56 protein-coding genes and 1 riboswitch (1 of these 57 running past the window's edge) are annotated in these 57,671 nt (G+C 35.0%); of the genes, 23 read left to right on the top strand and 33 right to left on the bottom strand.

The annotated features are described in order from the left end of the window. A protein-coding gene (locus tag HMPREF2660_RS06645) for a TonB-dependent receptor plug domain-containing protein (protein ID WP_013598947.1) crosses the window boundary here: on the bottom strand, positions 1-435 show its 5' end (the start). 1,428 nt of this gene lie to the left of the window's left edge; only the first 435 of its 1,863 coding nucleotides appear in the window; its start codon is at positions 433-435; its stop codon lies beyond the left edge, outside the window. Positions 436-505: 70 nt separating this feature from the next. Between HMPREF2660_RS06645 and HMPREF2660_RS06640 the strand changes: the two genes are divergently transcribed. From HMPREF2660_RS06640 to HMPREF2660_RS06630, 3 genes are read left to right on the top strand one after another with little or no spacing between them, the layout of a single operon-like run. Then, on the top strand, positions 506-1,996 hold the full coding sequence (locus HMPREF2660_RS06640; RefSeq protein ID WP_070486247.1) for an aminotransferase-like domain-containing protein: 1,491 nt from the start codon (positions 506-508) through the stop codon (positions 1,994-1,996). 23 nt (positions 1,997-2,019) lie between these two features. Continuing rightward, the gene (locus HMPREF2660_RS06635) at positions 2,020-2,847 is read left to right on the top strand and encodes a WG repeat-containing protein (protein ID WP_052295774.1); all 828 of its coding nucleotides are present in this window, start codon (positions 2,020-2,022) and stop codon (positions 2,845-2,847) included. A gap of 18 nt (positions 2,848-2,865) precedes the next feature. Then, positions 2,866-3,690, top strand: coding sequence for a 1,4-dihydroxy-2-naphthoyl-CoA synthase (locus HMPREF2660_RS06630; RefSeq protein ID WP_197718586.1), 825 nt, complete (start codon positions 2,866-2,868; stop codon positions 3,688-3,690). Between the two features lie 118 nt (positions 3,691-3,808). Here the strand turns inward: HMPREF2660_RS06630 and HMPREF2660_RS06625 are convergent, their stop codons facing one another. Next, positions 3,809-5,518 carry an FG-GAP-like repeat-containing protein gene (locus tag HMPREF2660_RS06625; protein WP_070486289.1) on the bottom strand — a complete coding sequence of 570 codons (1,710 nt, stop codon included), beginning with the start codon at positions 5,516-5,518 and terminating at the stop codon, positions 3,809-3,811. Between the two features lie 274 nt (positions 5,519-5,792). Here HMPREF2660_RS06625 and HMPREF2660_RS06620 point away from each other — a divergent pair, with 274 nt between their 5' ends. The 6 genes from HMPREF2660_RS06620 to HMPREF2660_RS06595 all read left to right on the top strand — a co-directional run bounded on the left by HMPREF2660_RS06620 (position 5,793) and on the right by HMPREF2660_RS06595 (position 11,786). Further along, on the top strand, positions 5,793-6,029 hold the full coding sequence (locus tag HMPREF2660_RS06620) for a hypothetical protein (RefSeq protein ID WP_013598952.1): 237 nt from the start codon (positions 5,793-5,795) through the stop codon (positions 6,027-6,029). A 148-nt stretch (positions 6,030-6,177) separates the two neighbouring features. Beyond that, the gene (locus HMPREF2660_RS06615) at positions 6,178-6,885 is read left to right on the top strand and encodes a DsbA family oxidoreductase (RefSeq protein ID WP_070486245.1); all 708 of its coding nucleotides are present in this window, start codon (positions 6,178-6,180) and stop codon (positions 6,883-6,885) included. 146 nt (positions 6,886-7,031) lie between these two features. Continuing rightward, entirely contained in the window at positions 7,032-8,840 is a 1,809-nt protein-coding gene (locus HMPREF2660_RS11165; RefSeq protein WP_013598954.1) for a 3-hydroxyacyl-CoA dehydrogenase, read from the top strand. 550 nt (positions 8,841-9,390) lie between these two features. Then, on the top strand, positions 9,391-10,122 hold the full coding sequence (locus HMPREF2660_RS06605; RefSeq protein ID WP_013598955.1) for a slipin family protein: 732 nt from the start codon (positions 9,391-9,393) through the stop codon (positions 10,120-10,122). 215 nt (positions 10,123-10,337) lie between these two features. Continuing rightward, positions 10,338-10,994 carry an alpha/beta fold hydrolase gene (locus tag HMPREF2660_RS06600; protein WP_221403262.1) on the top strand — a complete coding sequence of 219 codons (657 nt, stop codon included), beginning with the start codon at positions 10,338-10,340 and terminating at the stop codon, positions 10,992-10,994. Positions 10,995-11,174: 180 nt separating this feature from the next. Beyond that, positions 11,175-11,786, top strand: a complete 612-nt coding sequence (locus HMPREF2660_RS06595; RefSeq protein WP_070486243.1) for a trimeric intracellular cation channel family protein — start codon at positions 11,175-11,177, stop codon at positions 11,784-11,786. A gap of 82 nt (positions 11,787-11,868) precedes the next feature. On the opposite strand, the gene dnaJ is transcribed toward HMPREF2660_RS06595, so the two are convergent. From dnaJ to HMPREF2660_RS06575, 4 genes are all read right to left on the bottom strand, one after another. Then, on the bottom strand, positions 11,869-12,966 hold the full coding sequence (dnaJ, locus tag HMPREF2660_RS06590) for a molecular chaperone DnaJ (RefSeq protein WP_070486241.1): 1,098 nt from the start codon (positions 12,964-12,966) through the stop codon (positions 11,869-11,871). A 10-nt stretch (positions 12,967-12,976) separates the two neighbouring features. Then, on the bottom strand, positions 12,977-13,522 hold the full coding sequence (locus HMPREF2660_RS06585) for a nucleotide exchange factor GrpE (protein ID WP_070486239.1): 546 nt from the start codon (positions 13,520-13,522) through the stop codon (positions 12,977-12,979). A 120-nt stretch (positions 13,523-13,642) separates the two neighbouring features. Next, a complete protein-coding gene (locus tag HMPREF2660_RS06580; protein ID WP_083299084.1) occupies positions 13,643-16,072 on the bottom strand; it encodes a TonB-dependent receptor plug domain-containing protein in 2,430 nt (809 codons plus the stop codon). Next, positions 16,020-17,720 (bottom strand): M23 family metallopeptidase, encoded by a 1,701-nt coding sequence (locus HMPREF2660_RS06575; RefSeq protein WP_013598960.1) that lies wholly within the window; start codon positions 17,718-17,720, stop codon positions 16,020-16,022. Before HMPREF2660_RS06575 ends, HMPREF2660_RS06580 begins: the two co-directional genes overlap by 53 nt. A gap of 257 nt (positions 17,721-17,977) precedes the next feature. On the opposite strand from HMPREF2660_RS06575, the gene HMPREF2660_RS06570 reads away from it, so the two are divergent. The 3 genes from HMPREF2660_RS06570 to rny all read left to right on the top strand — a co-directional run bounded on the left by HMPREF2660_RS06570 (position 17,978) and on the right by rny (position 20,387). Next, a complete protein-coding gene (locus tag HMPREF2660_RS06570) occupies positions 17,978-18,277 on the top strand; it encodes a hypothetical protein (protein WP_070486236.1) in 300 nt (99 codons plus the stop codon). Continuing rightward, a complete protein-coding gene (locus HMPREF2660_RS06565) occupies positions 18,274-18,567 on the top strand; it encodes a cell division protein ZapA (protein WP_013598962.1) in 294 nt (97 codons plus the stop codon). The genes HMPREF2660_RS06570 and HMPREF2660_RS06565 overlap by 4 nt, the downstream gene beginning before the upstream one ends. A 257-nt stretch (positions 18,568-18,824) precedes the next feature. After that, the gene (gene rny, locus HMPREF2660_RS06560; RefSeq protein WP_013598963.1) at positions 18,825-20,387 is read left to right on the top strand and encodes a ribonuclease Y; all 1,563 of its coding nucleotides are present in this window, start codon (positions 18,825-18,827) and stop codon (positions 20,385-20,387) included. 78 nt (positions 20,388-20,465) lie between these two features. On the opposite strand, the gene HMPREF2660_RS06555 is transcribed toward rny, so the two are convergent. Then, positions 20,466-22,241 carry an aminopeptidase P family protein gene (locus HMPREF2660_RS06555; RefSeq protein WP_070486234.1) on the bottom strand — a complete coding sequence of 592 codons (1,776 nt, stop codon included), beginning with the start codon at positions 22,239-22,241 and terminating at the stop codon, positions 20,466-20,468. A 217-nt stretch (positions 22,242-22,458) separates the two neighbouring features. Between HMPREF2660_RS06555 and HMPREF2660_RS06550 the strand changes: the two genes are divergently transcribed. The 6 genes from HMPREF2660_RS06550 (at position 22,459) to HMPREF2660_RS06525 (ending at position 28,815) form a co-directional block, all read left to right on the top strand. After that, positions 22,459-22,824, top strand: coding sequence for a cysteine-rich CWC family protein (locus HMPREF2660_RS06550; protein WP_013598965.1), 366 nt, complete (start codon positions 22,459-22,461; stop codon positions 22,822-22,824). A 56-nt stretch (positions 22,825-22,880) separates the two neighbouring features. Continuing rightward, positions 22,881-24,281: an exonuclease domain-containing protein gene (locus HMPREF2660_RS06545; protein ID WP_013598966.1), complete on the top strand. Its 1,401-nt coding sequence runs from the start codon at positions 22,881-22,883 to the stop codon at positions 24,279-24,281. Between the two features lie 136 nt (positions 24,282-24,417). Then, complete coding sequence (gene mnmE, locus HMPREF2660_RS06540) at positions 24,418-25,809, top strand: tRNA uridine-5-carboxymethylaminomethyl(34) synthesis GTPase MnmE (protein WP_070486232.1); 1,392 nt, start codon at positions 24,418-24,420, stop codon at positions 25,807-25,809. A 136-nt stretch (positions 25,810-25,945) separates the two neighbouring features. Further along, complete coding sequence (locus HMPREF2660_RS06535) at positions 25,946-26,245, top strand: cupin domain-containing protein (protein ID WP_013598968.1); 300 nt, start codon at positions 25,946-25,948, stop codon at positions 26,243-26,245. Positions 26,246-26,552: 307 nt separating this feature from the next. After that, positions 26,553-27,275: a hypothetical protein gene (locus HMPREF2660_RS06530; RefSeq protein ID WP_141743563.1), complete on the top strand. Its 723-nt coding sequence runs from the start codon at positions 26,553-26,555 to the stop codon at positions 27,273-27,275. 286 nt (positions 27,276-27,561) lie between these two features. Continuing rightward, a complete protein-coding gene (locus HMPREF2660_RS06525; protein WP_070486228.1) occupies positions 27,562-28,815 on the top strand; it encodes an MFS transporter in 1,254 nt (417 codons plus the stop codon). 6 nt (positions 28,816-28,821) lie between these two features. Here the strand turns inward: HMPREF2660_RS06525 and HMPREF2660_RS06520 are convergent, their stop codons facing one another. The 3 genes from HMPREF2660_RS06520 to HMPREF2660_RS06510 are packed head-to-tail and all read right to left on the bottom strand — an operon-like array spanning position 28,822 to position 30,991. Beyond that, positions 28,822-29,529 carry a nucleotidyltransferase family protein gene (locus HMPREF2660_RS06520; RefSeq protein ID WP_041942158.1) on the bottom strand — a complete coding sequence of 236 codons (708 nt, stop codon included), beginning with the start codon at positions 29,527-29,529 and terminating at the stop codon, positions 28,822-28,824. Positions 29,530-29,550: 21 nt separating this feature from the next. Continuing rightward, positions 29,551-29,976, bottom strand: coding sequence for a RapZ C-terminal domain-containing protein (locus tag HMPREF2660_RS06515; RefSeq protein ID WP_041942159.1), 426 nt, complete (start codon positions 29,974-29,976; stop codon positions 29,551-29,553). Next, positions 29,954-30,991, bottom strand: a complete 1,038-nt coding sequence (locus HMPREF2660_RS06510) for an aminoglycoside phosphotransferase family protein (protein ID WP_041942160.1) — start codon at positions 30,989-30,991, stop codon at positions 29,954-29,956. The genes HMPREF2660_RS06515 and HMPREF2660_RS06510 overlap by 23 nt, the downstream gene beginning before the upstream one ends. Before the next feature lie 420 nt (positions 30,992-31,411). On the opposite strand from HMPREF2660_RS06510, the gene HMPREF2660_RS06500 reads away from it, so the two are divergent. Together HMPREF2660_RS06500 and HMPREF2660_RS06495 are read left to right on the top strand one after the other, a co-directional pair. Beyond that, positions 31,412-31,732: a hypothetical protein gene (locus tag HMPREF2660_RS06500; protein WP_070486224.1), complete on the top strand. Its 321-nt coding sequence runs from the start codon at positions 31,412-31,414 to the stop codon at positions 31,730-31,732. 29 nt (positions 31,733-31,761) lie between these two features. Beyond that, a complete protein-coding gene (locus tag HMPREF2660_RS06495; protein ID WP_126414817.1) occupies positions 31,762-31,983 on the top strand; it encodes a hypothetical protein in 222 nt (73 codons plus the stop codon). Here HMPREF2660_RS06495 and ybaK read toward each other — a convergent pair. The 5 genes from ybaK to HMPREF2660_RS06470 all read right to left on the bottom strand — a co-directional run bounded on the left by ybaK (position 31,980) and on the right by HMPREF2660_RS06470 (position 36,582). Then, complete coding sequence (ybaK, locus tag HMPREF2660_RS06490; RefSeq protein ID WP_070486285.1) at positions 31,980-32,453, bottom strand: Cys-tRNA(Pro) deacylase; 474 nt, start codon at positions 32,451-32,453, stop codon at positions 31,980-31,982. The genes HMPREF2660_RS06495 and ybaK overlap by 4 nt on opposite strands. 1 nt (position 32,454) lies before the next feature. Then, a complete protein-coding gene (rmuC, locus tag HMPREF2660_RS06485) occupies positions 32,455-33,945 on the bottom strand; it encodes a DNA recombination protein RmuC (protein WP_013598975.1) in 1,491 nt (496 codons plus the stop codon). A gap of 15 nt (positions 33,946-33,960) precedes the next feature. Beyond that, positions 33,961-35,175 (bottom strand): glycosyltransferase, encoded by a 1,215-nt coding sequence (locus HMPREF2660_RS06480; RefSeq protein ID WP_070486222.1) that lies wholly within the window; start codon positions 35,173-35,175, stop codon positions 33,961-33,963. Between the two features lie 62 nt (positions 35,176-35,237). Beyond that, positions 35,238-35,786, bottom strand: coding sequence for a ferritin (locus HMPREF2660_RS06475; RefSeq protein ID WP_070486220.1), 549 nt, complete (start codon positions 35,784-35,786; stop codon positions 35,238-35,240). A gap of 121 nt (positions 35,787-35,907) precedes the next feature. Continuing rightward, positions 35,908-36,582 (bottom strand): TIGR02117 family protein, encoded by a 675-nt coding sequence (locus HMPREF2660_RS06470; protein WP_070486283.1) that lies wholly within the window; start codon positions 36,580-36,582, stop codon positions 35,908-35,910. 124 nt (positions 36,583-36,706) lie between these two features. Continuing rightward, a riboswitch (adenosylcobalamin (AdoCbl) riboswitch) is annotated at positions 36,707-36,786 on the top strand. A gap of 303 nt (positions 36,787-37,089) precedes the next feature. On the opposite strand from HMPREF2660_RS06470, the gene HMPREF2660_RS06465 reads away from it, so the two are divergent. Further along, the gene (locus HMPREF2660_RS06465) at positions 37,090-37,500 is read left to right on the top strand and encodes an acyl-CoA thioesterase (RefSeq protein WP_041942354.1); all 411 of its coding nucleotides are present in this window, start codon (positions 37,090-37,092) and stop codon (positions 37,498-37,500) included. Between the two features lie 69 nt (positions 37,501-37,569). On the opposite strand, the gene hemL is transcribed toward HMPREF2660_RS06465, so the two are convergent. The 12 genes from hemL to ruvX all read right to left on the bottom strand — a co-directional run bounded on the left by hemL (position 37,570) and on the right by ruvX (position 48,738). Continuing rightward, positions 37,570-38,850, bottom strand: coding sequence for a glutamate-1-semialdehyde 2,1-aminomutase (gene hemL, locus HMPREF2660_RS06460; RefSeq protein ID WP_070486281.1), 1,281 nt, complete (start codon positions 38,848-38,850; stop codon positions 37,570-37,572). 77 nt (positions 38,851-38,927) lie between these two features. Continuing rightward, positions 38,928-40,082, bottom strand: a complete 1,155-nt coding sequence (locus HMPREF2660_RS06455) for a glucosaminidase domain-containing protein (RefSeq protein WP_013598981.1) — start codon at positions 40,080-40,082, stop codon at positions 38,928-38,930. 11 nt (positions 40,083-40,093) lie between these two features. Beyond that, positions 40,094-40,993: a 1-aminocyclopropane-1-carboxylate deaminase/D-cysteine desulfhydrase gene (locus HMPREF2660_RS06450; protein WP_013598982.1), complete on the bottom strand. Its 900-nt coding sequence runs from the start codon at positions 40,991-40,993 to the stop codon at positions 40,094-40,096. Continuing rightward, positions 40,993-41,319 carry a hypothetical protein gene (locus HMPREF2660_RS06445; RefSeq protein ID WP_070486218.1) on the bottom strand — a complete coding sequence of 109 codons (327 nt, stop codon included), beginning with the start codon at positions 41,317-41,319 and terminating at the stop codon, positions 40,993-40,995. The genes HMPREF2660_RS06450 and HMPREF2660_RS06445 overlap by 1 nt, the downstream gene beginning before the upstream one ends. Before the next feature lie 41 nt (positions 41,320-41,360). Further along, positions 41,361-41,909, bottom strand: a complete 549-nt coding sequence (locus HMPREF2660_RS06440; protein WP_083299083.1) for a CvpA family protein — start codon at positions 41,907-41,909, stop codon at positions 41,361-41,363. A gap of 9 nt (positions 41,910-41,918) precedes the next feature. Further along, positions 41,919-43,079 (bottom strand): cysteine desulfurase family protein, encoded by a 1,161-nt coding sequence (locus HMPREF2660_RS06435; RefSeq protein WP_070486214.1) that lies wholly within the window; start codon positions 43,077-43,079, stop codon positions 41,919-41,921. Between the two features lie 57 nt (positions 43,080-43,136). Next, positions 43,137-43,961, bottom strand: coding sequence for a DUF4846 domain-containing protein (locus tag HMPREF2660_RS06430; RefSeq protein WP_070486212.1), 825 nt, complete (start codon positions 43,959-43,961; stop codon positions 43,137-43,139). Positions 43,962-44,008: 47 nt separating this feature from the next. Beyond that, positions 44,009-45,997, bottom strand: a complete 1,989-nt coding sequence (gene uvrB / locus HMPREF2660_RS06425) for an excinuclease ABC subunit UvrB (protein WP_013598987.1) — start codon at positions 45,995-45,997, stop codon at positions 44,009-44,011. A gap of 296 nt (positions 45,998-46,293) precedes the next feature. Then, positions 46,294-47,067: a nucleoside triphosphate pyrophosphohydrolase gene (mazG, locus tag HMPREF2660_RS06420; RefSeq protein WP_070486209.1), complete on the bottom strand. Its 774-nt coding sequence runs from the start codon at positions 47,065-47,067 to the stop codon at positions 46,294-46,296. Between the two features lie 6 nt (positions 47,068-47,073). After that, entirely contained in the window at positions 47,074-47,697 is a 624-nt protein-coding gene (locus tag HMPREF2660_RS06415; RefSeq protein WP_013598989.1) for a DUF5606 family protein, read from the bottom strand. A 21-nt stretch (positions 47,698-47,718) separates the two neighbouring features. Next, positions 47,719-48,291 (bottom strand): peptide deformylase, encoded by a 573-nt coding sequence (gene def, locus HMPREF2660_RS06410; RefSeq protein WP_013598990.1) that lies wholly within the window; start codon positions 48,289-48,291, stop codon positions 47,719-47,721. A gap of 36 nt (positions 48,292-48,327) precedes the next feature. Continuing rightward, entirely contained in the window at positions 48,328-48,738 is a 411-nt protein-coding gene (gene ruvX, locus HMPREF2660_RS06405; RefSeq protein WP_070486206.1) for a Holliday junction resolvase RuvX, read from the bottom strand. A gap of 97 nt (positions 48,739-48,835) precedes the next feature. Between ruvX and HMPREF2660_RS06400 the strand changes: the two genes are divergently transcribed. Further along, a complete protein-coding gene (locus HMPREF2660_RS06400) occupies positions 48,836-49,651 on the top strand; it encodes a 2,3,4,5-tetrahydropyridine-2,6-dicarboxylate N-succinyltransferase (protein ID WP_070486204.1) in 816 nt (271 codons plus the stop codon). Positions 49,652-49,956: 305 nt separating this feature from the next. Here HMPREF2660_RS06400 and HMPREF2660_RS06395 read toward each other — a convergent pair whose 3' ends face one another. Then, positions 49,957-50,289 (bottom strand): DMT family transporter, encoded by a 333-nt coding sequence (locus HMPREF2660_RS06395; protein WP_013598993.1) that lies wholly within the window; start codon positions 50,287-50,289, stop codon positions 49,957-49,959. Between the two features lie 102 nt (positions 50,290-50,391). Continuing rightward, positions 50,392-51,621, bottom strand: a complete 1,230-nt coding sequence (locus HMPREF2660_RS06390; protein WP_070486202.1) for a GTP-binding protein — start codon at positions 51,619-51,621, stop codon at positions 50,392-50,394. Between the two features lie 144 nt (positions 51,622-51,765). Between HMPREF2660_RS06390 and HMPREF2660_RS06385 the strand changes: the two genes are divergently transcribed. Further along, positions 51,766-52,998, top strand: a complete 1,233-nt coding sequence (locus HMPREF2660_RS06385) for a metallophosphoesterase (protein WP_013598995.1) — start codon at positions 51,766-51,768, stop codon at positions 52,996-52,998. A gap of 100 nt (positions 52,999-53,098) precedes the next feature. Here the strand turns inward: HMPREF2660_RS06385 and HMPREF2660_RS06380 are convergent, their stop codons facing one another. The 4 genes from HMPREF2660_RS06380 to queA are packed head-to-tail and all read right to left on the bottom strand — an operon-like array spanning position 53,099 to position 57,141. Continuing rightward, positions 53,099-54,031 (bottom strand): polyprenyl synthetase family protein, encoded by a 933-nt coding sequence (locus HMPREF2660_RS06380; RefSeq protein WP_052295797.1) that lies wholly within the window; start codon positions 54,029-54,031, stop codon positions 53,099-53,101. A gap of 51 nt (positions 54,032-54,082) precedes the next feature. Beyond that, entirely contained in the window at positions 54,083-55,024 is a 942-nt protein-coding gene (locus HMPREF2660_RS06375) for a hypothetical protein (RefSeq protein WP_070486200.1), read from the bottom strand. A 12-nt stretch (positions 55,025-55,036) separates the two neighbouring features. Continuing rightward, positions 55,037-56,083, bottom strand: coding sequence for a dual-specificity RNA methyltransferase RlmN (gene rlmN, locus HMPREF2660_RS06370; RefSeq protein ID WP_070486198.1), 1,047 nt, complete (start codon positions 56,081-56,083; stop codon positions 55,037-55,039). Between the two features lie 8 nt (positions 56,084-56,091). Then, the gene (queA, locus tag HMPREF2660_RS06365) at positions 56,092-57,141 is read right to left on the bottom strand and encodes a tRNA preQ1(34) S-adenosylmethionine ribosyltransferase-isomerase QueA (RefSeq protein ID WP_041942357.1); all 1,050 of its coding nucleotides are present in this window, start codon (positions 57,139-57,141) and stop codon (positions 56,092-56,094) included. Between the last annotated feature and the right edge of the window lie 530 nt (positions 57,142-57,671).

Here is a 57,671-nt window from a genome sequence, read left to right as displayed (position 1 = left end):
AAGACTATTGTTCCCATACACACGTGCAGCTGGACCTCGTACCACTTCTATTTGTTCAATTGCTTCTACAGGTATCGGTAAATTCAATACATTGTGAGCCGTCTGATGATCAGATATTTTTACTCCGTTTACCAAAACCAATGTTTGTTCGAAGCTTCCTCCGTCCATGCTAATATCGGCTTGTGAACCGAAAACTCCTCGCTGACGCAAATCTACACCATTGGCATATTGCAATACTTCTTGTAGAGTTTTTGCAGGTAATTTTTCAATCTCTGTACGTGTAATTACATTGACATTACGGTTTTCTTTAGATAAAGGGGTATGAAATCGGTTACTACTAATAATAACTTCCTTTACCTGTATGGTATCTTGCGGGATTTGAGCAAATCCCAATGTACTAATAAGAGTTGTAAGAGTACATATTACTTTTCTCATGTTCTATTTTTATTTTTCGCCACAAAAATACTATCTTGCCGTACTATAAGAAGGTGCCAGTTTATAGAATATGAGTAGTCCGGTAGAAATCCCGATACAATCGCTTGTACAATTAGATTCTACAAGTAAAACACCCATTTATTTACAAATAACGACACAATTAATCAATGCAATTCAACGCCAGTTTTTGCTACATGGGAACCGATTGCCTGGTACACGACAGATGAGTAGTTTACTCAAAGTACATCGAAATACAATCGTAAAAGCCTATGATGAATTAGAAGCACAAGGTTGGATAGAAATTACCCCCAACGTGGGATGTTTTGTTATGGCAAAACTAGAACATGAAAAAGTTCGTTTTCAGCCAAAAAATGCATCATTACAACTTTATCCATCGCAATGCGGTTTTCAGTTCGATAAGTCGACCGTATTAGATTTCCCTGCAGATAATGAAGATAATTTATTGAGTCTGAACGATGGTTTGCCTGATATTCGTTTAACGGAAGTGGCACTAAGTTCGCGTCTTTATTCTTCGAATTTGAATAGGAAAACTAATCGATTTTCTTTTGCTCAAACATCTATAAATGGTAATCTTTATTTCCGGAAAAATCTTAGCAATTATCTCAATTTATCACGAGGTTTACATATATCGTCCAACCAAATAACCATTACTCGAAGTCTAGAAATGTGCATTTACATTGCGACTGAGATTATTCTTCGACCAAAAGATATTGTCATTGTGGGTGCATTAAGTTATTATGTTCCGAATATGATATTCAATCAGAAAGGAGTAACAGTAAAGACGATTCCTGTCGATGAAGAAGGTTTGGATGTGGATGCTTTACGAGTTATTTGTGAGGAAAAAACAGTCAGAATGGTGTATTTAACGCCACATCATCATTATCCGACAACTGTAACCTTGAGTGCTGCAAGAAGAATTGCTTTACTAGAGTTGGCCGAAAAGTATGGATTTGTCATTTTAGAGGATGATTTTGATTATGATTTTCATTTCGATCGACATCCACTTTTACCCTTAGCAAGTGCCGATCAATATGGGCGTGTAGTATATATCGGTTCTTTCGGTAAATCATTGGCGCCAGGTTTTCGGACTGGTTTTATGGTAGCACCAGAAGATTTCATTCTCGAAACCAAGAAATATCTCAACATTCTCGATCGCCAAGGAGATGTACTGATGGAGCAGGTTTTGGGCGAATTGATCGAAGAAGGGAATATACATCGTTATCTGAAAAAAGCAAATAAAATTTATAAAGAAAGACGTGATTTTTTGGCCGAATTATTAGAAAGAGAATTAGCTTCTGAAGTCCGATTTACATTGCCTAGTGGTGGATTGGCAGTTTGGTTAGAATTCATCAATCCAATAAATCTAATGAAATTAAAAGAAAGTGCAAAAGAACTGAAATTGTTCATCCCGCAACATATTCTGTATCAGAATCAGCATGTTTCGGCTATGCGAATGGGCTTTGGTCATATAAATTTGGAGGAAATTCGAGAAATAGTATTTATTTTAAAGCTCGCTATTATTCAATCAAAATTAAAATAATTATATCTTTACCCTACAATAAAATGAAAGAAAAAACAATGAAGTTAGTACCAAGTGAAGTAGATCAGTTTAATCCTCAAATTCATAATGATCAAACGACGTGGCCTCAGATAACGGTTTTCAATCAGTTGCACCACGGTTTAGTGAGCAAAGATCAGAAATATGGACTTATTAATCCCGATGGAGAAGTAATTTTCGATTTGGTTTATGATAAAATAATTCCGGCAAATAATAGTCGTTATGGAGTTGTAAAAGACGGTAAATGGGGATTTGTCGATACAGAAGAAAATGTGATTATTCCGTTAGAATACGATTTGACTTCTGATTTTTTCGATGGTTTGTGTGCCGTTAAATTGAATGAGCGATGGGGATATATCAATGAGCAAAATGAAGTTGTAATACCAATCGAATATGACGGATGTAGCGATTTTAACAATGGTTTTGCAGGTGTCGCTAAAGACGGGAAATGGGGAGCAATCAACAAACAAAATGAAATAGTTATTCCGTTCGATTGGCATTATATGTTGTCGATCGGTAATGGATATTTCACGATGGGCGAGAAGACCAAAATCAAAGTAGAACGACCAGATATTTTAGCTCGTTATCCTTATTTTGGGACAGCTGATTATTATTTGATAAAGTTTGGGTTGCTTGATATGGAAGGAAAAGTAGTCAGCAAATGTGTTTCGGAAATTCCGATTACGCAATTCGAAAAGGGGCGTCCAGTTGTACGAATAAATTATGAATTTGGTACACTGGATAATTTCAAGCATTTTATCAAAAAACCAAAATACAAAGCAAATAGTTACGACCTGAAGATTTTGAGAAGACTTGGTGTAATCGAGAAATAAACATATTATATGAACACAATAAATTGGCAAACTGTAAAGGAATATGAAGATATCACGTTCAAGAAATGTGATGGTGTTATGCGAATTGCTTTTAATCGTCCGGAGGTTCGAAATGCTTTTCGACCAAAAACTGTTTTCGAATTGTTAGATGCTTTTCAATTGGCAGAAGAAGATCGAGAAGTTGGTGTAATTTTACTCACTGGCGAGGGACCATCGCCAAAAGATGGAGGATGGGCTTTTTGCTCTGGAGGTGATCAACGTGTTCGTGGTAAGAAAGGCTATGAAGGAAGCGATGGTATAGGACGTTTGAACATTCTAGAAGTTCAGCGCCTTATTCGGTTTTCGACCAAAGTAGTTGTTGCGGTGGTAAATGGTTGGGCTGTTGGTGGTGGACACTCGCTACATGTGGTTTGTGATATGACTTTGGCTTCTAAAGAGCACGGAATCTTTAAACAAACAGATGCCGATGTTGCGAGTTTTGATGCAGGTTATGGTTCGGCATATTTAGCCAGACAAGTTGGGCAAAAAAGAGCACGAGAAATATTTTTCCTTGGGATGGATTATTCTGCACAAGAAGCATACGATATGGGGATGGTAAACTTGGTAGTACCACACGATGAGCTAGAACAAGTTGCTTTTGACTGGGCTCAGGAAATATTAACCAAATCGCCAACAGCTATAAAAATGTTGAAATATGCATTCAACTTAATAGATGATGGTTTGGTCGGACAGCAAATATTCGCTGGAGAAACAACACGTTTTGCTTATGGAACTGAAGAAGCAGAAGAAGGAAGAAATGCATTTTTAGAAAAAAGAAAACGTGATTTTTCTAAATTCAGATAATTTCTCATCTCTACACTTGAGGATGAAAATAAAATAGCGACGTGCGAATGTCGCTATTTTATTTTCGGTTCGACTTTTTTTTTCTATCGATTGTAGAGTCTTTTTTCTGACAAAAAAATTATTTCTTTATAATCTTTTTTGTAAATGTTTTATCATCAATTTTTACTTTTAGGATATACATACCGTTTCCTAGGTCAGAAATATCTATAGATTTATCATTATTCATTTTTATCATTATTTTAGAACCTTGTAAATCATATAAGTTGACTGATGTAATGTTCTGTGCCTCAATGTATATTTTTTCTGATGATGGATTAGGATATACTTTTATCTGATGAGATTTTCCTATGTTCGATATTGAGAGATTTTCTTTAGAAGATGCAGAAAAGCTAAACGATGAATCTATAGATTTCACACTCCAATAAATATTTTCATGATTATCATCTAGCTCTAAAAACCATGACGGAGTCGTAACTATATATTTTGCTATATCATGTGATCCAGATGAAGAACCAACGTTTATTTCGTATCTTAATGCTTTGGTAGGTGTTTTATCATCGGTTGCACCCTCCCAAGAGAAATAGTATTTATTATTATTTTTTTCAAGGTATAAGTTTGTTGGTGGAGTAGGTGGTAGATTTTTTTCGGCAGAGGTGTTCTTAAATAATTTGTTCAAGGAAGGCATATCGGGATCAGACCAGTCAAAGCCAGACATCAACACATCCAAATGATTGTCATTGTTGAAATCAAATAAACGTATTGTTCCATTGCTTCCCAAATTGTATAAACCTGTATCCAAAGCTTTATTAAAATTTTCTTCATCGGGGTTGTAAATAAATATTTTTACATGACCTTCATAATTATCATCGTTCCCGATTATGATAAAGTCATAGTATCCATCGTTATTCAAGTCACCAACATCAACGCTAGCTCCATTTAATCCTTCGGCATTGATAACGGTTGGAGTGAAAAAACCATTGCCATCATTCCACAAAACAGATAAATATTCGTTCGAGTCCTCATCTGTACCTGTAACAACTAAATCTAAAAAACCATCTGCATTGAAATCAGCATATGCTAATTTCCCGTCAATTATACCATTTAGTTTCTGAGAAATCTCTAATGTGCCTTGATTGTTTTTATAGATAGTGAAGGTTGGCTCTTGGTTTTCATCATAGCCGAATACTGCAGCATCGAGAAAATTATCGTTGTTGAGGTCAAGAATTTTGAAACTTCCGTTTTGTGTTCCTGGTAACCAACCATGTTCTATGTTAAAGTCTTTGCCAGTATTGGTATATAAATCTAGTTTATACACAAAGCCTTTACCATCAATAAACTGTACTCCATTTATTGCATAATCTTGTTTTCCGTCATGATTGAAGTCAAACACTTCTATAGACCCATATATTTTTCCAGGAATATTTTTTATCATCTCAAAGCCATTGCCGTTGTTGCGAAATCTATATTGTTGATAATTCACTATATCTCTATAACTGAGACCTGTTGATACAACATCTAACAATCCATCATTATCAAAATCTATAAACTTAATATCACCCAAATGTGTAGAGTTATCACCCAATTCACCATAAAGTTCGAAAACTCCATTGTTATTTCGGTAAATCTCATTATGTGTCTTATCCACATCACCGCTCATATCACTGTCAATTGCTCCGTTCATAATTACGTCCAGAAATCCATCTCCATCAAAATCACCTATATCAGCTGAAGAATAATAATAATTTTTTAGATTAGTATTGACTTCGGTAAACATTTGTGCTTTCATCCCAAAAGGCAAAAGAACCAAAAGAGGAAAAACTTTTTTCATAATCATTATTTTTAATTAGTCTAAATAAAATATAAAAATAACACAAGAATAACTTTCAATAAGAATTTCTAGACCTGATATTTGTCATTCAAGCAAATGCAGTAGAATCTTCTAACTAGTAAAACTGTAGAGTAAGAGTTAATTACAGATAAAAAAATATTAATTTAAGTAGCAATAATAAAAAGCTTTTTCATTAAACTCTATTAAAAATAATGGTAATGGTACAGATTATGTAGAAGGCATATCAAGAATAAGTATTATAAATAGTTGCACTATGAAAATTTGGATAAGAATTATTGGGTTTGTATTTATAGCTTCAATGTTTTCGGCTTGCACCGTTCATCATCATTATGACTCGAAACCGAAAAAACACAAATCAATGCCACCGGGACAAAAGAAAAAAGTATACGGGACAAAATCTGCTAAACCTTTTGCACCTGGTCATCAAAAAAAGTACAAAGTAAAACCTCCTCATAAAAAAGTAAAACCACCTCACAAAAAACGTCCTTAAGAATCATCAAATTAATTTTGCTTAAGTTTTATTAGTAAAATATTTGTAATTCAACGAAATACGTACGTTTTTTTGAGCAAGATTTGTATTTTATTATCAGTAAATTTATAAAGTAAAAAGAATTAAAAAAATAAAGAACAAAATAGTTATGAAGATAGAAATCTGGAGCGATATCATGTGTCCATTTTGCTATATTGGCAAACGTAATTTCGAAATAGCATTAGAAAAATTCAAAGATAAAAATCACGTACAAGTCGAATGGAAAAGTTTCCAATTGGATCCCAACTTACCAGATATCGCAGCTGATTCGCAAGCCGATTATTTAGCGAAAAGAAAAGGAATGTCTATAGAACAGGTCGAGGGACTGTTGCAACATGTAACACAATCGGCAAAAGCTGTTGGCCTAGATTATCAGCTGGATAAAGCAATAATGGTAAACTCTTTCAAAGCGCATAGACTAATCCAGAAGGCCAAAGAAAAAAATATAGGAGATAAAGCAGAAGAAGTTTTTTTTCAGGCTTTTTTCATCGACTCTAAAAACATTGCTGACCTCGAGGTTCTTTCGCAATTAGGTAAAAAAATCGGATTATCGCCAACCGAAATAGATGAAGCTTTATCCGATGATCGTTTTGCCTATTTGGTGAATCAAGATATACAAGAAGCTCAGAATTTAGGTATAAACGGTGTGCCTTTCTTTGTGTTCGATCGCAAATATGGTATTTCTGGTGCTCAGCCACCGCAAGCATTTGTCCAAACACTAGAAAAAGCATTCGCCGAATGGCGAGAAAAAAACCCAGAAACCAAACTCGAGATTTCTACTGGAGAACAATGTTCTATCGATGGTAATTGTGAATAGGTTTTATACAAGAAATATCAATAAAAAAATCTTTACAGGCTTTTGTTTAATGGTTATTTAATATTTAAAACTCTTCAAATCTTATCAAAAAGTAGTAAATTGATATTGAAATTGAAAATAATAATACTAAACGTTAGAATAAAAATATGGTAGGAAATATAAAAAATGTTACCGTAGCCGGTAGTGGAGTTTTAGGTTATCAGATTGCCTTTCAGACAGCTTTTCATGGATTTCATGTTACGGTTTATGATATTAGTGAAGAAATTTTAGACAAAGCAAAAGCTAAATTCGAGGAGTTAGCCAAAAATTTTAGAGCAGATTTGCAGGCAACGGATGAGCAAATAAAAACAGCGAAAGAAAATATAGAATATTCATCCGATTTGAGGAAAGCAATAGAAAATGCCGATTTACTCATCGAATCTATACCGGAAAATATTCAGATCAAAACAGAGTTTTATCAGCAGTTGGCAAAAATTGCACCAGAGAAAACAATCTTTGTGAGTAATTCGTCTACTTTATTACCGAGCCAGTTCGCAGCATATACAGGAAGACCCGAAAAGTTTCTCAATCTCCATTTTGCTAATCGGATATGGCTTCATAATACTGCCGAAATTATGTCACATTCTACAACACAAGAAGAAGTGCGAAAAGAAATCGAGCAATTTGCAAAAAACATCGGGATGGTTCCGATTGTTGTGAGAAAAGAAGTACCAGGTTATGTTCTCAATTCAATGCTCAGTCCGTTTCTTAGTGCAGCCTTGCAGTTGTGGTTAGGCCAATTTACTACAGCAGAATATATCGATAAAGCTTGGATGAAAGGCACAGGTGCACCAACCGGTCCGATGGCTTTGTACGATATTATTGGACTTACAACGCCATACAATATATATAAATTACAGGTCGAACAAGGTAAAAAAGATGATCAAAAAGTAGTGGATATCCTCGAGAAAACATTTATCAAACCCAACAAACTAGGAGTTTCTACAGGGGAGGGGTTTTATACATATCCTAATGCTGCATGGCAACAAGAAGATTTTTTAGCTGTCCCGAAAGCCGATTTGTCTAAAATAAAAATCAAAAAAGTAGTCATCGCCGGAAGTGGAATTTTAGGTTTGCAAATTGCAGCACAAGCAGCTTTTTATGGATTCGATACCGTAATTTATGATTTGAAAGAAGAAGCACTGAAAGAAGCACAAACACGTTTCGAGCCTTTATTGTTAGAATACCAAAAATATTTGCAGGCAAACGAAAAGCAGATCGAGCAAACAAGATTAAATCTAGAGTTTAGTCATGATTTAGAAAAAGCACTACAAGACGCAGACTTATTGATAGAATCTATCCCAGAAAGTTTAGAAATCAAAGAAAGTTTTTGGATAGAAGTTTCGAAATATGCTCCTGAGAAAACCATTTTTGCAAGCAATTCATCAACCTTGTTGCCGAGTCGTATTAAAGATTTTACTGGGCGTGCCGATCGGTATATTCATTTGCATTTTGCTAATCATATTTTGGTGAGAAATATAGCAGAAATAATGGGTTCGAGCGATACAAGTCCAGAGATTTTTACCAAGATGGTAGAATTTGCCAAAGCAATCAATATGTTACCTATAGAGCTAAAAAAAGAAAGAGCAGGCTATGTCCTCAATTCACTTTTGGTTCCTCTTTTAGTTGCAGGGCTTAGTTTGTGGGCGAATGATGTAGCTGACCCAGAAACGATTGATAAAACATGGATGATTGCGACAGGTGCTCCAATTGGTCCTATGGCAATTCTGGATATCACCGGAATGAATACCAATTATAATGTTCTGAAAAATAATCCCGCCGAATTTATGCATAAGCTTGCCCATAAATTGAAAATCGAGTTTATTGACAAAGGAAATTTGGGACAACAATCGGGGAAAGGATTCTATGAGTACCCGAATCCGGCATGGCAACAAGAAAATTTTCTGAAAGCTTAAATATTAATAGATAATGCACTGGGAAGCACGTTTTCTAGTGCATTATTTTTTTGGTAAAAAAATAGAAAGCGAGCGCTATTTGTAAAACAAATTATGAAACTTCTAAAAGTTCATCACCGAAAATATATCTACCAAATCAATCGTACAATATATAGATTATACATTTTCTCTTAAAAAAACTTGTACAATTCAGTACTTAGTATTGAGAAGTATTATATTTGGTATAAAATTTGTGTTTCGAAAGAACTTTATAAGTTAGATCAAGAAAAAACAATATAAAATAACCGCCACCTGTTTCTATAAACTATAGGACCAGCAAATAAAAAACAGGGTATTGCGGAGCTTGGTTCTATGCGGGTTCGATTCCCAATTCGCGTGGTCGCAGGGCATTTTGCCATATACAACAATGTTGAATAGGGAAGAGTGGACAGTTTCGTCCATCGGGAAAAAGTTTGCAAATTGTAGGATACCGTCGGGCTTCTCGACTCAATACAATTTCCCTTGATTTCGATTTCTTCCCTTATTTATTAATTTTATAATCATAGAAAAGATGTCAATATTTAGAAAGAAATATGAAGTAAAACCAAATACAACAGGTTTTTTTTACCGTAATCATCAATACGAAAAAACGTTGCAAGCTGGGATTTACAAATTTTGGGATTTGAATAATGAAACACAAGTATATATTTTGCCCAATACTCCAAAATTATTAACAATAACCAACCAAGAAGTACTAACAAAAGATAATGTTGCTCTTCGTTTTTCTTTTTATGTTTGGTATATTGTGGAAGATGGAAAAAAATTTCTAGATAGTTTTGCACTCGATCGTCCTATGGAAGAAGTATGGTACGAAGCAGAAAATAAAATTCATAGCATAGTACAACTAGAATTGCGCAATAGAATTGCGGCCTTGGACAGTGAAAGTGTAAATGAGCAAAGGATGGAATTTTCGGATTTCAAAACGAAAGAAATAGAGGAAGAAATTGCGCAATTTGGTATAAGAATAGAAGAAGCTAATCTACGAGATATTACTTTCCCGAGAAACATTCAACAATTATTTGCCAAACATCTCGAGTCGAAAATTCGTGCAAAAGCTGATTTAGAAAATGCCCGTACAACGGTAGCAACTGCCCGTGCATTGAAGAATGCTGCTGACTTGATGAAAGATCATGAGAATATAAAATTCTTCCAACTACTAGAAACATATACCAAAATTGCCGAAAACGGGAAACATACCTTTGTACTTGGTGATTTGAAAGACTGGACAAAAAAATCGGATTAGAATTTTAATCGAGTTTTATACATTAGTGTGATAAACAAAGCAAGAATGTATCCACTTCTTAGGATGATGCATTCTTGCTTTTAGTTAACCCTAAAATATTGCCTGTAAAATGATACAACAGATCAATTTGGATAAAATCGCACAAAAAAAATAGCAACAGATCCTAATCGTTCTACAATAATTTTTCTGCACGATTCTCTAGGCTGCATTACATTATGGCGAGATTTCCAGAAAAAATCGGGAAGATGACCAACTGTAATGTTTTGATGTATGATCGTTTCGGATATGGACAATCGGCAGGATTTCTAACAGAAAAAAGAGATCAAAACTATCTGGAAAAGGAAGCAGATTTATTGATTTCGCTTCTAGATTATTGGAGGCTCGATCAGGTCTATTTATTTGGTCACAGTGATGGATCATCAATTTTACTCATCGCCGCAGGAAAATATCCAGATAGAGTAAAAGGAATTGCGGTTGTCGGTGCGCATGTTTTTGTTGAAACAATCACTATAGAAGGCATTATCAAAGCAAAAGAATCGTACAAAACGACTAGTCTAAAACAAAAATTAGAAAAATATCACGGCAATAAAACAGATGCTTTATTTAGGTCTTGGACAAAAACTAGGACCAATAAAAATTTCCAAACATGGAATATAGAAGTATTCCTGAAGAAAATTACGTGTCCAACTTTAGTCATACAAGGAGAATTAGACGAATTTGGATCCATGAAGCAGGTGAAAAAAATTGTAGAAAATGTTTCTGGTGAAAGCTCTTTTCTTATTGTTCCTAATGCAACACACACTTCTTATAAAGATAATCCAGAAATGGTGCTAGAAAAATCTGTAGAATTTTTTAATTCGATTATAAAATGAACTATTTCTGATCAGTATTTCATTTCTACAATGTAAATTACAAAATTTTTTTAAGAGAATTCCACTGCAAGATTGCTTATAAAGATTTATTTAATGATTGGATAGAAAAATATATAAGGAATGAAGATGAATTAATAATTTTGTAGATCAATTTATCAAGCAAAAACAAAATGAAGTGCAATGGGAATTCAGTACTATTTTGAGATTTTTGGTATATTTTTTTACGGAATTTCAGGTGCTTTAGCAGCCGATGAAAAGTCTGGTAAAGATTGGTTCGGAGTAACTTTTACAGCTTTTGTTACAGCCATCGGAGGCGGAACAATTCGAGATGTATTGTTGGGATCATTCCCAATTTCTTGGATAAAAGACGTCAATATGCTCTACGCAGTTATGCTTGGTATTATCATGGCTGCACTTTTCTATAAATTCTTTTTGAAGTTACGCAAAACTTTCATGTTGTTTGATACTTTGGGAATAGCATTGTTTACGATCGTTGGTGTAGAGAAGGCACTGAACTTGGGTGTAAGTCCAATTGTAGCAATCATTATGGGTATGTTTACCGCAATAATGGGAGGTGTAATTAGAGATATGATGATCAATGAAATACCGGTTGTTTTCCGGAAAGAGATTTACGCTTCTGCTTGTTTAATGGGAGCAATTATTTATGTGATTTTAGAATTTTTTGATATTAGTAGGAATATTACCTTCTTTGTTTCAGGTGGAGTAATTGTAGTAATAAGAATGTTGGCAGTACAATACAATTTAACTGTGCCAAAATTTACAAGTCATTAAAACCTTATCATCCAGAAGAAAACTAAAGAGAAATATAGTGTATAAAAAAATCCACTCCCTTGGGAGTGGATTTTTTTTATATTTAATTAAACATTTCTTTCACACGATCGAAAAACGATTTATTTTGTTTCTCAGGGTCAGGAGAAAAATGCTTATCATCTCGCATTTTATCGAAAAATTGTTCTTGCTCTTTGGTTATTTTTTCGGGTGTCCAAAGATTTACATGTACGAATAGATCGCCTTTTCCGTAACCGTTGACATCAGGTAAACCTTGCCCTTTTAAGCGTAGAACTTTTCCAGATTGTGTACCTTTATCAATTTTTATTTTCACTTTTCCGTTTACTGTAGGCACTTCTTTAGATCCACCTAAAATAGCATCTGGTATAGAAATATACAAATCATAATGTAAATTATTACCATCTCTTTTTAATTTATCATGTTCGATTTCTTCGATCACAACAATCAAATCACCAGGGATTCCATCAAAAGGAGCGTCATTACCTTTCCCTCTTACTTGTAGCTGAATCCCATCACGAGCACCAGCAGGGATTTTTATGTCTAATGTTTCTTCTACCTTTATCAAACCTTGATTATTGGCTCCAGGTGGAATATGGTCTGCAACTTTTCCTATTCCTTGACATGTGTTGCAAGTTGTTGCGGTTTGCATTTGCCCCAGAAACGTATTGGTTACCCGTACCTGTTGTCCTGTTCCGTTACACGTCGGACAAGTTTTAGAAGTGGCTCCTTCGGCTTGCTTGAGTCGTTTTACTTTAATTTTTTTATCAACCCCATTAGCCATTTCTTCTAGATTGATTTTCACTCGGATGCGTAAATCTGTACCACGTACTCTTCGCGGTCCTCTAGATTGCCCACCAAATCCGCCAAAAATATCACCGAAATGTGCGAATATATCTTCCATGTTCATCCCACCACTTCCACCAAATCCGCCAGCACCACTCATGCCAGCATGCCCAAATTGGTCGTAGCGAGAACGTTTACTATCGTCACTCAACACTTCATATGCTTCTGCGGCTTCCTTAAATTTTTCTTCTGCTTCTTGGTCTCCAGGGTTTTTATCGGGATGATATCGGATGGCTAACTTTCGGTATGCCTTTTTGATGGTATCTAACGTGGCTGTTTTATCAACGCCTAATACTTCGTAATAATCTCTCTTACTCATTTCTTTTCTATTACATTCCTACAACAACTTTCGGGTATCGAATAACAACATCACTCAGCATATAGCCAGTTTCGATGATATCGACAATCTTACCTTTCATTTCTTCTGATGCTGCTGGGATTTGAGTAACCGCCTCGTGAATATCGGTGCTGAAATTGTCTCCAACGTTCACTTCCATTGGCTTTAAACCTTTTTTACGGAGGATGTCTATAATTTTGAGGTGTATAAGTTCAACTCCTTTAAAGGTTGCTTCATCAGCCGTTTCTTCAATAGTAGGTAAAGCCCGCTGAAAATCATCCAAAACGGGTAATAATGCCAAAATGACTTCTTTATTGGCGGTTTTGTAGATTTCTATGCGTTCTTTGTTTGTGCGTTTCTTGTAGTTGTCAAACTCTGCAAATAATCGGAGATATTGGTCTTTTTCTTTTTGTAAAAGTTCATTGAAATGCTCTTCTGAAGATGTATTTTGTTTGGATGATTGTTCGGTTTGGCTATCTTGATTTTGATCTAAGATTTCTTCTTTTTCAAATTCTTGAGGGTTTGTATGCTCTGACATGTTTATTTTATTTTATGTGTTTGTAAAAATTTCAAATAGTCTGCCATTTCGATTTTCGTGACGATTTGTCATAAAACAAAACATCCTTCCGTAGAAGGATGTCATATTTGCGGGGAGTCGTTAAAATTTTATATTCATTTTAGCATTGAAAAAGCGTCCTGTTAATCGATTCGGAACCGAATAAACGTTTGTCGAATGAACGTCGCGTATCCAACTGTTACTTATTTCATTTCGGATATCGAAAATATTAAATACATCTAATCCTACCGAAACCTCTTTGAAATTTTGCCAGAAACTACTTCTTGGTAGTAGGTCTTTTTGGTTGATGAATTCTTTTACAAAACCAATATCTACCCTTTTATAATCATTGAGAGTTTCTTGATATTTGTACGGGTCTGAAAACTGTGGTGCACTCATTGGTAAACCAGCAGCATATACAAAATTTACGTTGACTTTGAATGAGGTGAGAATAGGCATATAGTCTTGGAAGAATGCTGAAGCCTTGAATCTAGGATCGGTTGGCAATGGAATATCACCACGATTGTCGATGTTTTGATAAGCTCTTGCATAGGAAACCGAAAACCACGAATCTACACCTGGTACAAATTCACCGAACAAACGAGCGTCTATACCATAAGCATAACCTTCTGAATTGTTATTGGCTTGGTAACGAATGCGAACATTGTCTACGAAGTATGGATTAAGGTCATTGAAAAGTTTATAATATACCTCTGTGGTTAGTTTGAACGGACGGTCCATCATCTTAAATTCATAGTCATTGCCTAAGATAAAATGAATTGATTGTTGAGATTTTACTTCATCATTCAACGTACCATCTAAACGACGAACTTCTCTGTAGAATGGCGGTTGATAGTAAATACCAGTTGCAAAACGGAAAAGCATATCGGTATCCCAATCTGGTTTTACAGCAATTTGTGCACGCGGACTGATGTTGAGTTCCTCATTATAATCCCAGTATGTAGCACGAACACCTGCATTGATCATTACTTTGGCATTGCTCCAATTGAATTTTGTGGCATATTGGGCATAACCAGAAAAACGATTTGTTTTGAGGTGATTTTTAGCTTTCACACTATAGTTTAGTTCTAAATTATTGGGTTGATTGGGAACAGAATATCCAACCGAATCTAAAACTTGCCATTCGCCTAATAGGTCTCGAATATCTTCTTGTTGATATTTCACACCCCATTCTATGGTATTATTTGGCGTTAATTTGTATTTTCCTTTGTGTTGCATTCCTGCTACAACTACATCAAAATTATTACGTGCATGATCTATCTGCGAGCCAACATCATAGGTTTGCGTCGGATTTCCGTCCGTGTCAACTTCAGAAATAAGATAAGCGCCTTGTATATCAAAGTATTCTTGTTCTTTCGAGTGGTAAGCAAATAAATCTACGGCTAAATCGAGTTTCTCATTTGCTTTGTAATTGAATTGTAAATTTCCGGTCTCTGTTTGGAATTTATCGTCTTCTTTTCCGTTATAGTGAATAGTGAGAAGGAGGGGATTCTCAAAACCGCCGAAATACGTATTTCGTGTATTAGGTTTCATTTCGTACCGAGATTTAGAAAATGTCCCTAAAAAATTTATATTCCACTTTTTGTTTAGTTGATAATTTATAAAAGATTGAATGTCATAGTATTGAGGGGTAAAATCTGTGTCGCCATCTAGGGTATTAAGGATGAGGTTTCTGTTTTGATAACGTCCACCTACAATTGCCGAAAGCTTTCTATCGCGAGTACCATGCCCAAGCGTTAAGCTTCCGCCCATCATGCTTGCCTCGAATTGGCCCTCGAATTGGGTGGGTTGTTTATAGATGATATCTAAAACAGATGACATTTTGTCTCCATATTTGGCTTCCCAACCACCTGCAGAGAAGTTGATATTTTGGGTCATGTTCGGGTTTACAAAACCTAGTCCTTCTTGTTCTCCAGAACGGATAAGTTGTGGGCGGTAAACTTCCATTCCGTTTACATAGACTAGATTTTCGTCATAATTTCCTCCACGTACCATATACTGTGAACTCAATTCTGTGTTAGAGCTTACATAGGGTAAGGTTTTTAGAATATCGGTTACTCCGCCTGTGAGGCTTGGACCTTCGGTCATTTGTTTTGCACTTAAGGCTACACTTTGCAAAGGCGTTGTTCTGCGTTGAAAGGTAATTTCTGCACCTTGTAATTCGATCCTCGATTTCGGGTCTTCAACCAATTTTACAAAAATTTCTTTGGTAAGATGATCACCTAATTTCAGGGTTTGTTTATACGGCAAACGACCGTCTGCGGTCACCGTGAAAACGACATCGGTATTGGACGGAATTTCGATAAGAAAGTTTCCGTCCATATCCGAATACACTTCCTGATCGCCAACCATGATCGCAACATCTTCTAAAGGTAAATGATTTTCATCGACTATTTTTCCTTTGATGTTAGCTGTTTGCGAAAACAGAGTGCTCGATATAAGAAAAACTCCTAAAGTGCTAAGAGCTCTTAGAGAAGTTAGCTGAGTAAGTTGCAATATTGTTTTTTTCATCCTGCACGGTTAATTCTATATTATGAGTGCCAATAGACACATTTTCTTTATTTAAATCTATACTGAGTAAATCATTTTTTTTATCGTAAACGGCTAAAATCCATTTTCCATCTACATAGGCTTTATATTCTTTTATCCCCGATTGATTATCTTTTATCCTAAATTTTATAAGGTAATTCGAGTTGCTAAATGTACTACCTTCTTTTATATTTAGTGGTGTAATGGTTGGTTTTGTAAGATCCAATTCTACCGAAAAATTACCAAAATCTCTTGGTTCGGCAATTAGATGTCCATTTTTCAGTTCTGTAGTGAGGTATTCTTTTCGCCAACTACCTCTTCTCATATATTGGCGTACGATAACTGCCTTGTCTAATTGTGCCACAGAAATAGATTCGGGTGGTCTCATTTTCATTGTATAACGCGTATGCAGAGGCGTATAATAGTCACCAACAAAATGCTTATCGTTTTCTTTTCGGTAGGATAACTGAAAATCGCTATAGAAAACACCTTGAGGAAAAAACAAGGCCATATCTTCTGTTACCAGTTCGTTTTCTTGATTCCAAAACATTGTTTCACCTTCTTTGTTTGGCTTTTCTTCCTCGAAAAGCGCTTTACCATTTACCCTGAAAGACTTACTAGTCTGATTCCCTGCATAATCCGAAACCACTATTCTTATAGTATAAAGTTTGTCTTCTAGGGTCAAGGTTCCGTATTCTTTCACATTAGAAAATAGCCGTAAGGGATTTCCTTTTTCTATCGCTGATTGATATACCCAACTATTATTCTTTTGTATATCCTCGTAATCGCATACCGAGTTTATAGCTCTCGTTTCATCAAAAGCTAAACGTTCTGCCGTGAAACCATAAATTTGCTCATTATCTACAAAAATCGATATCTGATATGTGCCGTTATTATTATGTGCTCCATTGTGTCGGTCATACGTTTTTACACCAAAACCTATTTTTCCTGTTGCATTTACAGTAGAGCCTGCTGACACCATAACTCTTGATTTTTTACCGTTTACACTACCGTTTAGGGGGTAAACATACATAGCAGAAAGTTGCGGTTTTTGTGTGTCGGGAACATCGAAACCGAAAAAAAATGGATTGATAGGTTCTTCTGTTTTTGTATCCCGAATCTCGAAGTGTAAATGTGGTCCACCAGAACCTCCAGTGTTGCCACTCAAAGCAATTAAATCTCCTTGTTTTACTACAAGTTCATTAGGGTTTGGATAAATTTCTACAGCAAATTTTTCTTGTTGATATTGATGTTTCCTAACAAATTCATCAATATGAGAATGAAAACTTTGCAAGTGAGCATATACGGTTGTGTATCCGTTCGGATGATCGATATACAGAGCGTTACCATAGCCTGTTGGTGAAACATTTATTCTCGATATGTATCCATCTCCGACAGCCAAAACTTTCAGGCCTTCTCGTTGTTGCGTTTTAATATCTAAGCCAGAATGAAAGTGGTTTGTACGTAATTCTCCAAAGTTTCCAGAAAGGTAATTGGTAATGGTTAATGGATTGATAAAATCACCCTTAGGATAAGAGTCAGAAGGTGGAAAAGCTTCTTTTTGTCCGAAAACAAAACCCAAACCCAAAAGAGTTGTCAACACAAATACTTTTCTGTAATTTAGTTTCATAAGATGTTTGTCTAAATTGTTAGTCGGATAGCAAATATAAAAATATTGTTAAAACATTCGATTATTTCAGGTATAAACCTAAAGAAAATATAGCTGGTGATGGATAGTTTGAGTTGGAAAAAGATAAAGAATATACGTGAAAATGTTTTAAATCGAAATAAATAAGAAGAAATTGTAGAAAACGCAGTTTAAAAGTTGTACTCATATTAAAAAAAGTTTAAATTTGCATACAGAGCTAGAACAAAAACAAACTCTCAATGGGGAATAAAACTTTAGGATTTAGAGCTTTAGAAGCTAAAATTATAGCCCTTGTTGAGCGTTATGAAAATATACGATCAGAGCGTGATTCTTTACAGGAAGAAATTGATTTGCTGAAAGAGAAACTAAAAGAAACACGAACAGAAAATATCGCCTTATCAGACCAAGTGACTCATCTAAAGATGATGAACGCCATGGGAGGGAATCAGGAGTATAAAAAGCTAATGAAACTCCGGATGAATAAATTGATAAAAGAAGTAGATGCATGTATTGCTCAAATAAAAAATAGACAATCATGAGTACGCAGCGTATAAAATTAACCATTTCTGGGCGACAATATCCCCTGACGATTCTCTTAGAAGATGAAGAGATTGCTCGGTTAGCTGCAAAAGAAATAAATGATACGTTGAAGTTGTTTGAAGAAGAGTATGCAGTATCTGATAAACAAGACGGATTGGCTATGGCATTGATACAATATGCGATAAAAGATTTCAAAACAAGACGAGAAGCTAAAAATGTAGAAGCTATTCCTCACCATCGAATAGATGAATTGGTAGAAAGAATAGACGAAACTTTGGCAAACAAATAATAAACAAACGAGAAGTTCTTTTTGCACTACGGTGCAACCGATATCCTACATTAGTTCTAGCAATTTGGTTAACTCAACACTTATTATGTTACCGAGTGAACACCGTCCGGAAAGCGGGCCGCAACCTTAGGGTACAATTTTATATTGACAGCGGATTATTGACTGGCGGACTAACTCAAATCCTGTTTTCAGGAGTTAACGCAATTAGATGACTAATGTAGGTTTTTTTTTATTTATATCAGAAACTATAAACAACTATGGAAGTATTAATTGGCGTAATTGCTTTATTGGTCGGTGCTGCAATAGGATACTTTTTATCGAAAAAATCAGTTGATAAAGAGAATCAATTACTCATCGAACAAGCAAAACAGCAAGCCGATGCTTTAATTAAAGAAGCACAAAAAGAAGGAGAAAACATTAAGAAAGAGAAGATTTTTCAGGCAAAAGAGAAATTTTTAGAATTAAAGTCAAAACACGAAGAGTCGGTAAATCAGCGCGAAAGAAAAATTGCTGATCAAGAATTCAGACTAAAAGAACGCGAAGACCGTGTAAAGAGTGATTTAGCCGAAGTGCAAAAAGCTAAAGATGGCTTGAAAGCTGAGCAAGGAAACATCAAAGCACGCACAGAAAAGCTGAATATTCGACAACGAGAGGTAGACTCTATGCACAAAAAACAAGTAGAAACATTAGAGAAAATTTCTCATTTTTCTGCAGATGAAGCACGTGCAGAGTTGATGGAAATTCTGAAAGACGAAGCCAAAACTAAAGCTCAGGCTCATATTCAGGAAATAATGGAAGAAGCCGAGTTGAACGCTAGAAATGAAGCAAGAAAAATTGTTATACAAGCAATTCAAAGAATCGGAACAGAACAAGCAATCGAAAACGCAGTATCTGTTTTCAATATAGAGTCGGACGAAATAAAAGGTAGAATTATTGGGCGAGAAGGTAGAAATATTCGTGCACTAGAAGCTGCTACAGGTGTAGAAATTATCGTAGACGACACACCAGAGGCAATTATATTATCATGTTTTGATCCTGTTCGACGAGAAATTGCTCGCCTGTCACTGCACCGATTAGTGACCGATGGTCGTATACATCCTGCACGCATCGAAGAAGTAGTTGCCAAAACAACAAAACAAATCGAGGATGAAATTATCGAGGTAGGAAAGAAAACAATCCTCGACCTAGGTATCCATGGATTACACAAAGATTTGGTTCGCATAATAGGTAGGATGAAATACCGTTCTTCGTATGGGCAGAATTTGCTGCAACACTCTAGAGAAGTAGCTCATATTGCCGGAACACTAGCCGCAGAACTAGGTCTGAATGCAAAACTAGCAAAACGAGCAGGTTTATTGCATGATATTGGGAAAGTTCCGGAGCAAGAGTCAGAAATGCCTCACGCAATTTTAGGAATGCAATGGGCAGAAAAATATGGAGAGAATGCAGACGTTGTGAATGCAATTGGTGCTCACCACGATGAAATAGAAATGACATCATTGATTGCACCAATCGTACAGGTGGCCGATGCTATTTCAGGTGCTAGACCTGGAGCACGTCGTCAAGTATTAGAATCTTACATTCAACGATTAAAAGATCTAGAAACTACTGCATTGAATTTTGATGGAGTAGAAAAAGCATATGCTATACAAGCCGGTAGAGAATTACGTGTAATGGTCGAAAGTGAAAAAGTTGATGATGCCAAAGCAGCTGAGTTGTCGTTTTTGATTTCGGATAAAATCCAAAATGAAATGACGTATCCAGGGCAAGTACGCGTAACTGTAATACGTGAAACACGTGCTGTAAACATTGCGCGCTAAAGAACTAAAAAAAACAATGCTATAAAAAATCCGATTCAAAAATGAATCGGATTTTATTATACCAATAAACTTAATTTTTTATAAAGTTTTACACTTTTCTTTTAACCAAGATTTTTCATCTTCGCTAAGATTCGGACTTAAACGATCATACACCATTTGATGATAATTATTTAGCCATTCTTTTTCAGAATCTGTAAATAACGTCCTGTCAATCAGGTTGGTATCAATAGGGAAGAGCGTCAAAGTCTCGAACTCATAAAAAATTCCGAAAGATGTTTTCTCAGTTTTTCGAACCAAAATAAGATTTTCAATTCGGATACCATATTCGCCATCACGGTACATTCCGGGTTCGTTAGACACAATCATACCTTCTTGTAAAACGGTAGGATTTTCATCGGTACGGATATTTTGTGGTCCTTCATGTACACATAAATAATGCCCAACACCGTGACCTGTTCCGTGCCCGAAATTTAGATTATTTTGCCATAAAAATTGTCTTGCCAAAACGTCGAGCTGCGAACCTCGTGTATTATGCGGAAATTTTGCACAAGAAAGTGCAATCATACCCTTCAAAACTAAAGTATAATCTTTTCTCTCTTTTTCGGTCGGCTCACCGAACTTCATGGTTCGGGTAATGTCGGTTGTTCCATCTAAATATTGACCACCAGAATCAATCAACACCAAAGCATCTCTGCCCAAGAGGGCTGCTGTATCTTTTTTGGCACTGTAATGATTCATCGCGCCATTTGCTGCATAACCACAAATTGTCCCGAAGCTTGGTCCTTTTGCCAAATCTTGTCTTGCTCTGTATTTTAGCAACTCTTCACCTACGGTATACTCGGTTATAGACTTGTCGATGTTGTTTTCTAGCCAAATAAAAAATTGCGTTAATGCAACTCCATCTTTGATCATCGCCTGACGAATCCCTTCGATTTCGATTTCGTTTTTTATACTTTTAAGTAAAGTAATTGGCGATAAAGTTTCGATAACTTTTGCCGTGCTAGGAAGTGCTTCATACAAAGATTGATTCAAGCGGGTAGAATCAAAAAGCACTTTAGACTGTGCATCAAGCTGAGATAAAAAATCTGTAATCGATGAATATGGTTTTACCCAAACACCTATAGAGTCTAAATATTCTTTGGCTTTATTGTCGAGCTTTTGTTCGTCTATAAATAAATTTACCGAATTGTTTTCTACTACCGCATATGAAATTACCAAAGGATTGAAGTTTACATCGCTTCCGCGGATATTTAGTAGCCACGCAATTTCATCCAAACTTGCGATAACATAGATATTGGCATCTACTTTTTGCATTTCTGCTCGAACGTCTTTTAGCTTTTCTTGCGCAGATTTACCTGCATATTTTTCTTCATATATTTCTACAAGATTGTTTGGCAGTGCTGGGCGATCGGTCCAAATAACATCGATTAAATCAACAGATTGTATCGAAATATTTTTGTTTGATAAGCTTTTTTGGTAAGATGTAAATTGTTGATGCGTAAACATTTGAGGATTTAAACCGAGTTTTTCGCCTTCTCTGAGTTCACTTTTCAACCAAGAAATAATATCGGGCGTGTCGGGCATGCGATCTTTCATTAAAGAAAAAGAAGTACCAGCTAGTTGATTTTCGGCTTGGATGAAATAGCGAGAGTCGGTCCAAAGAGCTGCTTTATCCAAAGTGACTATAGCTGTACCAGCAGAACCTGTGAAACCTGCAATCCAATTTCTTTCTTGCCAATGTTTGGCTAAATATTCGCTTATATGTGGATCAGTTCCTGGAATAATGGTTGCGTGTACGCCGTTTTTTTTCATTTCTTCACGGAGAAGCGCTAAACGTTCTTTGTAAATATTCATTGTTAGAATGTTTAATTTTAAATGATTAGTATTTGAAGTAAATCAACAAAATTTCTGTTCAGTTCTGTTTTCCTATTGGTAGGATATGAACAAAACCAACAAGAATTTTGTTGCCATAAATTTACGGATTCTCTCTATAATAGACTTCATTTTATTTGTGATATCCTTTAGCAAATAAAATAATATCGCTAAAATTGTAGTTGAAACGAAAAATGAAATGGAAAATAAAAAGTGTCAACGCTGTGGCGAAATTTTTTGCTGTCAAACCAATAATGTTTCTGTATGTGGTTGTTCTTCAGTAGAATTGAAAGCCGAAACCCAAGAGTTTCTAGCCAAAACTTACTACGATTGTTTGTGTACGAATTGTTTACAAGCATTAGATCAGTACGCAGAGTTAGCTAAACAATATCCCTTTCCTACCGATCGCACTATGTTTATTCCACAAATTCATTATTATATAGAAGGGCAATATTGGGTATTTACAGAATTTTATCATTACCAAAAGGGGCGTTGTTGTGGGAATAATTGCCGTCATTGTGCGTATGGTTTTAAACAAAAAATAAGAAAAGGAGGTTTCTATTGAGGTAATTTTTAACGTTTTTTATCCAAAATTTTCTCAATAAATTGCGAAATTTACGTATGCTCAAACAAAAATCAGAACAACCGTTGTATGCAATTGTCGATATAGAAACCAACGGAAGTGCTGCAGCACATGGCGGAATAACAGAAATCGCAATTTTCTTGCACAACGGAAAAGAGATTATAGACGAATATCAAACCTTGGTGAATCCCGAAAAACCGATTCCCTTTCATATCCAAACACTTACCGGAATCACACCCGAAATGCTGGTCGATGCTCCACGTTTTGATGAAGTTGCCAAAGATGTGTATAGTTATTTAGAGAAGGCTATTTTTGTAGCACACAATGTAAGTTTTGATTTTTCTTTTCTTCATAAACAATTTTTGGATGTAGGAATAGATTGGAAACCAATAAAATTATGCACCGTACGTTTGGCACGAAAAATTTTTCCTGGTTACACAAGTTATAGTTTAGGGTCGCTATGCAAAAATCTAAATATTCCATTGCATGATCGACATAGAGCAGCGGGGGATGCAAAGGCTACGACCATTCTTTTCGAACAATTATTACAAAATGATCAAGAACGGTGGATCGAGAAAATGAGCAAAACAAACGCGAAGATTCTTCGTTTACCCAGTAATTTGAAGCATCAGAACTTAGAACATTTACCTACAACTTCTGGAGTTTATTTTTTTAAAAGTAAAGACAATAAATTTCTTTACATAGGAAAAGCAATCAACATCCGAAAACGAGTGAACGATCATTTCGCTGGAAACAATGCCGGGCAAAGAAGACAAGATTTCCTCAATGATATCTATACTATAGATTTTTTAGAGACAGGAAATGAATTGATGGCTTTGTTAACAGAACAAGAATACATCAGGCGGTATTGGCCAAAGTATAATCGTGCGTTGAAAGGATTGAATCCGAAATTTGGGCTAACCTCTTATATCGATCAAGCTGGTTACGAGCGAATAGCTTTGGTGAAAACAACTCCACAAACAACATGTTTTGCGTATTTCGATCGCGTGTATGATGCTACACAAAGCTTACTAGATAAGATTAATGAATTTAATCTTAATCGTTTATTGTGTTATTTTTATAATGAAGATCCGTTCGATAAAAAAGATAAAAATGCTTTACTAAAAACGCAAACTCTAGAAAATCCTACCGAATATAACCAAAGAGTAGCAGAAATGAAGAAAAGTTTTACCGATAAAATGAATTCTTTTTTTGTGCTCGGAAAGGGTAGGAATACAGAGGAACAATCGTATATTTTGGTAAAAAACAACCAACTATATGCAAAAGGTTTTTTTGATCCGAAATATTCTGTAAATTTAGTAGATATTGTACAAGCAAACGATCGATGCGAAAGCAGCTATTATGCCATGCAATTGATACTTCGGTACAAGAAAAAGCATCCTACGTCTGTTTTTCCGTATAAAGAAGACTGCTTATGAAAGTATTTTTGGTAAGTTATGTATCGAATCGTCATTGAGAATATCCTACCGAAAAGAAAAACCATCTTACAGTTTTCAATGGACTAGATTCGGATCAAATTATGTAAATTTGTATAACAAACTCCAAACATACGATATGATTTCTAATGATACAATTTGTGCTTTAGCTACAGCAAATGGAATGGGTGCTATCGCGGTGATCCGTGTTTCTGGCCCAGAGGCAATCGAAAAAGTAAACACTTTATTTCGGTCGAAGTTTGGCGAAAAATCTTTGCTCGAAGTAGATTCACATACGGTTCATTTGGGTTATTTTATTGATGAAGAGGTGCTTATAGACGAAGCACTTTTTACAGTTTTCAGAGGTCCGAACTCCTATACTGGAGAAGATGTTGTCGAAATATCTACACACGGATCGATGTATATTCAACAGAAAGTATTGGAGGTTTTGAACAAAAATGGAATCAGAAACGCAAATCCTGGCGAATATACTTTTCGGGCATTTTGGAATGGGAAAATGGATTTGACACAAGCTGAAGCTGTTGCTGATTTGATTACTTCTGACTCCAAAGCATCGCACGAAATTGCCATGAAACAGATGCGAGGAGGTTTCTCTAACCAGATTAAAGATTTACGCGAACAAATTGTGAATTTTGCAGCATTGATCGAGTTAGAGTTAGATTTTTCTGAGGAAGATGTAGAGTTTGCAGATCGCACAAAACTATATGCTTTGCTGGATGAATTGCAAGAAGTTTTAAAGCGTTTATCCGATTCTTTTGTGTACGGAAATGTCATAAAAAATGGCGTTCCTGTAGCGATTGTTGGCGCACCGAATGCCGGAAAATCGACTTTGCTCAATGCTCTGCTCAATGAAGAAAGAGCGATAGTTTCTGATGTTGAAGGAACAACACGCGATACGATAGAAGAAGTATTGTACATTAATGGAATCGGATTCCGTTTCATAGACACAGCCGGAATTCGAGAAGCTGGCGACAAAATAGAACAAATCGGAATAGAGAAAACTTTCGAAAAAATAGACAAAGCCAGTATTGTATTGTATCTGTATGATTCGAATATCATGGCAGACAATCAGATTGCGAACCAATTAGAAGCATTGATATCGAAAGGTAAAATTGTTTTCAATATTGCTAATAAAATCGACATAGAATCGAACAGAGATGTAATACCACAAGCGATAAAAGATGAGTTTAAGGAAGTTATTCACTTAGAAATTTCGGCAAAAGAAAAGTACAATATAGAAACTTTGAAAGAAAAGTTATTTGATCAAGTTCAGCTCTTGAACAACACCGACGATACAATAGTTTCGAACTCTAGACATCTTGATGCGTTGCAAAAAACTTTGGCACAAGTGCATAAAATACGACAAGGTATGCAAGATGGAATACCCACAGATTTATTGGCGATGGATCTTCGCGAAGGTTTGGACTATCTAGGTGCAATAACTGGAGAAATTGATGTAGATGAAGATATATTGGGGACTATTTTCGGAAAGTTCTGTATCGGGAAGTAGTTATTTTTCTTTTGTTTGTTAACTACCTATAAATGCTATATTTAAGAGCAACCATGTTGCTCTTTTTTGTTGCCTAATTGCTTTATTTTGATTAAATTTGATGTACAGTAGAAACTAACTTCTAAACTTACAAACCATGGCAGAAATTAAACATTTGAATTCCTTGCATAGAACCGATAAGCAATTAAGTGTGAGCATATTATTTGAAGGAAAAGAAGGCGTAACACGCAGTCTGTATCTGAAAAAAGACGGATTGTTACCAGAGCACACCACCGCTATACCTGCAGTTTTGCTATGTGTAACAGGTAAAGTGACTTATGAAGATGAAAAAGGTTGTCAAGTAGTTTTAGAACCTGGAAATTTTCAGAACATTGAACCAAACATCAAACATTGGGTAAAAAGTTTTGAGGATAGTCAGTTACTGTTGATGAAATAAGCTTTTTCTTCTCTCTAATTGCCATAGAACAAGGCACAAAATTACTCCCTTTTAAAAACTTCTTCTGGGAATGCTGATGAAAATTAGGGCATTTTTTCATTGTCTATTCTATTAAAGATGTAGCGGTTAGCCTTTTTGGCTAACTTTTTTTATCCCAATCTATTTTTTAGCTGTATTCTTCGTTTAGAAATTGCTTTTTAATTATCGAAAAAAATATACTTACAATGTAAGGGGAAAAGTCATTATTTGAGTTTTATTGATAAAAAACATGTCATTTTACCTGATTTTTAGAGAAAAAATGTTAAATATGCACAAATTTTTTAAAAATCATATTGAGTATGAAGAAATTTTCTTTTCTCTTGTTAGGAGTTCTATCTTATCGCTCCAAGCACAAATGGGGGTCAATACCGATAATCCCCAAGCCACACTAGACGTACAAGGTAATGTAATTGTAGGTGAGGCGAGCTATACAGAGGATAAAACGGGCTTTTCTCCTGTGGTGAGAAACAATATCACAGGAGAGCTAAAAATCGTAGGGAATACAGGGCAAGATCATACAAATGCACCTATGAATATCATAACTTTTAAACTAAGTAATGTAGATGGAGATTGGGTAGAAAGTTATTTTACAGGTATCGACTCGGATAAATATACCGTTGCCGTAATTGGTTCTAGATTTTATGATCCTAATGGTAGCCAAGGAGTAACATTATATAGCAATAACTTAATTGAATATAAGGATAAAAATAATGCCAATGCAAATGCTTTTACAGGCTACAATCCATTCCAAGTATATGCAAGTAGAATGAAACGAAACGAAACTACAAATAAATTAGAATGGGTATTGCATGCCGATTTCGCAGGTGGTTCGCTAAGACGAATAGCAACTGATCTGAACACTAAAATCAACGGAACTTGGGAAATCACTTGTCTAATAATCAACAACTCTTTGGTGAATGTATTGAACGATCATGTCGTAAATTTTAATGGAGGAAATCGAGTTTTTGGTACTGCACCAGCCGGATTATAAAAAAATATAGAAAAAGAAATAATAATTTCACTAGAGTGGTTTTTAAGAGACCATAAAAACAAAGGTATGGGTGCGATATTATAGAGCCACTGTGTGGAAAGAAAAAACTTAGCAAATAATTGTTAAGTTTTTCTTGTTTCTATAATTTTTTTTGATGAAATTGTTATATAACAGAAACTGTAATTGGATATCTAAAAAACAAATAAATAAAGCAAACATTTTACTCATCATAATTAATCTTTTTTTTGAAGAAATTCACTGTACATTTGCCTATTAATAGATTAGAATGACAGCTCAAAAGAAAAATATTTCCATCTGGAAAAATAAAGAATTCATTCCATTCATATTTTTGCGTTTTGCACTCATCTTTGCTCTTTTTATGCAAAGTACATCGGTGGCTTATGAAATTTTCGAAGTTACCAGAAAAGAAATTTTTCTAGGTCTCATCGGCTTGTTCGAGTTTGCACCCATATTGCTTACCGCATTCTATGCAGGACAATTGGTGGATAAAATCGATAAACGAAAGATTCTCATTCTTTCCATTGCTACCTATATGCTCATTTCTTTTTTATTAATGATAATACATTTTCCAACCGTTAGAAACCATCTAGGGATCAATTACTATTTGGCACTTTGTTACTTTTGTTTTTTTGTATTAGGCCTAACAAGAGCTTTTAGCGGACCGGCACTGTTTGCTTTATTAGCTTTGGTCGTGTGCAAAGAAAATTATACCAAGGCAATCCCAATTTCGTCTTCCGCTTTCATGATTGGGTCTGTTCTCGGTCCCTTGGCAGGCGGGGTAATATTGGCGCATTATGGAATAGAAATTACACTAATTTCTGCCTTCTCGATGATGGTGCTTTCTATGATAATGTGTTTATTGATTTCGACAAAACCATCTCAAAAATCAGAAGAATTATCAGAAGAAAGCCCTTGGCAGCGTATAAAGGAAGGACTGAAGTTTATCTGGGCTTCTCCCATTATTTTGGCTGTTCTTAGCTTAGATATGTTTGCCGTTTTCTTTGGTGGTGCAGAATCTCTATTGCCCGCTTTTGTAAATAAAGTTCTGAATCAAGGCTCAGAAACTTTCGGTTTATTGCGCTCTGCACACGGAATTGGCTCGCTCATTATGCTACTGCTTTTGTCTTTTATCCCATCATTACTCAGAGGAAACGTTGGGCCAAAACTATTAGGTACTATCGGTTTATACGGTTTATCGATTATTTCTTTTGGTTTGATGAGAAACCTTGTGCTATGTTTTATTGTTTTAATGTTGGCAGGCTGTTTCGATGCAATATCCATGGTGATAAGACAAAGTATTCTACAACTCAAAACACCCGAAAACCTAAAAGGGAGAGTTTCTTCCGTTAACTCTATTTTCGTTAGCTCATCCAATGAATTAGGCGCTTTAGAGAGTGGGGTAGCGGCAACAATTTTAGGGTTGGTCCCAGCAATTATTTTCGGTGGTAGTATGACAATCTTAACCGTAATCCTGATCGCAATTTTTATAAAACCAATACGAAAAGTATACTTAGAATAGATTTTTTTATCTGAAATATTTTTCGGCCTCTAAAATACTTTGTGGTTTTCCGACATCGATAAGGTAATCACCTGTATGATCGTATCCTAAAATGTAGTTTTCTTTCATCAAACGCATATAGCTTTTCATGATCGAAAATTTTCCTTCTTCGGTAATTTTGTCAAAAATATCTGATCGTAAAATATGTATGCCACTAAAAGCGTATTCGTGCAGTTTTAGCCTTGGATTAACGATGATATCTTCCTCAGTTGTTAGATTTCGCCAACCTTGTAATCGCATTTCTTCTGTAAAAAGCAATTTCCGAGACGAGCTTCTTTTGCTTACTGCTAAACTAGCAATTGGCTTGTACTTCTGGTGAAAGTCGATCAATTTTTTTAGTGAGAATTTCGTTAGAATATCCGCATTCATCACTACAAAATCTTCTGTGAAGTATTCTCTAGCGTTGAGCAAACCACCACCAGTTTCTAATATATCTTTTTCGAAAATCAATCGGATTTTCATACCAAAACATTCATTTTCTTCGAGATATTTTTCTATCTGTTCGGCAAAATGATGTGTATTGATCACCACTTCATCTATCCCGTTTTGTTGGAGGTAGGTTAAATTTCGCTGCAACAGTGTTTGATTATTGACTACTGCCAAAGCTTTAGGATGCGACAAGGTAAACGGCTGTAAACGAGTGCCCAAACCAGCGGCGAATAACATGGCTTTCATTTCAAAATAATAATATAAAAATTAATAAGGAAGATTGATCCAGTTTTTTTCTTCTTGGACTATATGCTGCACATTCACCTGTACACTTGGATAATGCGTTTTGATATACATTGCTATCTGATCGGCACAATACACCGAGCGGTGTTGTCCACCAGTACAACCAAAGTTTATTTCTAAATTGTTGAAATTTCGGTCGATATAATCTTCGATAGAAATACTAATCACTTTTTTTACGCCTTCTAAAAATACAGGAGCTTTGGTTTTCTCTTCTAGAAAAGTTATCACTTCCTGATCGCGACCTGTTAAAGTTTTATATTGATCGAATCGACCTGGATTGAGAATTCCTCGACAGTCGAATACAAATCCTCCGCCGTTTCCAGAAGAATCTTTGGGGATTTCTCTTTTATATGAAAAGCTTCTTACATTAATGTTGAGTGGTGTGACCATGAATTATTTGTTTTATTTGATAAGTGGTTTCGGGCAAAGTCGATTGATGAATTATTGATAAAAGTGCCGGATATTTTTTTAGGATTGGAAAGTCGACAATCTTCTTCAGGTTCTCTAACCCAAACTGGATACTGTCTAAAAAGTGCGGTTTACGCTCGATAAGTCCTCGTAAACCATATGCGCCTAGGGTTTGTAAAACACGTATAACCACACAATAATGATACGTTTCGTATAACATTTCATTGGTGTAATCTGACCGAAAAATTCTCAGTTGTTGCAAATATTCGTGTAATAAATTTGTTTTTTTCTGATCAGAAAAATTGGCTTTAGCTTGCCAAATCAGTGATACCAAATCATACAATATCGGCCCCTTTAATCCTCCCTGGTAATCGATAAACATAGGTGTGTTTTGCTTAATCATGATATTTCTCGACTGGAAATCTCTGAATATAAATCCTTTGGGCTCGAGCCTTTCGAAATCAAGAGAAAACTTTTCGAAATCATGTAGTAAAGCATTAGGGGTGAATGGGATAGATAAAGCGTCTAGAAAATAAAACTTAAATTGAAATAAATCTCGTAAAGACAAAACCTGATCGAAATCTTGATAACTATAACAACGGTTATAATCAATTAGTTGATGTAGCCCAAGCTGACATTCGATGAGTTTTGTGATAACTTTTCGGTATAAATTATCGACATCAGGTGAGTTTTCTTTCACCAAATCCATCAAAGAAGTCGTCCCTAAATCTTCTTGAATATACAAGTCTTTGTCTGTATTAATTTGATAAACCTTAGGTGCAATTTCTGGATACACTCGATCGAGTAATTGAGTGAAATAGAAAAAGGTTTTATTCTCAGCAACATCCGAAGAATAGGTAAGAATTTTAGAACCGTTCTCATCCCAAAAACGATAATAACTTCTATTCGAGCCACTTTCTGCTAATTTTTCTAAAGAGTTTGCGGCTTTCTGACCATAATTTTCTTCTACGAAAGAATAAATTTTTTCTGCAATCATGAGAAACCAAAATTACGTAAAAATCTGCAATTTAGCGTACAGTTGTTTGGGTAAAATCGGTCGTTCGCTTTTGCATTACTGGTAAAAATTTGTTGGTAAAAAAAAATGGCAAAATAAACTAAATTATTAGGCCTATTTTTGTGCCGATAGAAAAAAGTATTCAATCTTTATGAAAAATCGCCGGTCTTCATATGTTTGCAGGTTTTTCGGTTTTGATTAGTCGATTTTCTCAAAAATTAGTTATCATTCACTCCTTATTCTATGCGTTAATTATTCTGTGTTTTGAACTTTTTCTATGTGTTTTCGGAACGATAAATACTTTGTATTTCGGTTCTATTTTGATAGGAGTAGGGATTTGTATCGGAAATGTGATTCCACCAGGTTATATCAAAAAATAGATTTCCTAAACATATTGGTCTAATGACCGGTATTTTCGCCGTTGCCACGAATTTTACAGCTGCTTTTGCGTCAGGCTATGGCACAAAGATTGGCAAATGGACTGGTTTTAGGTGGAAAACTTCGATGGGTATTTGGTTGATTTCAGGTTTGTTAGCTTTGTTGGTAATCGGATTAGAGTTGCTTTTTACCAAAATCAATAATCTTTCGGGTAAATTACCCGTTCTACACTTAAACCTAAATCTTTTCCGCTTTTCTCATGCGTGGAATATTAGTTTTTTATGGGTATCCAATCGTTATTTTATTATAGTTAAATACTTTGCAGTAATAATGCAAACGGGTTAGTGTTTATTTTATCAACTTTGTTCTTCTCTGTGCGAACCAGATTAAGTGCTGTTGCTATCAAAGTTTCAGGATTAGTACAGTCTGTAGGATATTTAGTTGCAACATTTGGACCACCAATTTTTGAGAGACTACATGATTGGGATTCTTCTTGGCGTATGTCTTTTTACTTTTTAGCCGTTTGTATTGTAATCATGTTCTTATTCGGTCTGCATGCTGCAACCAATAAATATGTAGAAGATACCGTGAATTAGATGGCAATAGCTGTAAAAGGTGCATCCAAAAAGTTGGCTAAATCAGTTGGGTTGATAAGTAACTGTAGGCCAATTTTTCCACCACTTACTGTAATTGTATCCAGCTTTTTTGCTGATTGATCTATAAAAGTTGGCAATTTTTTCTTCATGCCAATAGGAGAGCAACCTCCATGAACGTAACCAGTCAACCCAAAAAGATGTTTTTGTGGTAAAAGTTCTACTTTTTTTCGTCCGATAAGTTTAGCAATTTTCTTAAAATCGACTTGTGCATTCCCAGCAATCACCACAACTAAATGTTCTTTTTTATCATCTTCGAGCACCAAAGTTTTGTAGATTGTATCTAATGGAACTGATAAATAGTCGGCAACTCCTTTTGCACTAATGTCGGGTATATTGGTAGGATATTCTCGCAGTTTATATGATATTTTGTGTACATCTAATAAACGAATTGCATTGGTTTTTTGAGCCATTTTATGAGTTTTTATGTTCAATCTCATTCACTTTATCATCATTTTCTAATAAATAATCAGGAAGTTGTTTTTTGGTTTTTACTCCCAATTTTCGCATTCTATCCACCTGGTTGATAAGGTTTCCTCGGCCTGTGCTTAGTTTTTTGAAGGCATTTTCGTACGCATTTTGCGAAGCTCCTAAAGCTTTACCAATGTCTTCTAAATCTTGGATAAAATTCACAAACTTGTCGTGCAATTTTGTTCCTTGATTCACAATTTCAATTGCATTCTTATTTTGTAAATCTTTTTTCCATAAATCGGCGATTAATTTTAGGCTTGCAATCAAATTTGTAGGACTTACCAAAAGAATTCGTTTTTCATAGGCATATCTCCAAAGCTCATGATCGGATTGCATTGCCAGTAAATAAGCAGGTTCTATCGGTAAAAACATCATCACAAAATCTAGCGATTGTGTCAAATCATCGTACGATTTCTCACTCAGGTCTTGTATATGTTTTTTGATTGCCAAGACATGTAAATTCAGTTGATTCTGTTGTTCTTCTACATCTTCAGTCGAACAAAAACGTTCGTAAGCATTGAGGGAAACTTTAGAGTCGACAATGATTATTCGTTCGTCGGGTAATTGAATCAAAACATCAGGACGAAGTTGTTTGCCGTACTCATCGTTGATCGTTTGTTGTACAAAATATTCTCGATCGCGTACCAAACCAGATTGTTCCAAGATTCTCTCAAGAATCATTTCGCCCCAATTTCCTTGTTGTTTTGTTTGTCCTTTCAATGCATTGACCAAATTATTGGCTTGTTCGCTCACCAAATTAGTTTGCTGTACCAATTCTTTGATTCGATCTGAAAGAGAAAATCGTTCCTTTGATTCCTTGTCATATGTTTCATTCACTTTTTGTCTGAATGAGCTAATTTCTTCCTGAAAAGGTTTTAGTAAAGTTTCTAATGATTGAAAATTTTCATTTTTGAATTTCACACTTTTATCTTCCAATATTTTTTGTGCCAATTGCTCAAATTCTAGTTTAGCTTTTTGTTGTAATTCTTCAAAATATTTTTGTTGTTCAATCTGCTTTTCATGCAAGCTTTTTTTCTCTGCTTCTAATGTCGATTTTTCTGTAATCCAAAGTAATTTTTCTTTCTTCAACCAATCCAATTGTTCTTCTTTTTCATACAAATCAATTTGCAAACGATCTATTTGTTCTAAATAATTTCCTACTTTAGTTTTAAGATTTTCGGCTTGGAGTTTATTTTCTATATTTTTGTTAATCAGATTATTGTGTAGATTATTTAAACTATTTATTGAGTTTTCTAATTCGTTGATTTTTTCTTTCAGATAAGAATTTTCAATTTCAGATGTTTTGATGTCATCTTTCAAAGACTGATATTCTTTTGGTGATAAATAGTTTTTTTTCCATGTAAAGAACGTCAATAGAAGTACGAGAATAGAACAAGTTAAAAGGATAAATAAAATTATTTCTAGTGATTTCATAGGGGTAGATTTCGTTTATTTATTTTTTTCCTCGATCCATTTCGACAGATATTTTGTAGCCATCAATCCTTGTTGTTGCATCAAGGTTCCTACAATATTTTGATTTCGGTAGGAGAGAATATTGTTAGAAATATCGTCAATTTTTTCTTTAAAAATGCAACTCCAAAGATTTAGATCAAATTTTTGTTTCAAAAGCTGATATCCTAATGTTTGTTTTTCGTGCCACAGTTTTTCATCTAGGTATAAGTTTATTAGATTTTGGTAGGTATCATTTTCATCCAAAAAATAACCAGGCCAATCGTCATCACAAATTCCTTCAGCTCCTATAGGGCTGGTCACCGAGGGTGTGCCGGCATGCATTGCATCAATAAACTTCCCTTTCAGTCCGGCTCCGAAAGGAATGGGTGCAAGGAGAATTCGATAATTTTGCATCATTTTTTGTGAGTTTTCTGTTCTGCCTAAAACATAAAGTCCTTCTTTGGGTTGTTTCAATTGTTGTACTTTTTTTGTGCAATACGCTCCGTATATATGCATTTCTGCTTTGGGTAGTTGTTTTCTGATAGTTGGCCAATTTTTTTTTATGATTTTCACTGTTTCGTAATTTGGTAAGTGCATAAAATTACCAATGAAACAGAAATTACTCCGTTCATGGAAATTGGGTAGGTATTCAGTTTTGTTGAGTTTTTCTAAAAAAGGTAAATAAAAGAGTAGTTCAGGTGGAATGTTAAATTGCTCTGTTAGTAGTTTTTCTTCTTTTTCAGATATTATTAGACTAAGATCAGATCGATAAATACTGCTCAATTCTCTTTTAGCCAGTGTGGATAAGGGGAAAAGCGAAACAGTAGTCTTATTTTTATATGCTTCGGTTCGAGCTTCGCGGAGAAAATGCAAATCTTCAGTATCTAAAATCTGGATACTTTTTGGGCTAAATTCTTTTACTCGCCAACCAAATTGTTCTTCGGTTATAAAACGATCATACACCACAATATCTGGCAAAAGTTGCTTGATATAATCATCAAAGCTTGCGTCGTTTAGACTAAGTTGTATTTCTTCTACCGAAAGAGAGTTTAAAGGGAAAGAATAATCAGATTTCTGGGCAGATGAACCAAAGATCACTTTATAATCGAATTGTAGGAAAAGCTCTATCAATTGTATTATTCGCCATCCAGCAGCAGAAGAAGTAGGTTCTGGCCAGACCAAACCAATGAAAAAGACTGTCTTTTTATCCATAAAAACAAAGATAGGAGATTTCTCTCCAACCTTTGTTAAATTCGTTCAGTTGTTTTATCAGTCTACTCCAAAGGGTTTACATCATCGGCTACTGGAAATTCTTGTCCAGTATTTCTAATAATATTGTTAAGCTCGAATCTTGCAGTATCAGACATTTTGGCTCCACCAGCTAGTTTGACTTTATCGAGTAAATCTAGTGCTAATTTTTCTTCTTCTCTTTGTTCATTCACTAACCATTGCATGAAATTCCATGTAGCCCAATCCTCTTCTTCCATGCTCATTTTCACAATCTTGTAGATGGCAGTTGTATTGTCGATTTCTTGTTGGAGAACGGCTTCAAAACATTCTAAAATATTTTTGGGTTGTGGCTCTGGCTTTTCGATGGCTTCAATAGTTACAGTTCCTCCTCTTTCTTGTATATATTCTATAATTTTTGCCATATGAACTCGTTCTTCTTGCGAATGTTTCATCATAAAATCTTTTATGCCATCTAGCTTTTGTTCATCTGCCCAACAAGCCAACATTAGATACATTTGAGATGAAAAAGCCTCTGTGGTTACTTGATTGTTTAGTGCTTTTTCTATTGTTTTTGATAATCTGTTTGTTTGCATTATTTCTGTATTTTATATGTATTGCTATATCCAAAAGTTGTGCCTTTTAGTGGTTTTTAGAAAGTATTTTCTGAGGTGCTCATGAATAATAACAACTTTGTTTACACTATGAGGAATATTTTTATGGATATTGACTCATTAAACCATCATCAAAAGCAGCCCAAAACGAAGCTTTTAATCCAGCTTTTTTTAGTACGTTATTGGTCCATGTATTACAAGTATAGAAAATACTATATTTACCATTGGCTTCATAGAAAGCATCATCTTCGCCATATTGTGCATTTGTCTCGATGTATATAGGATGATTATTTTGCCAGATTATTGTTTCTTTTATCGAGTTGATAATGGATTGGTATTGTGCATCAGAAACCCATATAGCCCGTGTTAATTCATCTTCTTTCATGTCTTTATAATAAGTAACATGCAATGCAGCTTCACCCAAACCGGTAGCTGCTACAAAAGCTGTTGATGGTTTCAGGTCCTTCCATTCTGGGGTATCTAGGTAAAATCCTTTATCTCCCCATCCAATTCCAACATATTCGAAATGCGTATCTTTTCCTTTTGTATCTGTATAGGGGAATAATTTTGCCCAATTGATTTGAGAAGTTTCTACCGGAAGCACAAAATCTGTATGTACCTTGTTCGATCGAATGAATATTAGTTTTGTGGGCTTATCGGTTTCCTTTGGTAAAACAGTTTTTCTAGAGAGAATATATTCTGTAGCCAAATAAAGGAAAGTAATTCCTGCCAAAAATGCAATAAAAACTAAACCAAAACGATGAAGTTTTCTTATCATAAAAATAATTTTTATAAAAAAATAAAGAAGCATATAGGTCAATATCAATTACATTGCCAAGAATAAGGAAAAATATTCAGGTTTGTTTTGGTACGATGAGAAGATTAATTGTATTTTTGCCCAGCTTAAAATGGAATCAGGTGGGAATCCTGAACTGTCGCGCAACTGTGATGAATTTTTCTTCTAAGTCAGGTCTTTTTTAAGTATTAAATGCTATCGCGATTGAGGCTAAACCTTCATTCATCGAAGCATGATAGGGTGTTAATAATCAATACTATGCAAAAATTTTATATTCGTTTTATTTCTTTTGTTTCTTTTCGGATATCCGTTTGGGATAAAGTTTTTGTAGATTAAATCCTACATAATTCATTAGAAAAAATTAAACATATGATAACCAAAGAAGAATACCTACAAGCAAAAGAATCTTTGCAAGAAGGGAAGATTACGCAAGATGTTTTTTTGTTGATCGAACAAAAGTATGAACAAGATAAGCAACGTAAAAATAAAATAACATCTGAAGAATGGTCAAAAGATGATGCCTTACAAAAGAGAGTAAAAAATGCTGAAACCGTTGTCTACAAAGCTGTTTTCCCTGGAGACACCAATCACCACAACACTATGTTTGGTGGGACAGTCTTAAGTTATATGGATGAAGTAGCTTTCCTTACGGCAACTCGTTTTAGTAGAAAACCTATCGTTACGGTTTCAAGTGATAAAATAAATTTCGAACATTCTATACCGAGTGGTACAATCGTAAAAGTGGTTGGTAAAGTTGCCGAAATAGGGAGGACCAGTATGAAGGTTTTTATAGAAGTTTTTATTGAGAGTATGTATAGAGAAGGCTCTGAGTTGGCCATAACAGGCACCTTTACTTTGGTTGCCATTAACGAAAACAAGCGTCCTGTAGCTATTATATAAGTTAAATTGATAAAGAAAAAAATCGTTCCGGTATTGAAACGATTTTTTTATTGCAACATTTAGTATTTCTTACATAGAAAAAGACCGCACAGCTTCCAGTGTTTTGTCTATCTCTGGTTGCTTTATTGCGTCGGAAATAAACCATGTTTCATACCCAGAAGGTGCAATATAAACCCCGTTTTCTAACATATGATGAAAGAATTTATTGAAGAGGGTATGATTTGCTTTTTGTGCTGTATCAAAATCATTTACTTTGTGTTCTGCAAAGAAAACAGACATCATAGAGCCTAATTGGTTTACCTGATGAGCAATGCCTTTTTCGGTAAGAATTGCTTTTATTTCTTTGGTTAATGTTTCGGTTGCAAGATCGATTCGTTTATACAAATCCAAATCATCTTTCAGAAGGTTGAGTGTCGTAAAACCAGCGCGCATTGCAATTGGATTTCCACTCAAGGTTCCGGCCTGATAGACTGGGCCATTGGGTGCAAGAAAGTCCATAATTTCTTTGCGTGCAGCGAAAGCTCCTACCGGAAATCCACCTCCAATTACTTTACCAAAAGTAACAATATCTGCATCAATCCCTAATCTTTTTTGTGCTCCAGCAATGTCAAGACGGAAACCTGTCATTACTTCGTCAAAAATCAATAAAGTTTTATTTTTTTCGCACAAAGATTTCAGTCCTTTTAAGAATTCTGGATCGGGTAGAATACAGCCCATATTGCCTGCAACTGGCTCGATGATAATAGCAGCAATGTGGTCTTTATTTTCCTCGAATATTTGTTCTACTGATGCCAAGTTGTTGTACTTTGCTAATAAGGTGTCTTTGGCTGTTCCTTGTGTAACACCTGGTGAATTCGGATTGCCAAAAGTTATTGCTCCGGAACCAGCTTTGATGAGAAAAGAATCCGAATGCCCATGATAACAACCCTCAAATTTGATGATTTTATCTCGGTTGGTATAGCCTCTTGCTAAACGAATCGCAGACATACACGCTTCTGTACCAGAATTTACCATTCTGATTTGGTCTATATTCGGAACTAAACTAATAATCAATCGAGCGATTTCGGTTTCTAGCTCTGTTGGTGTCCCAAAAGAAAAACCAGATTTCAATTGCTCTGTTGTAGCGGCAAGAACTTTTGGGTGTGTATGCCCCAAAATCATTGGTCCCCACGAATTGATATAGTCTATATAACTTCTGTTATCTTCATCGGTGAGATAGGCACCCTTAGCTTTTTTGATGAAGAGAGGTGTTCCACCAACCGATTTAAAAGCCCTTACAGGAGAGTTTACTCCACCCGGGATATAATTTTGTGCTTCTTTGAATAAAGCGCTACTTCTTTGATAAATCATATGTATATTTTTTGTAAACAAATTTCGTGAATATAAAGCATAAAAAAAACCTCCCAAAAAAAAGGAAGGTTGGTCGTCTATGCTTTAATTCTTTTTTTCAGACTTAGCATTTGTCCTGCTTTTGGTTGTGTTCCTGGCTCCATGCGATTGATTCTGTAGAGATTGTTTACTTTTATCCCAAATTTCTGAGAAATCGTATACATATCTTCACCTTCTCGCACTTGATAAGTCTCTTGTGTGCCTTTTGTCTTTTTCATACCAAAGAATATTATCTGACCTTCTTGCAGGGTAGATCCTAAGGTAATTTCGTTGTATTGGGCTAATTTAGAAGGTGCAGTATTGTACATTTTCGCCAGCGATCCAAGTGTCTCTCCGTTTTTCACTACAACATATTGTATGTTGTTGGGATGATTTTTCATACGTAAAGAAGGAAGTTCTGGCTGACTATTGAAAATAATATTGCGTTCTCTTTGATTTAATTCTTCTTTTGGTTGAATAGCTGCAGAAGTGTTGTGTTTTTTATCTTTGATCGTATTAGTGTTCGAAGCTAAAATAACCCGAATAGCTTCATCTTCTTTGATTGTCTGCGTTTTTTCTTCTTTTTTATTTTCTTGGGTAATTCTTGTTTTTGTGTTTTTACTGGGATTGCTGTTACTGCTAACCCAATAACCTCCCTCAGGAGCATCGAAATGCCCATAAAGACTTACCAATTTTGCATACACATCTTCTTCTTTTATCAAATCAAATTGCTGTAAGTTGTATTGTTCTATTTTAGAAATCAGCATGTTAGGGTATCTCGGATTGGTTGCATATCCTGCTTTTTTCAGACCATATGCCCAGCCTTTGTAGTCGGTAACCGATAAGGTGAAAAGATTTTTATAGTATGGTCGCTCTGCTAAAAATTTCGAATGATCTCGATAACTATCCTCAACCGTTGCATAAGCTCGGAAACATTCTCCTTTTGCGTCATCGTCATGATAAATTTTATCTCCAGTCCATTCAGCCTTGCATTTTATACCAAAATGATTATAGGCTTGATTAGCTAATCTGCTTTGCCCGCCACCAGTTTCTATAAGACCTTGCGAAAGGGTAATACTTGCAGGAATATTATACAAGGCTTGTTCTTTTACCGCTAAGAGCGCATGCTTACGTATATAGTCTATGTCGCGTGTATTTTGTGCGTAAGTAGCAGAAGTAGCCACTAAACCAAAAAAGATTATAAGTTTTTTCATGCGTATATTTTTCATTCGTCAAAATCCAAACCCATCCCTTTGTTGCCTTGCAAGCCTCCTGTGTGGATAGCAAGAATATTTGTACCGGGTAAGAAACAATCATTTTCGATCATAGAAAATAATCCAAATAGCATTTTTCCTGTGTACACCAAATCTAAAGGAATGTTTGTTTGTTGGTACAACGTTTTTACAAATTTAATTAATTCTTCCGAAATTTTTGCGTATCCATTAAAATGAAAATCATTAATTAACTCATAATTAGTAGATAACGTATATTTTTTGATTTCATTGTGCAAAAAGTGAGCGTTTTTTAGTGCTGGAAATCCTAAAGCTATTTGATTGTTATTCAGTGTTTTGATGATTCCGCTGATTGTTCCGGCTGTCCCGACAGGGCAGCATATATATTGAAAATCTCGCATACGCTCGTCGATTATTTCTTCACAGCCTTTTACAGCGAATGAGTTGGTGCCGCCTTCAGGTATTATATACACTTTACCAAATTCTTGTTGCAACTCTTCTAGAAAAGACTGAGATGTTTTATTGCGGTAAGTGGTGCGATCTATAAATTTCAAGCTCATACCATTTTCTTGGGCTAGCTGCAAAGTAGGGTTTAGTTCTTTTTTCCTAGCCAATTCGTCGCCTCGTATAATCCCGATGGTTTCAAAGCCAAACTCGGCTCCTGCAGCCGAAGTTGCAGCAATATGATTAGAGAATGCTCCTCCAAAAGTTAATATTTTTTTTATACCTAAGCGATTTGCTTCTAATAGGTTATATTTTAGTTTTCGATACTTGTTCCCCGAAATGGTAGGATGCAAAGTATCTTCTCGTAGGATGGATAAATGTATGTTTTTATATGATAAAAGCGAGAGGTTGATGGTATGTATTTCGGCTTTTTGTTCGGGCCAATGCATTATAAGTATTTTATAAAAGAATAAAATTTTCTTGTCTTTAGATAGTCTAAATTATCATCATTTTCATAAGCTTCTCTTTCGAAAGAGATCGTTCTGTATGCTTCAGATGCATTTCGTGTGATGCATAATCGGATTGTAAATTCTGCTAAATACCACACGAAAAAAATAAACCAAAGTAATTCTACTTGTTGCACAAGATGAATTGTCTCATGGTTCATGGTGCGTAGATTGTTTTTTGTTTTCGCTTCTCGTACAATGATAAATGGGAAAATAGCCATCGCAACGACATTTTTGTTGAGAAAATATTTTGATACGATTGTCCACATATATACTTTACTTTCTTGAGAAATATTGTTTTAGGATGGTGTTATCTCTTTTTTATGCTAGGATGGTCGATGATTTCTTTGTTTTTTGATATGTTTTCTAAACTATCTTTGTGATCAGACCAAAGAATTTTTATATGTTCGCTTGCTTGTGTTAACGGTTCTAATAAGAGACTATTTTTTTTGATTTCTGGAAAAAATATGCTTCCAATCGGACTTACAATATGCATAAACGATGAGCTTATCATAAGGCAAATAACTACTCCTAAAACCGCGCCAGCAAGTCGATTGACAAATCCCAAACCAATCGTCTGTATAGATTTTTGCACCAATGTAGATACTATTCTTATGGTGAGAAGAATTAGGGCAAAAGTAAGTAATATTGCTAATAAAGAAATGAAACTTTCGGAAATCCAATCAACAGATTGCAAGAAAATTTCCATCCCGTGATAGGCTTTTAGGCTAATAAAAAGTGCTATAAAAAAACCAAAAAAACCCACCAATTGAGCTATAAAACCTCTCGAATAACCTCGAATAGCTCCTATCACTAAAAACAATCCTAAAAGGAGGTCTAAGATATTGATTTGATTCAACTTATATTTTTAAGCTTCTACATTGAGATGTTTTTCGGCAATAGATTTTAATTTTTTCACTAAAATATCAATGTCATCTTTGGTATTGAAATGGCTAAATGAAACCCGAAGTGGCGTGAAATTTTGTAATTCATCTTCACTGTAAATTGCAGACATTACGCTCGAAGCTGTTGCTGCACCGGAACTACACGCACTCCCTTGAGAAACAGCGATCCCAGCCAACTCAAGCTCGAAACCGATTAACGAATCTTGAAAAGGCAACTTAAGACTCAAAACAGTATAAAGACTTTCATCCAAATCATCACTCAAACCATTGAACTCGATAGTAGGAATTTCTTTTTTCAGTTCGTCCATTGCATATGCTTTCAGATCTTTGATCTTTTTTTGATATTGATCCATGTTTTCTACGCACAATTCCAGCGCTTTTGCCAAACCTACTATACCATATACATTTTCGGTTCCCGAACGCATATTTCTCTCTTGTCCGCCACCGGTGATTAGAGGTTTTATATGCGTAGACTTTTTGGCATATAAAAATCCACTACCTTTTGGACCATGAATTTTATGTGCTGAACACGATGCAAAGTCTATTCCTAAAGCTTCGAAATCTAATGGATAGTGACCAACGGTCTGGACGGTGTCTGTATGAAAAAGAGCATTGTTTTCTTGGCATAATTTGCTGATAAGCTCAATATTTAGAAGATTCCCTATTTCATTATTAGCATGCATCAACGAGACCAAGGTTTTTTTAGATTGATCTGTAATTAACTCCGAAAACTGATTGTAATCTATACGAGCTTTTTCATCTAGATTAAGTCGTATAACTTCTACTTTTAGGGTAGATTCTAATTCTTTTATGGTTTCTTGCACGCACTTATGCTCGATAGAAGTTGTAATAATTCTCTCGACACCCAAATCTTTTACACAAGAACGGATTACGGTATTATTGGATTCTGTTCCCGAAGAAGTAAAGTATATTTCGGCTGGACTTACATTGATAAAAGAAGCAATTTTCTTTCGCGACAATTCGAGTAATGCTTTTGCTTCTCTACCAAAAATGTGGGTTGAAGATGGGTTTCCGTAAACATTTTTCATGGCATGAACCATTTCCTCTATAACAGCTGGGTCTAATTGCGTAGTGGCTGCATTGTCCAAATATACTTTTTGCATTGTCTTATTTTTTGTGTTTTTGCAAATTTATAAAAATATAAGGATAATTCGTCGGATTTAACGATTTTCATCAAAACGAACCAGATCTGTACTCATAAAACGCCATTCAGGTGTAAGAATTACTCCTTTTTTTATTTCGAACCAAGGAGAAATATCTGGATTTTCGGTATTGTTAATTATATGTATTTCTTGCGAAGGATAATAACTCTGTGCCAATAGTACAACACGTTCACCCTTCATGTTTTCTGCCATATCGAGTACCATTACAGCATGGCTTTTTGTGCCGCTGTTTTGATAGAAAATATCTCCTATATGTATATCTTTTAACGCTACCGAAGAGGTGTAGTTGGATAGAGAAGAGGGAGATAAATTATCATACGCATAATCTAGATAAGATAAAAAAACAGAGTAATCTTTAGTATTACTATAAGAGTTGAAGTTAGGAATTGATTTTTCTTCTCGATCAAAGCGTATTCGATTGTATTTTTTGGTTTGATAAAAGTATTCATTTCTCAAACGAAAAACAGCATTGCTGTAAACTTGTTTGTTTTTATTAGAAATAGGAAGGTTGAGAACAGCCGAATATAGGTTAGTGTTTTCTTTAATACTCCCGTCGAAGTTTTTCACATTTGTGCCATGGGGTTTGATGGTTAGATTTCTAAGAAAATTAGAAAACTCGTGTTCATCTATCACACGAACATACCCATTAGGAGTTTCTATACGCTTATACAGAACACCTGCATTCTTATTAATGTGTGCAAATTCTGACGTTATATTTTTATTCGATGGATTCAAAAAATTCTCGAACGAAAATTCATTCAGAGTGGTACATCCTATATTCAAAAGGGAAATAGCGCTGATATATACAAAAATCTTCTTCATTTATCAAGTAGATTATTTTATCAAATTTCATGCCGATGTGATTTTTTTTACATTTTTAAAGCATTTATTTGATCTCGTAACGAAGCTGCTTGTATAAAATCTAAGTTTTTAGCAGCTTTTTCCATAGCTTTTGTTAATTTTTCTATCTGTTGTTGTTTCTCTTCCGATGTGTATAGTTCTGTATTTTCAGCAGCTTCGGCTATTAAATGTTTTTGTTCATAAGGGTTAAGTTCGAAACTTTCTGCTTGTTTATTAAGGGATATAATTTTTTTGTGTAATGGCTGAGGAGTTTTTCCGTGTTCGATATTGTATTGATGTTGGATTTCTCGCCTTCTATTTGTTTCGTCGATAGTTTGTTGCATACTATCTGTGATTTTGTCTGCATACATTATTGCTAAACCATTGACGTTTCTTGCAGCACGACCAACTGTTTGGGTAAGTGAACGATTGCTACGCAAAAAACCTTCTTTATCAGCATCTAAAATTGCAACTAAAGAAACTTCTGGTAAGTCGAGACCTTCTCTTAGAAGGTTTACACCAACTAAAACATCAAAAAGTCCTGCGCGTAGATCAGCCATAATTTTCACCCGCTCTAAGGTATCTATATCAGAATGGATATAATTGGTTCGTATACCATATTTTACTAAAAATTTAGTCAACTCTTCTGCCATTCTTTTGGTTAATGTTGTGACTAAAACACGTTCATCTAGATCAACTCTTTTCTGGATTTCTTCCATCAAATCATCCATCTGGTTTTGTGATGGGCGTACTTCTATAATGGGATCCAACAATCCAGTAGGGCGAATAACTTGCTCTACTACAACGCCTTCTGATTTTTCCAACTCATATTTTGCCGGAGTTGCAGAAACGTAAATTACTTGGTTTTGTAACGATTCAAACTCTTCAAACTTTAAGGGTCTATTGTCCATAGCTGCCGGAAGACGAAAGCCGTATTCTACCAAATTTTCTTTTCTCGATCGGTCACCACCATACATCGCATGAACTTGAGAAACGGTTACATGCGACTCATCAATTACCATTAGATAATCATCTGGGAAATAATCGAGTAAACAGAATGGGCGAGTGCCAGGTTCACGACCGTCTAAATAACGAGAATAATTTTCAATACCCGAACAGTAACCTAGTTCTTTTATCATTTCTAAATCAAACTCAGTTCTTTCTTTCAGGCGTTTAGCTTCTAATGTTTTGCCAATTTCTATAAAATAATCGACTTGTTTTCCTAGATCCAACTGAATGTTGTGTATTGCATCGTTTAGGGTTTCCTTCGACGTTACAAATAAATTGGCAGGATATATATTTATTTTTTCTAGTTTGGTAATTGTTTTGCCTGTTTCAATATCAAAAATAGAAATCTCTTCTACTTCATCACCAAAATAACTTAGGCGAATACCATCATCTGCATACGCTGGGTAAATATCTATAGTATCTCCTTTTATTCGAAAATTTCCACGCAGAAATGCTCCTTCGGTTCTTGAGTACAACGATTGTACCAGTTTGTGCAACAAATGTGTTCTGGATATGATTTGTCCTTGTTCTATAGATATCACGTTTTTATGAAATTCGGTTGGATTCCCGATTCCATACAAACAAGAGACAGAAGCAACTACCAAAATGTCGCGTCGACCAGATAATAGAGAAGAAGTTGTGCTAAGACGTAATTTTTCTATCTCTTCGTTGATCGATAAGTCTTTTTCTATGTAGGTACCCGAAGAGGGTAAATAGGCCTCTGGCTGATAATAATCGTAGTAAGAAACAAAATATTCTATAGCATTGTCGGGAAAAAATTCTTTGAACTCCATATACAATTGTGCCGCCAATGTCTTGTTGTGGGCAAGCACCAAGGTTGGTCGTTGAATTTCTGTAACTACATTGGCAATGGTAAATGTTTTCCCAGATCCGGTAACTCCTAAAAGTGTTTGATATTTGTCACCATCGAGAACACCTTGGGCTAATTTTTTTATGGCTTGAGGTTGGTCTCCTGTTGGCTCAAAAGTCGATTTAATTTCGAATTGCATTGTACAAAATTACGAAGTTTTATAAAAAATAAAAAGGCGACTTATAAAGTCACCTTTTCATCAAAACCACAAAAAAATGAGAAAACTGTTTACTTTTACTTAAACAAACTTTCTGCTAATTAGACAAACAAATTGCTTGTGCTAAAGAGTTTACAAATATAGGAAGTTTATGTTGACAGATTATGATAAATTCTATAATATTTATCTTTGTTGTGTATAGGAGTTGTCTATGTTTTTACGTAAATAATTGGTTTATATCGCTTTATGATAAAAAACTAGTGTGGATGGTGTGTAAATTACACCAATAGTTTTTTTGCTTCGTTCCAAAGAGTATCAAGTGTCGAAAGATCTATTTCACCTAGAACTAGGTTATTTTGCTCTGCTAATTCTTCGAGCTTCTGGAATCGTAGAATAAACTTTTGATTTGTTTTGCTTAGCGCTTCATCTGGATTAATCCCAACAAAACGAGCATAATTTATCATCGAAAATAATAAATCACCAAATTCTTCTTCCTTTAATTGGGGATTTTGTTCGGCTTCATATTCATTTATTTCTTCTTTTATTTTGTCCCAAACTTGTTGTGCATTTTCGAATTCGAAGCCAATTCCTTTTACTTTTTCTTGTATCCGATTAGCTTTTATCAGGGCTGGCAAAGAGGTAGGAATGCCAGAAAGTACAGATGTATTGCCTTCTTTCAGTTTTAGTTTTTCCCAATTTTCGATTACTTCTTCTTGCGTTTCGACTTTTAAGTTTCCGTAAATGTGTGGGTGTCGGAATATCAATTTTTTGGTAAGTTGTTGAAGTACATCTGTAATATCAAAATCATTGGTTTCAGATGCAATTTTAGCATAAAAAACTAGGTGAAGCATAACATCACCTAGTTCTTTTTTTATTTCTTGTAAGTCTTGTGAGAGGATCGCATCAGATAATTCGTACACTTCTTCTATTGTCAATGTACGTAAACTTTCCATGGTTTGTTTACGATCCCAAGGACATTTTTCGCGCAATTCATCCATTACATCTAATAGGTGACCGAAAGCTTCTAGTTGCTTTTTGCGCTGTGTTTTCATGCTTGCTTACTCTTTGTCTTTTTTAGTTGTTTTTTTGGCTGCAGGTTTTTTTTCTGCTTTGTCTTCTTTTTTTGCCTCAGAAGCTTTTTTTGCTGTTGTATTTTTTTTTGCAGCAGTTTTCTTATCAGCTTTTTTTTCTTCCTCTTTCTGTTTTTCTTTGGTCTCTTCTACTTGAGGAGTTTCGCCTTTTTCTGCAGCTTCTGCTTGTGCTTTATGCTCGGCTATTGCTTTCTCTACAGCTTCTACATCGATGTTTAATAAACCTTTCGATTGTAATAAATTATACCATTGGAAAAGTTTTTTCAAATCAGAATCATATACGCGTTCTGCATCATATTCTGGTAAAACTTCTTCCATATAGGCGCGTAATTTGGCTCCAGATTCTTTGTGATTAATCGCTTGTCCTCCGTTTTCTTTTTTGTAGATTCTGAAGAAAACTTCTGCTAAAGGATGTTCTTGTGAAACACCATATATTGCAACATTATCCAATAAACTAACATTGTAGTTGGCTGCAATGTTCATTTTCTTTCCTTTTTCTAAATCTTCTACAACGAAACCACTACGGGTTTGAGAAATTAATTTGTATAAACCTGGTTTTCCTGAAATAGCTATAACTCTTGATAAATCCATATTATGTTATGTTTTAGGGCTCTATGAAGGGAATTTCATTTTATAATGTACAGAAATGTTCCCTTTTGATATGTTTTTTAATTTGTTACTAATTAATTTTTTTTTGAAACTCGAAAGATAATCAATAAATAACTTTCCATCCAAATGATCATATTCATGCTGAATAACTCTTGCCGGTAAACCTGTAAAACTTTCGGTATGTTCTACAAAATTCTCATCCAGGTAAGTAAGCGTAATGCCATCTGGTCGAGTGACATCTTCGTGGATGTTGGGAATACTTAGACAACCTTCTGTAAATTTCCAATCGTCACCAAAGGTTTCGATTTTTTTTGGATTTATGAAAATTTTTTTAAAATTTTCTAAGGTTTCTTTTTCTTCATCATTGTCTTCATCTTCAGCAAACGGCCGACAATCCACCACAAACATACGTATACTCTTCCCAATCTGAGGCGCTGCTAATCCCACACCATTCGAATCGTACATCGTATCGAACATATTCTCGATTAATTCTGTTAAATGAGGATAATCTTGCTCGATTAGCGCTGTCTTTTTACGTAATATTGGGTCGCCATAGGCGATAATAGGTAAAACCATGTTGTTGATCTATGAAATTTGGGCAAAGATACAATCTTATTTTTTTGATAAAAATGATTGAAGAATAATTGTTGCACTAATTTTATCCAGTGAACCTTTTGATTGGCGGTCTTTCTTTTTCATCCCACCACTGATTTGCGTTTGTAAGGCCATTTTACTCGTAAACATTTCGTTTTCGCGATAAATGGGTATTTGAGGGTATGATTGTTTGAATTTTAGAATGAATTTCTGTATTTCGTTTTCGATAGGATTCATTTCACCCGAAAATTTCATAGGTAAACCAATCACCAATTCCGATACTTTTTCTTTCGCAAAATAGGTCTCAAAAAAATTGAATAATTCTTTTGTTTCTATTGTATCTACTGGTGTAGCAATAATTTGCAATTCATCTGTCACAGCAATTCCGGTTCTTTTTTCACCAAAATCCAACGCCATTATTCTTCCCATAATCTTGTATAAAAACACAAAGTTATTTCATCAGAAGTAGAATACCTAAGAAACAGCTTATATTTGTATGAAAGTTTATTATAAATAAAAAAATAACATGGAAAATCTGCAAATACTTATAGAACAGGCTTGGAAAAACAAGGATTTGTTACAAAAAAAAGAATACCAAGATGCTATCCGCCAAGTTGTCGAACTTCTAGATCAAGGTACACTTCGTGTTGCCGAGCCAGCAAATGACGCATGGTTGGTGAACGAATGGGTGAAAAAAGCAGTGGTAATGTATTTCCCAATACAAACGATGGAAACACAGGAGGTAGGTATTTTCGAATATCACGACAAAATTCCTCTAAAAAAAGACTATGCTTCAAAAGGTATTCGTGTTGTCCCAAATGCTGTAGCAAGACATGGCGCATATATTTCTTCTGGTGTAATACTAATGCCTTCTTACGTTAACATTGGTGCATATGTAGACGAGGGAACTATGGTCGATACATGGGCTACTGTAGGGTCTTGTGCGCAAATTGGTAAAAATGTTCATTTATCGGGTGGTGTTGGTATTGGTGGTGTTCTAGAGCCGTTACAAGCAGCACCTGTTATCATAGAAGATGGTGCATTTATCGGGTCTCGCTGTATCGTTGTAGAAGGTGTGCGAGTAGGAAAAGAAGCTGTTTTAGGAGCCAATGTAGTGTTGACAGCTTCTACAAAAATTATAGACGTTACAGGAGATGAACCGAAAGAAATAAAAGGTTATGTGCCAGAACGATCAGTTGTAATCCCGGGGTCTTATACCAAGAAGTTCGTTGCAGGAGAATATCAAGTTCCTTGTGCGCTGATTATTGGTCAAAGAAAATCATCAACCGATCTTAAAACATCTCTAAACAATGCTTTAAGAGATTTCCAAGTAGCGGTTTAGTATCGGGATATTTTTTTTCTTGATTAAAGTGTTAGGAAAAATAGCAATCGATTCGTTTGCATTATGGTATAATAAAGAGCGTTTAGTTTACTAAACGCTCTTTATTAATACTACTATCGAAATGAAATAATTCAATAAAAATGAAATAATTCAATAAATATGTATAAACTATCTCGAAATAGATTTTTCTTTATAGAAAATTCGGCACTTGAGTAGAATTGTATTTATTTTTTTTATGTGAAAGGATGATAAATATTTAAGTGCTTTCTAGAAAATACATTAGTATGTTTTGTGCTGGATAAATGTTAATTACTTGAAACATATTTCAACCCGACGATTGAGGCAATAAGGGTGAAAATGAAAAAAATTCTCCAGAAATTAGTAGGCTCCTTGAAAAAAAATATTCCAACCAAAACGGTACCAACAGCACCAATCCCCGTCCATACTGCATATGCAGTGCCTAAAGGCAGTTGTTGGGTTGCTTTAACCAATAACGTCATGCTGATAAGCAAAAATATGCAAAACGCTGAATACCATAAATATTCATTGGCTTTGCTTGTCGCTTCTTTTGCTTTTCCTAAACTAAAAGTAAAACCTACTTCGCATAATCCTGCTATAATCAATATGATCCAATTCATTTTTGTATATACCTAGTTATTTCTATTTCGTGCTAATGGGTTTAGCATTGCACATTGTTGTTTGTTAATGATTATTATGGTAGGAGGTGTGAAAAACAAGATTTAAAAATTTTTTCTTTTCCATTCATCAATTTCTTCTACGGTTAATTGGCAAGCTTTTAAACTATCTTCAATAGCCTTCTGATCCATATCAAAACCAATAAAAACTAATTCTATAATCCGATCGCCCCATTCAGGTGACCATTTCTCTTGAATCATTTTTCTATTTTCTTGATAAGCGGCATATTGCACTCGCTCTTCTTCTGGTATAGCACTCCACCACGTTCCTGCTGCGTCGATCCGTATACTTCTGCCGGCTTGACTAAGAAAAATTGCATCGTCTGGTCGATTGGCAAGCCAAAATAAACCTTTGCTTCTATAAATACTAGAAGGATAGTTATCATTAAGAAATGTTAAGAACCGTTCTGCATGAAACGGAATTTGTGATCGATAAACAAACGAATGTATTTGATATTTTTTTTCTAGATGGGATGGATGATTACAATGAACGTCCATACATTCGTGCTCGTGTGTGTGGGGTAATTGAGTTTCCTGCTCTTCGAGTGCTTTTACCCAAGCGTCCATGTTTTGTGTTTCTTCGAAATTGAATCGTTTTGTATTAAGGATAGATTGAACATCTATTCTACTAAATGTTGCAGGTAGGATGGTTGCGGTTGGATTTAATTTTTTGATTAAACCTTCGATTCTTAGCAATTCCATTTCCGAAACCAAGTCCATTTTATTAAGAACGATAACATTAGCAAACTCTATCTGATCCAATAATAGGTTAACAATCGGGCGTTGATCATCTTGGTTATCCGTTAATCCTCGATCAAAAACAACATCATCTGTACCAAAATTTCTAAAAAAATTAAAAGCATCTACAACAGTGACCAATGTATCTAAGCGAACTTGCGCATTGAGGTTTATACTCCCATCTGGGCTAGCATAATCGAGCGATTGTGCAATCGGAGCCGGATCAGAAATGCCAGAAGATTCAATTATCAAATAATCATATCTTTTTTCTTTTACCAATTTATCAATCGCCACAATGAGGTCTTCTTGTAACTCGCAACAAACACATCCGTTTGATAATTCTATCAATTTATCTTCGGTCTGTAATAGAGAAGAGTTTTGTGAAATCATTTTAGCATCTATATTTATTTCGCCCATATCGTTTACGATAAGTGCAATCTTCAGGCCTTCTTGGTTGTGGAGAATGTTATTAAGCAAGGTGGTTTTGCCGCTTCCTAGAAAACCAGACAAAACAGTGACAGGTAATCTCGAGTCCATTTTTTGGGGATTGTTTTATGAGGCAAAGGTAGGGAGTTTCTTGACATTTTTATTTTCTAGAGATTGATAAAATATTGTTAACAACAACAGGAATACAAGTTTTCGGAATTTTTTTTATAATTTTGACGACCAAGAATTATAAATTTGTTACAAAGACTTATTCCTTTCCTTTTTATTGCTGCACTAATAGAATTTTACACCTATCGAGCTTTTAGTTTAGCTTTTACCAATAAAAAAGTAAGATTTGCATATTGGCTAACAACTATAATAGCATGGTCGGTAATAGTATACGAGTTGATTACCCTAAAAATAGATGATGGTCAAACTTTCGGCTTTCAATTAATGGTCGGCCTATTTGTGTTGATGTATATACCAAAATTCTTGATTTTTATTTTGATTTTTGGTAACGATGTTTTGAGTTTTTCGGGTCGAGTGCTAAGACGCTTTTTACAACCAAAAAACACAACTCCTTATTTACCCGCACGTAAAACATTCATTGCACAGTCGGCTTTGGCTTTGGCTGCTATTCCTTTTTGGGCAGTAATTCATGGAGTAACGATAGGGAAATTTAACTTCAAAAAACATTTTCATCGTTTAATTTTTGATGATCTTCCCGAGAGTTTTGATGGTTTTAGGATTTTACAAATTTCAGACATTCATACTGGAAGTATACTTGCAAGAGATATGGAAAAAATAGAAGCTGCCGTGAAAATGATCAATGAACAACGGGCAGATTTAATAGTATATACAGGAGACTTGGTGAATAATTTTGCAGAAGAAACTGTACCATGGATAGATGTTTTGAAAAAAATAAATCGGGCTCCGTATGGTAATTTTGCAGTTATGGGAAATCATGATTATGGAGAATATACACGTTGGAACTCTGAGGAAGCTAAGCAACAAAACGTAAAGGATATTCAAGAAGCATACAGAAAAATTGGTTTTCAATTGCTACTTAATGAACATGTAACAATAGCAAAAGAAAAAGATAAAATTCAGTTAATCGGTGTAGAAAATTGGGGGAGTAGATTTATACAAAAGGCTGATATACCCAAAGCTACAAAAGGAGTTCATCCTGCGGATTTTAAAATTTTTCTCACCCACGATCCATCTCATTGGGATATGAAAATCAAAGAGCATCCACTCAATTTTCAGTTAACTTTTTCGGGGCACACTCACGGGATGCAAATGGGTATAGAGGTGCCTAATTTAGGAGTGAAATGGTCGCCTTCTCAATATATTTACAAACAATGGGCAGGTTTATATGAGCATCAAAAAAGATTTATTTATGTAAATCGAGGTTTTGGTTATCATTTTTTCCCAGGTAGGATAGGAATTTTACCAGAGATTACAGTTGTAGAATTAAAAAAAGCTTAGCTAGTAATAATTTTTTTTTTATTTCGATAAGAAAGAAATTTAAGCTGATTATCCTTCTATATATTTAATAAAAAGTTGAGAAAAGTAGAGTTTTATTGATTTAGTATTCTCTTTCCATCACATACTGTACCATCAACTCTAAGGCATCCCGACATTCGTTTTGGGGAAATTCGTGTAGAATAGCAATTGCTTCATTTGCATATTGGTACATCATTTTCTTGGTGTATTCTATTCCGCCATTTTGTTTTACAAATTCGATTACTTCTCGCACACGTTTCTTGTTGTTGTTATGTTTTTTTACCGACTGAATCAACCATTTTTTGTTTTCTTTTGTGGTTGTATTCAAGGTGTAAATCAGAGGAAGTGTCATTTTTTGCTCCTTGATATCAATCCCGACGGGTTTACCTATTAAGTTCGACTGTGTATAATCAAATAGATCATCTTTTATCTGAAAAGCAATGCCTACTAATTCTCCAAATTTATGCAAACGTTCTGCGACCATATTGTCCGAGCTTACCGAAAGTGCACCAGCTTTACAACAAGCAGCAATCAATGTTGCAGTTTTCATCCGAATTATCTCGAAATAAACTTCTTCGGTAATATCGAGTTTTCGTGCTTTTTCTATTTGTAATAGTTCGCCCTCGGATATTTCTTTTATTGCAACAGAAACGGTTTCTAGAAGGTCAAAATCTTTGTTTTGTGTAGAAATAATTAGAGTTTTCGATAGGAAGTAATCCCCAACCAAAACTGCAATTTTGTTTTTCCATAGTGCATTGAGAGAAAAGAAACCGCGACGCATATGGCTGTCGTCAACAACGTCATCGTGTACTAAAGTTGCGGTGTGTATTAGCTCGATAAATGATGCAGCACGATAGGTTTTTTCGTTCACTTCACCTAGCATTTTCGCTATAAGAAAAACAAACATAGGTCGCATTTGCTTCCCTTTTCGGCGTACGATATAATAGGTAATTCGGTCTAATAATGAAACGTTACTTTTCATCGACTCGAAGAATTTATCCTCGAAGAGTTTCATTTCGTTGGCAATCGGTGCCTTGATTAAATCGCTTTTTTTACTCAAAACTATTTATTTTATCACTATTTCTGCCGGGAAACAATGCATCTGTTGTTTAGCACTCAGCCCCTTGTAATTTATTTCTTCTCCACTAACACAGATTTCTTTGCGTTGTGGATTTACCGAAACGCCTTCTAATTGTCCCCAATCGACAACAAAGCCCAAAGGTAGGCTAATTATTCTATCTGCAGAAAAGAATTTTTCTGAATTCTCTGGAATAGTAAACCAATTGAGAAATGCTATTCCTTCTTTGGTGTAACCGAGCAAATATACCCCGGCAGTTTCTTGATGTGCACTAATAAAAGCTGCTGTTACCAGGTAATTGATAGGAAAAGTCTCTATTTTCTTTGCAGCTTGTTTTGTGGTGATTTTAGGATCTATGGTGTAATGGGTGGTTTGCAAACTTTCCCATTCTTTGGTGAAAAGATGTAACTTCCCATTGTATGCAAAAAAAGCTTCTAAATCGAAATTATTCGCTCTATTTTTTATTTGGTAAGACGTTTGTTCTGGATAATAAAATGATAGGGTAGTGTAGCTTATTTTCTGAATTTCTTTTTTCGGGTCGATATCTTTTTTTTCTATCATAAAAATAGACAAATTTTGTCTCGACCCTAAATTATTCCCAAAATCACCGATATATAGAAAGTTTTCGTCTTGGGTAATTTCTTCCCAATCGAAATTATCAGCACCTTCAAGAATCAAAGTTTGTACTATTTTACCATTATTCCCGTCGAACAAATAGATTTCATTTTTATTCTGACTGTCATTCAAACCCCAAAAAAGAGGCTGTGTTTCGGTAGAGCGATCGTCAAACTCTAATGCAGAGATTTCTCTCAGCGTATCGGGTAAATTAATACTTCTGATTTTTTCAGTCGCAAGCGATAAGGTATCTACTTTTTGAGCCCAAGTAAAAATACTTATCTGGGCTAAAAGGAAGAAGCAAATTTTCTTCATCTCTGTTTTTCCTTATTTAGTTGTTTTATTGGCTAATTGACCACAGGCGGCATCGATATCTTTTCCTCGACTTCGTCGTACATTAACAATTATTCCGTTTTTTTCCAAGGCATCAATATACGCATTTAGTACTTGTGGGCTTGCTTGCTGATAGGGGCCATCGTCTATCGTATTGTACTCGATTATGTTTACTTTTGATGGTACGCGTTTGCAAAAACGGACTAAGGCGTCAATGTCTTCTTTTTTATCATTGATATCTTTCCAAACAATGTATTCGAAAGTAATTTTACTCTTTGTTGTGTCATACCAATATTGTAAACTTTTCAATAGATCGGTAAGGGGAAATTTCACCGAAAAAGGCATGATTTTGTTTCGTATTTCTTCTCGTGCCGAATGTAAAGAAACTGCTAATCCGATCTTTAAATCTTCATCGGCTAATTTTTCTATCATTTTCGGTATTCCCGAGGTGGAAAGAGTAATTCGTCTTGGAGACATTCCCAGCCCTTCGGGTAAAGTAATCTTCTTAATCGCTTCTACAACTTCGGTATAATTGAGTAAAGGTTCGCCCATTCCCATAAAAACTATATTGCTCAGTGGTCGATCGAAATATTCTCTACTTTCGCGATCGATAATTACCACTTGGTCAACAATTTCTGCTGCGGTAAGATTACGCATTCTCTTTAGTTGGGCTGTAGCACAAAATGTACAGTCTAAGCTACAACCAACTTGAGAAGAAATACAAGCAGTGGTACGGGTTTCGGTAGGAATTAGCACAGATTCTACTACATTGCCGTCGTGTAATTTTACGGCATTTTTAATGGTTCCGTCGTTACTCTTTTGTAGAAAGTCTACTTCCACCGGTTGAATACGAAAAGCTGCGTCTAGATTTTCACGTAGGCTTTTAGAAAGATTTGTCATGTCATTAAAGTCATGTGCATTCTTTTTCCATAACCATTCGTATACTTGTTTACCACGAAAGGCTTTTTCTCCAATCGATTGGAAATAGACTTCCAAATCCTGTTGAGATAATTTTCGGATATCTTTTTTGGTAGGATTCACTAATTTGCTTATAAAATTAACATGGCATCACCGTACGAATAAAACTTATAACCTTCTTTTATTGCTTCGTCATAGGCTTTCATGATTAATTCGTGTCCAGCAAAAGCTGAAATCATCATTAATAAAGTCGATTTTGGCGTATGGAAATTGGTTACCATACAATTAGCAATACTAAAATCGTACGGAGGATAAATAAATTTATTTGTCCAGCCATTAAATGCATTGAGGTGTCCGTCGGCAGAAACAGAACTTTCTATAGATCTCATAGATGTAGTCCCGATAGCACAAACTCTTTTCTTTGCATCGATAGCTTTATTTACTAAATCGGCAGATTCTTGCGGAATAATCACTTGCTCTGACTCCATTTTATGTTTCGATAAATCTTCAACCTCTACCGGCATAAAAGTCCCTAAACCAATATGTAAAGTTACTTCTGCAAAATCTACTCCTTTGATTTCTAAACGTTTTAGTAGGTGTTTAGAAAAATGCAAGCCTGCTGTGGGTGCAGCTACTGCCCCTTCTTCTTTTGCATAAATGGTTTGGTAGCGCTCAGCATCTTCTTCATCAGCATCGCGTTTTATATATTTTGGTAGAGGAGTATCGCCAATTTCTTTTAGTTTGATTCTAAACTCTTCATAAGAACCATCAAAAAGAAAACGCAAAGTTCTTCCTCGAGAAGTTGTATTGTCTACTACTTCTGCAACTAGTGTATCATCTTCGTCAAAAAATAACTTATTACCGATACGGATCTTTCTTGCAGGATCTACTAATACATCCCATAAACGAGTTTCAGGATCTAACTCACGCAATAAAAAAACTTCAATTTTTGCACCAGTTTTTTCTTTGTTTCCCATTAGACGTGCAGGAAATACTTTGGTGTTGTTACGAATCATAACATCGCCTTCGTCAAAATATTCAATTAAATCCTTAAATAATCTATGCTCAATTTTTCCTGTATCTCGATGAATGACCATTAGCCGTGCCTCATCACGGTGTTCAGACGGGCGTTCTGCTAATAACTCATCCGGAAGTTTAAAGTCGAAATCAGACGTTTTCATTTTCATAACCAAAAATTTTTACAAATATACAACTTCCGATATGCCTTTGTCAAGTATTTCGATTCCTTCGTAGGTTTTTTCTATTCCTAATAAGTCAGAGAAAAAAAATGTTTTTTGTAATTGATTTGATTTAACATAATATTGTCAATGTGTGGATACTTGTTTTGATTAATATAAATATTTTTAAGTACATTAATAAAATAGAGGGATATACGTGAATATATAAAATTTTTAACACTAGGATAAAAAATAAAATAAAAAATTAGAATAAAATAATAGGTGTGTAGAAGTGTTATTGATATAATGATACAATGTGTAATTTAAAAAAAAATACTAGAATAACACTAGTTTATTAAAAAGTGAAAGTACTTTATATTAAATTAAAATTAAAAAACAGATAAAAAATCCTCTATGGATAACGAGTAGAGAATATTTAATGAAGCACAGTAAAATGCAATAGGTAGTAGAGCTTAATATTAATAGCTTTGGGAGTGAAAATAAACAAAACCTCAAGCAACACATTATTTTTG

The sequence above is a fragment of the Weeksella sp. HMSC059D05 genome (genome assembly GCF_001809725.1).
Lineage (GTDB): Bacteria > Bacteroidota > Bacteroidia > Flavobacteriales > Weeksellaceae > Weeksella > Weeksella virosa.
Note: the sequence above shows the minus strand (reverse complement) of the source record. Positions and strands in the feature narration are given on the sequence as shown.

Coding starts and splice junctions, on each gene's coding strand:
- HMPREF2660_RS06640 (WP_070486247.1), top strand. CDS start 506: ATGAGTAGTCCGGTAGAAATCCCGATACAATCGCTTGTACAATTAGAT.
- mazG (WP_070486209.1), bottom strand. CDS start 47,067: ATGAAAACACAGCGCAAAAAGCAACTAGAAGCTTTCGGTCACCTATTA.
- HMPREF2660_RS06380 (WP_052295797.1), bottom strand. CDS start 54,031: ATGAAACTCTTCGAGGATAAATTCTTCGAGTCGATGAAAAGTAACGTT.
- HMPREF2660_RS06605 (WP_013598955.1), top strand. CDS start 9,391: ATGTCAATATTTAGAAAGAAATATGAAGTAAAACCAAATACAACAGGT.
- HMPREF2660_RS06600 (WP_221403262.1), top strand. CDS start 10,338: ATGGCGAGATTTCCAGAAAAAATCGGGAAGATGACCAACTGTAATGTT.
- HMPREF2660_RS06375 (WP_070486200.1), bottom strand. CDS start 55,024: ATGAAGAAAATTTGCTTCTTCCTTTTAGCCCAGATAAGTATTTTTACT.
- HMPREF2660_RS06390 (WP_070486202.1), bottom strand. CDS start 51,621: ATGGACTCGAGATTACCTGTCACTGTTTTGTCTGGTTTTCTAGGAAGC.
- HMPREF2660_RS06580 (WP_083299084.1), bottom strand. CDS start 16,072: ATGAAAAAAACAATATTGCAACTTACTCAGCTAACTTCTCTAAGAGCT.
- dnaJ (WP_070486241.1), bottom strand. CDS start 12,966: ATGAGTAAGAGAGATTATTACGAAGTATTAGGCGTTGATAAAACAGCC.
- HMPREF2660_RS06515 (WP_041942159.1), bottom strand. CDS start 29,976: ATGGTCACACCACTCAACATTAATGTAAGAAGCTTTTCATATAAAAGA.
- HMPREF2660_RS06525 (WP_070486228.1), top strand. CDS start 27,562: ATGACAGCTCAAAAGAAAAATATTTCCATCTGGAAAAATAAAGAATTC.
- HMPREF2660_RS06620 (WP_013598952.1), top strand. CDS start 5,793: ATGAAAATTTGGATAAGAATTATTGGGTTTGTATTTATAGCTTCAATG.
- HMPREF2660_RS06450 (WP_013598982.1), bottom strand. CDS start 40,993: ATGCATTGGCCCGAACAAAAAGCCGAAATACATACCATCAACCTCTCG.
- uvrB (WP_013598987.1), bottom strand. CDS start 45,997: ATGCAATTCGAAATTAAATCGACTTTTGAGCCAACAGGAGACCAACCT.
- HMPREF2660_RS06570 (WP_070486236.1), top strand. CDS start 17,978: ATGGGGAATAAAACTTTAGGATTTAGAGCTTTAGAAGCTAAAATTATA.
- HMPREF2660_RS06500 (WP_070486224.1), top strand. CDS start 31,412: ATGACCGGTATTTTCGCCGTTGCCACGAATTTTACAGCTGCTTTTGCG.
- mnmE (WP_070486232.1), top strand. CDS start 24,418: ATGATTTCTAATGATACAATTTGTGCTTTAGCTACAGCAAATGGAATG.
- HMPREF2660_RS06395 (WP_013598993.1), bottom strand. CDS start 50,289: ATGAATTGGATCATATTGATTATAGCAGGATTATGCGAAGTAGGTTTT.
- rmuC (WP_013598975.1), bottom strand. CDS start 33,945: ATGAAATCACTAGAAATAATTTTATTTATCCTTTTAACTTGTTCTATT.
- HMPREF2660_RS06445 (WP_070486218.1), bottom strand. CDS start 41,319: ATGTGGACAATCGTATCAAAATATTTTCTCAACAAAAATGTCGTTGCG.
- HMPREF2660_RS06455 (WP_013598981.1), bottom strand. CDS start 40,082: ATGAAAAAACTTATAATCTTTTTTGGTTTAGTGGCTACTTCTGCTACT.
- HMPREF2660_RS06435 (WP_070486214.1), bottom strand. CDS start 43,079: ATGCAAAAAGTATATTTGGACAATGCAGCCACTACGCAATTAGACCCA.
- HMPREF2660_RS06470 (WP_070486283.1), bottom strand. CDS start 36,582: ATGATAAGAAAACTTCATCGTTTTGGTTTAGTTTTTATTGCATTTTTG.
- HMPREF2660_RS11165 (WP_013598954.1), top strand. CDS start 7,032: ATGGTAGGAAATATAAAAAATGTTACCGTAGCCGGTAGTGGAGTTTTA.
- HMPREF2660_RS06480 (WP_070486222.1), bottom strand. CDS start 35,175: ATGGATAAAAAGACAGTCTTTTTCATTGGTTTGGTCTGGCCAGAACCT.
- HMPREF2660_RS06400 (WP_070486204.1), top strand. CDS start 48,836: ATGGAAAATCTGCAAATACTTATAGAACAGGCTTGGAAAAACAAGGAT.
- HMPREF2660_RS06615 (WP_070486245.1), top strand. CDS start 6,178: ATGAAGATAGAAATCTGGAGCGATATCATGTGTCCATTTTGCTATATT.
- HMPREF2660_RS06415 (WP_013598989.1), bottom strand. CDS start 47,697: ATGGATTTATCAAGAGTTATAGCTATTTCAGGAAAACCAGGTTTATAC.
- HMPREF2660_RS06595 (WP_070486243.1), top strand. CDS start 11,175: ATGGGAATTCAGTACTATTTTGAGATTTTTGGTATATTTTTTTACGGA.
- ruvX (WP_070486206.1), bottom strand. CDS start 48,738: ATGGGAAGAATAATGGCGTTGGATTTTGGTGAAAAAAGAACCGGAATT.
- queA (WP_041942357.1), bottom strand. CDS start 57,141: ATGAAAACGTCTGATTTCGACTTTAAACTTCCGGATGAGTTATTAGCA.
- HMPREF2660_RS06530 (WP_141743563.1), top strand. CDS start 26,553: ATGCACAAATTTTTTAAAAATCATATTGAGTATGAAGAAATTTTCTTT.
- HMPREF2660_RS06625 (WP_070486289.1), bottom strand. CDS start 5,518: ATGAAAAAAGTTTTTCCTCTTTTGGTTCTTTTGCCTTTTGGGATGAAA.
- HMPREF2660_RS06545 (WP_013598966.1), top strand. CDS start 22,881: ATGCTCAAACAAAAATCAGAACAACCGTTGTATGCAATTGTCGATATA.
- HMPREF2660_RS06430 (WP_070486212.1), bottom strand. CDS start 43,961: ATGAAGAAGATTTTTGTATATATCAGCGCTATTTCCCTTTTGAATATA.
- HMPREF2660_RS06510 (WP_041942160.1), bottom strand. CDS start 30,991: ATGATTGCAGAAAAAATTTATTCTTTCGTAGAAGAAAATTATGGTCAG.
- hemL (WP_070486281.1), bottom strand. CDS start 38,850: ATGATTTATCAAAGAAGTAGCGCTTTATTCAAAGAAGCACAAAATTAT.
- HMPREF2660_RS06550 (WP_013598965.1), top strand. CDS start 22,459: ATGGAAAATAAAAAGTGTCAACGCTGTGGCGAAATTTTTTGCTGTCAA.
- HMPREF2660_RS06585 (WP_070486239.1), bottom strand. CDS start 13,522: ATGTCAGAGCATACAAACCCTCAAGAATTTGAAAAAGAAGAAATCTTA.
- def (WP_013598990.1), bottom strand. CDS start 48,291: ATGGTTTTACCTATTATCGCCTATGGCGACCCAATATTACGTAAAAAG.
- HMPREF2660_RS06565 (WP_013598962.1), top strand. CDS start 18,274: ATGAGTACGCAGCGTATAAAATTAACCATTTCTGGGCGACAATATCCC.
- HMPREF2660_RS06475 (WP_070486220.1), bottom strand. CDS start 35,786: ATGCAAACAAACAGATTATCAAAAACAATAGAAAAAGCACTAAACAAT.
- HMPREF2660_RS06535 (WP_013598968.1), top strand. CDS start 25,946: ATGGCAGAAATTAAACATTTGAATTCCTTGCATAGAACCGATAAGCAA.
- HMPREF2660_RS06520 (WP_041942158.1), bottom strand. CDS start 29,529: ATGAAAGCCATGTTATTCGCCGCTGGTTTGGGCACTCGTTTACAGCCG.
- HMPREF2660_RS06575 (WP_013598960.1), bottom strand. CDS start 17,720: ATGAAACTAAATTACAGAAAAGTATTTGTGTTGACAACTCTTTTGGGT.
- ybaK (WP_070486285.1), bottom strand. CDS start 32,453: ATGGCTCAAAAAACCAATGCAATTCGTTTATTAGATGTACACAAAATA.
- rny (WP_013598963.1), top strand. CDS start 18,825: ATGGAAGTATTAATTGGCGTAATTGCTTTATTGGTCGGTGCTGCAATA.
- HMPREF2660_RS06555 (WP_070486234.1), bottom strand. CDS start 22,241: ATGAATATTTACAAAGAACGTTTAGCGCTTCTCCGTGAAGAAATGAAA.
- HMPREF2660_RS06635 (WP_052295774.1), top strand. CDS start 2,020: ATGAAAGAAAAAACAATGAAGTTAGTACCAAGTGAAGTAGATCAGTTT.